Here is a 54,807-nt window from a genome sequence, read left to right as displayed (position 1 = left end):
AAGGACGCAACATGCCCAGCCTGAAATCACTGCGATTGCATGCCGGTTTGGTGGACGACATGGCAAACATGCTGGATGTCGATCTGGAGGAAGCCACCATCCGGGGCGATGTGTCCATGGACCAGCTTTCGGAGGCGGTACTGCGCTGCACCGATTGCCCCAATCCCGACAATTGCCAAACGCTGCTGGCTCAAGCATCGTCTCTAAGCCGGACCCCTGAATACTGCCGCAACAAAGACTTGCTGCATAAACTGATGCCCTAGCGCGGGTTGGTAGGATGCCGCATCTGGGAAACATCATGACCCACTTCCGTCTGGTCCTGCGCATGGGGCAGACAACCGGCGCAGACCTTGTTCATGCGCATCGGTCCGGCAAGCTTAGCCAAGAGGAATGGGCCGAGATGATCCAGTTCTGCCGGGGGTGCTCATCTGCGCAGGATTGCCCCGAATGGATGGATCGGCAGGCCGCGGGCACAGACGCACCGCAGACCTGTCCGAATCGGGCGAAATTTGCCGCGCTCAAGGCCGCGCAAACAGAACAGGCTTGAAGTCTCAGGACCTGAAATGCCTTTCAGAGCTTGGAATGCGACCCGTCGCACAGGGGTTGCTTGGACGTATGTTTACACCCACAGAAGAACACCTTTTTGCTGGCCTCAGCGGTGTATTTGACTGGCTCGAACGTGCTGCCTTTGTGGGAGCCATCGCAGAAAGGTTGCCGCTTAGACTGGCCGCAGGAGCACCAGAAATAGCTTTTCCCTTCTTCGACCTCGACGGGAATGGGCGAGTCTTGGGCGATGATCGGGGATTGAGACATTTGGCTACTCCGTCCTTTGGCTGATGTCTGAAAAAAGTCTAGGGTTATGTTTCGAAAAAGGTAGCCTGTCTTGGCGAGTAAGTCGCAAATTGCCGGTCATGCTGGCATGGAATCGCTGCGTTTCACGGTTTTGTGATTGATTCTGTTGCCAGATTGCTTGTCAGCCCGTATTCTGGTTGTGGCCCCGAAAATTGGGCAATATCAGCAAAGTAATAAAGGAATGATGGACATGAAACTGAAGTTTGCCGCCGTTGGTGCGTTTGCTCTGATCCTGACTGCTTGTGCGCAGCAGGAAGAACCGACCCCAGTATACGTTCAGCCGAGCTATGATAAAGCTGGCACTCCAAGCTGCCCGGGCGGGTATCAGCTGGCAACAACCGAAGCAGGTCAGACTGTCTGTGACCCGATACAATAGAGGTTTTGCAGGCGGCCCCTATGCGGGCCGTCTGCACATCAAACGAAGTGGATGCCGCCCTTGGGGCGGTTTTTTCTTGCCCATTGCACCGCAGGCGCCAACCGTTCAAAACGGCACGAAAGCAATCGCCCGAGGACCCATGCTCAATTTCTTTTCCCGCCTCAAGGACCGCACCAAATGGAGCTGGCAAGGATTGGTCGCCACCTGGCGGGATGAGTATTCTTTTCGCGTCTGGGGCTATGCCAACCTGATCTCGGCGGTGCTTGCTGTGTGGCTGCCGATCAGCGGGGCCGAGCGTGCGTTGATCCTTGTCATGGGCGTCCTCGTGCTCGTGGCCGAGCTGTTCAACACGGCCATCGAGCGGGCGGTCGACTATACCTCGACCGACCATCATCCGCTGGCGGGACAGGCCAAAGATGCTGCGAGCGCAGCTGTTGCATTGACAGCGATTGCCGCTGGGATTGCCTGGGCCGTAGCGCTGATCGGCCTGATCTAGACCGCCTTAAGCTACGCTTGAAACGCTGTGGAGCGCTCAGCGAAACTTGCGATGTATCCTGTGGCGCAGACCAAATGATCTGTGTTTCAGATGCCGCGGCCTGTGATGCTTGAGAACCAGTTTACGACGCGGATGCAGGACACGCTTGCCCAGTTTGACCTTGTGTTTGAGGACCGGAGCCGCGTGATGCCGGTGAACAAAGTGTTTGCTGCGCGTGTAAATCACCAGCTTGTTGCCACCGACTGACAAGATCGTGACCGCGCCGCTATGCGCGTGCTGCGCCGCCACCGGAGGCGCCAGCATCATGGCCGCCACCGCCAGCAATTTGAAATGCGATGAAATCTTCGGAAACCGAAACATGAAACCCTCCAACCCGTGTCGAGTTCAGCATCGCGGCTTTGGCGGGCAAGCGCCAATAAACTCGGCTCACGCTTGCCCCAACTTATTTGTAGTTGTCAGGTCATAGGGTTAGGGGTGTTCAAACCCGTTTGCCCCACAAGTCATACTCACCCGCTTCATCGACCTCGACCGTAACGAGGTCTCCGGGTTTGAGGGTTTCGAACCCCTCATCAATGAAAAGGTTGCCGTCAATCTCGGGCGCGTCGGCCTTGGTTCGGCAGGTGGCGGCCTCGTCATCGACCTCATCCACGATGACCTGGAGGGTCTGACCGACCTTGGCTTCCAGTTTGGCTTCAGAGATCGCCTGCGCTTTCTCCATGAAACGGTCCCATCGGTCCTGCTTGACCTCAGGTGCCACATGATCGGGCAGATCGTTCGAGCGCGCGCCATCAACGTTTTCGTACTGAAAACAACCAACACGATCCAATTGCGCCTCGTCCATCCAATCGAGCAGGGTCTGGAATTCGGCCTCGGTCTCGCCTGGATAGCCAACAATGAAGGTCGAGCGCAGAGTGATGTCCGGGCAGATCTCGCGCCAGGCTTTGATCTCATCGAGTGTTTTGGCGGCTGCGGCCGGACGGGCCATGCGCTTCAGCACATCCGGGTGCGCATGCTGAAAGGGGATATCCAGATAGGGCAGCACGTTGCAGCCCGCATCTGCCATCAGCGGGATCAACTCGCGCACATGCGGGTAGGGGTAGACATAGTGTAGCCGAATCCAGGCATCGAGCTGCCCCAATTCGCGCGCCAGATCGGTGATATGGCTGCGCACCTCGCGGTCCTTCCACGGGTTCACGTCGTATTTCCGGTCCAACCCATAGGCCGAGGTATCCTGACTGATCACCAGCAACTCACGCACACCATTGTCGACAAGCTTTTCGGCCTCGCGCAGCACGGCATGGGCCGGACGGCTGGCGAGCTTGCCGCGCATGTCGGGGATGATGCAGAATTTACACTTGTGGTTACAGCCCTCAGAGATCTTGAGATAGCTGTAGTGCCGCGGAGTCAGCTGCACAGAACTAGCAGGCAACAGGTCAACGAATGGGTCCGGATCAGGCGGCACCGCCACATGTACCGCGTCCAAAACCTGCTCGTATTGATGCGGGCCGGTGACCGCCATGATACGCGGGTGGTGTTCCCGGATATAGTCTGGCTCGGCCCCCAAACAGCCGGTCACGATGACCTTGCCGTTTTCGACCAGAGCCTCGCCGATGGCGTCCAGAGATTCGGCCTTGGCGCTGTCCAGAAATCCGCAGGTGTTCACAATCACGGCATCGGCCCCGGAATAATCGGGCGAAATGCCGTACCCTTCGGCGCGCAACCGGGTCAGGATGCGCTCGCTGTCTACCAGCGCTTTGGGGCAGCCCAATGAGACCATACCAATGGTCGGCTGGCCTGAACGCGGCGTATCGGTGATCCGGGCAGACGGGGCAAGATCGGGGCGGAGGTTTGGCGGATTGCTACTCATGCGGCCGCATATAGTTTGGATTGGTTCCCCTTGCAAATGCGACCGTGGCTTTGAATGATACCTCAAACACAAGCCCAAAAAAGGCGGAGAGCAGTTCGATGAAATGGCTGATACGTATCCTGTTCATCTTGGTGGCCGTTGTGGGCCTTGTTGTGGGCGCGCTTTTGTTGATGCCCGGCGACAAACTGGGCGCGCTTCTGGCCGAACAGGTCAAGGCGGAAACGGGGCGTGACCTGACCTTCTCGGGCGATGTCTCGATCTCATTCTGGCCGGTTCTGGGCCTTGAAACCGGGCCGGTCACCTTCGGCAATGCCGATTGGGCGGGGTCTGAGCCGATGCTGAGCGCCGAAAGCCTGTCTTTCGGTGTGGATGCGGCGGCGCTGTGGGCTGGAGAGATCCGGATCAAACGGGTCTTTGCCGACAGCCCGGTTCTGCGGCTGGAATACGCCAAAGGCCGGGGCAATTGGGAACTGACCACACCAACCTCCGCACCCAGTACCGGCGGAGGAACAGCGCCCGCGCCTCAGTCGACGCAACCGATCACACTCGACCGACTTGAACTGAGCAACGCGCGCCTGATCTTTATCGAAAACGGCGCGACCAAGTGGAATTTCCGGCACGTCAACCTCTCGGCGCAATGGCCGGATGTCTCGGCCCCGATGATCATGGAGGCCAATATGGCCGTGCCCGGTGGCACTGTTCAGGTGAATTTGAAACTGCCTGACCTGCCGGCATTTGCCTCGGGCGCTGCGGCACCGTTAGAGCTTTCGATGACAGCACCGGGCGGGCGTATAGCGTTCAACGGGCGCGCCACCATCGAAGGAGAGATGGACGGCAAGACCGAGGTCAAGACCAGCAATACAGACGACATGCTGGCCGCGTTCGGGCAGGCGGGGGTGGCGGTGCCCAATGGTCTGGGGCGTGTTGCAGATGTAGCGGGGCAGATGACCTACACGCGGGACGGTCGCATCTCTTTGCGAGACATGACCGCCGTGTTGGATCACAACCGGTTTGATGGCGAGGCCGATATCGTGATTGCAGACCCTCCGCAGATCACAGCCCGTTTGCGGGCCGGGGATCTGGATTTTTCGACCTTTGCAGACACCGTCGAAACAGGCTCCGGCGGTGGAGGTGCCTCTTCAAGCGACGGGTGGTCGACGACACCCATCGACGCGTCGGCGCTGGGTTTGGCGAATGGCTCGATTCGACTCACCGCGTCCTCCATCGCCGTGCCGGACATGACGCTAGGGCAAAGCGACCTGACGCTCAATCTAGACCGGTCGCGTGCGGTTTTGAAAATGCAACCCGCGACCCTGTTTTCCGGACAATTGAACGGACAGGTGGTGGCCAATAATCGCAACGGCCTGTCCGTCGGCGGAAATTTCAAAGCTGAAGGGATTGATGTGCAGCAGGCGCTGTCGACGCTCGGAGGAGTTGAAAGGCTGACAGGTACGGCCTCGGCCTCGCTGGAGTTTCTGGGCGTGGGACAGACCGAGGACGCGATCATGCGTTCGCTGTCCGGGAAGGGCGATATTGCGGTCGGGAAAGGCGTGATCTCCGGCTTCGACCTGAACCGGCTGATGGGGCGCGGCGAAGGGTCCGGAGGAACCACAGTGTTCAACAGCCTGACGGCCAGTTTCACCATGGATGGCGGCAATCTGACGAACAACGACCTGCTCATGTCGCTGGATAATTTCAGGGCTGATGGCGCGGGGCGCGTCGGGATCGGCGCGCGCGACATCGACTATCTGTTCACGCCGGTCGCATTGCGCGCCAATTCAGGCGAAGGGATCGCTGTGCCTGTGCGTATTGTCGGCCCGTGGAGCGACCCTTCGATCCGCCCGGACCTAACAAAGGTCATTGAGGCAGCGGCAGAAGGAAAGCTGAAAGATCTGGAGAACGACGCCAAAACCAAGGTTCTAGAAAAGGTCGGATCAGAGCTGGACTCGACCATCACAGACACTGATCAAATCGAGGACGTGCTGAAGGACAAGCTAGAGGAAGAAGCCAAGAAAGGCTTGCTCAAGTTGTTCGGAGGGGATTGATCGGGGCGCGCATCGGCGCCCCTTTTCTTTTAGATCGTTTGGTCGTAGTCGCCGACGCCGGGTTCTGTCCGGATGACGGCATCGATGTCGGCAAAGATCGCCCGCATCTCTGCTTCGCTTTCGCTGCTTTCGCAGACGACCACCAGATTTGGGGTGTTTGACGAGGCTCGCACTAGGCCCCAGCTGCCATTGTCCAAAATGACGCGCGCGCCGTTGACGGTGACGACCTCTTTGATGGCGCGGCCCGCGAAGCTATCGCCTGCGTCGGCTTTGGCGACCAGCTTGTCCACGAGGCGCTGCAGGATATCGTATTTCTCGGTATCCGCCGCGTAGGGCGACATTGTCGGGGTGGACCACGTCTTGGGCAGGGCCTTGCGCAGGTCGGACATGCTCTGACCCGGGTTGCGGTCCATCAATTTGCAGATTTCCACCGCAACGCGCATCCCGCAGTCATATCCGCGCCCAACAGGCTCGGCGAGGAAGTAGTGGCCGGATTTCTCGAACCCTGCGAGGGCTCCGATCTCTTTGACCCGACGTTTCATATGACTGTGGCCGGTTTTCCAATAGTCCGCCTTGACGCCAAGGGCCTGAAGTTCCGGGTCGCTGGCGAACAGGCCAGTCGATTTCACGTCGGCCACGAAGGTCGCGCCGGGATGCAGCTTGGCCAGATCGCGGGCCATGATGACACCGACTTTGTCGGCGAAGATCTCTTCGCCCTCGTCATCGACCACACCGCAGCGGTCGCCGTCGCCGTCAAATCCCAAGGCCAGATCGGCACCGCTGGATTTCACCGCATCCGCCATGTCATGCAACATCTCCATGGCTTCGGGGTTCGGGTTGTAGTTCGGGAACGTGTAGTCGAGTTCGTTGTGGCTGGGCACAACCTCAACACCGATCCGCTCAAAAATCTCGGGTGCAAATGCCGAGGCAGTGCCATTACCCGTGGCGCAAACCACCTTAAGCGGGCGGGACATTTTGAAATCACCGACCAGATCGTCGATATAGGCCTCTTTAACGCCATCGACGAATTCATACGAGCCGCCCTCACGCGCCACTGTCTCGCCATTCAGCACAATGTCGCGCAGCTCGGACATCTCATCCGGGCCGTGGGTCAGCGGTCGGTCGAAACCCATTTTGACCCCGGTCCAGCCGTTTGGGTTATGGCTGGCGGTGACCATCGCCACCGCCGGAACATCCAGATGGAATTGCGCGAAATAGGCCATTGGGCTGAGGGCAGGGCCGATGTCCTTCACCTGAACACCCGCCTGCATCAGGCCGAGGATCAACGCGTTTTTGATGGCCAGAGAATAGTCGCGGTAGTCATTGCCAACCGCAATGACCGGCGCGATGCCGCGTTTGTGCATCTGAGTACCGATCCCAAGACCAAGGGCGGTCATGCCCGGCAGGTTGATCTCATCAGGGTACTTCCAGCGTGCATCATATTCGCGGAACCCGGTGGGTTTGATCATCGGGTCGCGCAGAAAGCTCCAGGTGTTTGGGGTCACCTCGGGAATGGGTTTGGTCATAACTGGTCTCAATCGTTAAATCTGAATCGGGTTCGCCTTGGCCAGCGCATCAAAACGCATCAATGTGTCAACAAGATGGGGCATCTGATCCAAAGGGATCATGTTGGGGCCATCAGACGGTGCTGTGTCGGGGTCCTGATGCGTTTCGATGAACACCGCTCCGATCCCCAGCGATACGGCGGCGCGCGCCATCACCGGCGCAAATTCGCGCTGCCCACCCGAGGAGCCACCTTTGCCACCGGGCTGTTGCACCGAATGGGTCGCGTCCATCACGACCGGATAGCCCGTCTTCGCCATTTGCGGCAGGCCCCGCATATCGGCCACCAGAGTATTGTACCCGAACGAGGTTCCACGTTCCGTCAGGAGGATATTCTGGTTCCCGGTGCTTTCGATCTTGTCGACGATGTTGCCCATTTCCCAGGGGGCGAGAAACTGACCTTTCTTGACGTTCACAGCCTTACCCGTTGCGCCCGCCGCCAAAAGCATATCGGTCTGGCGACACAGAAAAGCTGGGATCTGCAGAATATCGACGGCCTCAGCCGCGATGGCGCATTGGGCTTCGGTGTGGACATCGGTCAGCACCGGAATGCCCATGGTGCTGCGGATGTCATCCAGAACCTTCAGCCCCGCATCAATCCCCATGCCGCGCTTGCCGGACAAAGAGGTTCGGTTCGCCTTGTCATACGACGCCTTGAAAACATACTGCGCCCCGGCCGCGTCGCAGGCTTCTTTCATGGCGCCCGCAATCATTTGGGCATGGTCTGCCGTCTCAAGCTGGCAGGGGCCGGCAATGATGGTCAGAGGAAGGTCATTGCCGACCGTCAGGTCGGAGATTTTTACATGTTTCATGTGTCTTACGAGGATACCTGTTCACGAAGGACCGACGCGGTAAGCGAGATCATCAGGTAGATACCAGCAAACAACAGGAAAGCCAAAATCGTATTTTCGAACTTCCTTGGATAGGTCGGATCCTGCGCCTCCACCGGGTTCACCGAAACTGTTAGGTACCGCACTTTGCGGTTCGCCTCGGACCGCGTGGTTTCCATTTGTTGCATCGCCGTTTGCAGCATCATGTCACGCGCTGCCAGATCAGCCTGCGCCATCTGGATTCGGACGCTCAGCCGCGCCAGCGAGTTTTCGCCTGCGGACGCGTCCAGCATCTCGGCGTTCAACTCGGCTAGGACAACTTCCAGGCGGGCGATATCGGCACTGACCCCGTCGACCTTGGCCTGGTTTGGTCGGCGGTTGTCTTGCAGGGCGGCCAGTTCCAGCTCTTTATCCTGAATGGCGACCTCGATCTCATTGATCCGACCGCGAAGACCGGCGATGACGTTTTCTGGGTCCAGCAAAGCACCCTGCAACTGCAACTCGATCAGCGCTTCTTGCGCCCGTCGTCTTTCATCCTGAGCGGCCTCAAACCCTTCCCGCGCATCGCGCATCTGATCCTCGCGCTTGAGGCCAGACAGGCTGTTGATCCGCTCTTCCGCGTAAGAGATCAGGAGTTGGGACAGTTCGACGGCAGTTTCGGGCTCGGGTGCGGCAACTTCCATTCGCACAATCCCGTCGCTTGGGTCATAGCCGATGGTCACCATGCGTCTGTAAAGCTTGTAGGTGTCTTCCAAGCTAGCGTTTTCTGGTAGTCTCTGGATCGGGTCGATCCAATCCTGTTTGAAGTTTTCAGAAAAGCCGATATCCTTTTCCAGACGTTCCAGAGCGTCCTTGGATTCCAAAAATTCTTGAGTGGAAACAGAATCCTGCGCGGTTGCAAATTGAGTCCCGCTCAGCAGGCCGCCAATCGCTCCACCACCGCCGTCGGCCTGAAGGATCGAATAGGCCGAGTCGCTGGCATACATCGGTGTCGCAATCCGATAGAAATAATAGCCGACAACGAACGTGGGCAGAAAGACGAACACGGCAAGCCGTGCAAACAGCGCCGCCAGTTTCTTTTTTCGGCGGAGGGCGATGTCCTTCTGGATCTGACCGATTTCACGGTCGCGCCGCTCGGCCGGGCTCATCTCAGGTCCTGGCAGAGTCTGAGGGGCCTCGCTCACCGGTTGTGGCAACTGGACGGCTGCCGTTTCGTCACTCTCCGTTTTCGCCGAAGCATTTGCCGAGGCCAGTTCCAGCAAATTGCTGCGCCGGAATGGATCAATACCCTTCTTGCGTAGCAGGCGTACCGCGTCATAGTCGGAAGTCGCCGCCAGTCCGTGTTTGCTGGCCAGACGCCGGGCAATACGCAATTGCCGACCGGTAAGGCCTTCGCGCTTGATATCGTCCAGCTCGGTCCCGGGCTGCGTTTCGCCTGACGAGGCCTGCGTTGCGCTGCGGATGCGCGCCATGGCGTCCGAGCGGGCCTCGGGCGAGGTGCCTGATTGCGCCTTGTGGCGCCAGTTGTATTTTCTAACCTTGGGTTTCGTAGTCATATAACTGCTTTGCCTCTTCCAAGGTTTCAAACATGTGCAGCTGGCCGTCGACCAAAACGGCCGCCTGTTTCACGAATTTTTCCAGCGTTGCGGGGCTGTGCGATACGATGACCAGCGTTGTCGTGCGCAGCCTTTCCTGCAAGATTGCGCCGGCCTTATGGTTGAATTCCACATCCGTGGACGCGGGCATGCCCTCATCAATCAGGTACATGTCGAAGTCCAGTGCCAGCATCAGCGCAAAGGTGAATCTGGCTTTCATGCCCGACGAATAGGTGGCCAAAGGCTGGTTGAAATACTCGCCGAGACCGCACAGCCAGCTGCAGTAGGCTTCGACATAGTCGGGGTCCATACCGTAGATTTTGGCGATATAGCGTGCGTTCTCCAATGCAGACATCTTCGAGGAGACACCACCGGTAAACCCCATCGGGAAAGACACTTTGCACTCACGCCGGATGACCCCTTCATCGGGCTTTTCCAAACCCGCCATCATATTGATCAGAGTGGTTTTTCCCGTCCCGTTCGGCGCAAGCACACCCAGCGAGGTTCCGAGTTCGACACGGAACGAAGCCCGGTCGAGGATCACCTTGCGGCTTGTCCCCGTCCAGAAGGATTTACTGACATTCTCGAATTCAAGCATGCTTGGCCTGCTGCTCAATCCTTTGGTTTGATCGCTCTTTTTGGTGAGCGTTTGGATGCGAGGTTTATCGTTTCATGTTGGCTACATTATGTCGAATTATGAAACAAATGTTCAATGCATCTTCACAAAGTGCAGATCACATCGTGGCAAACATCAACACGAAAAGATGTTTTGGCGGCAACTTCGAGGGTGGCTATCATCCTTTGATTCTCACGATTTCGGGGCAAGACAGCGGCTATGAGTGATCTGCAAAAGGAAATCTCGGCCTGTCGGCTGTGTGCGGATGCGTTCGCGCAAACCGCGACGCAGCACGCGCCGCGTCCTGTCGTCTGGTTCCGCGCTGGCACTCCGATCCTGGTTGCGGGGCAGGCTCCGGGCGCACGGGTACATGAGTCGGGGCGGCCTTTTACAGACCCGTCGGGGGATCGCTTGCGGGATTGGTTGGGGATCGACGAGGGGGTGTTTTACAACCGAGATCGTTTGTCCATCGTGCCTATGGCCTTCTGCTTTCCCGGATATGACGAGCGAAAAGCGGATCTGCCGCCCCCTGCCTTGTGCCGCAAAACCTGGCATGAACGGGTCGTTGAGGCGCTTGGGCCGGTCCCTCTGACAGTGTTGGTCGGGGGGCACGCACATAAGTACCATCTTGGGGTGCACAGTTCGGTCACCGAGACGGTCCGCAATTGGCGAGACCACGCGCCGCACATCTTTGCCTTGCCTCATCCGTCCTGGCGCAATACGGCATGGATCAAGAAAAACCCGTGGTTCGAGACCGACCTGCTGCCGGCCTTGCAGGCACGGGTGCAAGAGGTTCTGAATGACTGAAGCAACGGCGCTGGACACAGCGCATACCGCGATGGACGCCGCTCCGCAGGACGATGCCGCCCGGCTGCGGTTTTTTGAGCGGCTGGCTGATAGTGAGCTGTTCTTGATGCTGACCGAAGAGGCGCAGGGCGAGAATATCTCGCCTGAGCTGTTCGACGTGGCCGATGGCCGTTTCGTACTGGCCTTTGATCGCGAGGATCGGTTGGCGCAATTCGCCGGAAGTCCGGTTCCATACGCGGCGCTTTCGGGGCGTATCCTGTCTTCGATGCTGGCGGGGCAGGGGATCGGTCTGGGTCTGAACCTCGAGGTCGCTCCATCCTCGATGCTGATCCCGTCCGAGGCGCTGGGTTGGCTGGCGACAACGCTGGAACATGCGCCTGATGAGGTCGAAGAGAAACTGGCCGAGTTTTTGCCTCCGACCGGCCTACCGGAAACCCTGTTACGCGCGTTGGATACAAAGCTGTCGACTGCAGTCGGTCTGGCGCAGTCGGCCTATCTGGTCGGCACCAAATCCGAATCCGGTGCTTCGGGCCACTTGCTGGGCTTTGTCGGGGCCGTGGACGGGGCGCAATCAGCGCTGGCCAAGGCTGCGTCCGAGGCTCTGACCTTTTCGGGGATCGAAGCCGGAGCGATGGATGTCGGTTTTTTTGCACCCGAAGCCCCCGCTGCCGCGTCTCTGGCGAAGGTTGGTTTGCGGTTCGACCTGCCGCAACCCGAAGTCCGTGACCTGACCCGGCCTGTGCCCGGCAGCGATCCCGAGAACCCGCCGATCCTGAAATAATAAGCGCGGTGCACACTTTTGCACCGCGCTAAATGTCTTGGAGAGTCTCTAACGAAACTCGAAGAGAACTAGTCTGCCGCTGCTTCCAATTTGTCCTGCGTACGGGTTTCGAAGTCGCTGGCCTCATGACGTTCATGAAGCTGTGTGTGCGGCTCGCCAAACGCGCGGTTGACCATGCGGCCCCGCTTTACGGCCGGGCGCGCGTCAATCGCTTTGGCCCAACGCATGACGTTTTCATAGGATTCCACATCCAGGAACTCGGCAGCATCATAGAGACGCCCAAGAACCAGCTGCCCATACCAGGGCCAAATCGCCATATCCGCAATCGAGTAATCCTCGCCTGCGATATAGGTGTTTCCGGCCAGTTGACGGTCCAACACGTCCAGCTGGCGCTTGGCTTCCATGGCAAAGCGGTTGATCGGATATTCCCATTTCTCAGGCGCGTAAGCGTAGAAATGGCCGAATCCGCCGCCCAGATACGGCGCGCTACCCATCTGCCAGAACACCCAGTTCATCACCTCGGTCCGCTTCGGGCCTGACTCGGGCAAGAACGCTCCGAACTTTTCGGCCAGATGGAACAGGATTGAGGCGCTTTCGAACACGCGCACCGGAGCATCACCTGACCGATCCCAGAGCGCCGGGATTTTCGAGTTCGGGTTCGCCTCGACAAAGCCCGAGCTGAACTGATCCCCTTCACCGATGTTGATCAGCCACGCGTTGTATTCGGCTTCTTCGTGACCCTGAGCCAAAAGCTCTTCAAGCATGACTGTCACTTTGACGCCATTGGGCGTTGCCAGCGAATAGAGCTGTATGGGGTGGCGGCCAATGGGCAAGTCCTTGTCATGGGTTGCTCCGGCGATGGGGCGGTTGATATTGGCGAAGCGTCCGCCGCTTTCGCTATCCCAGGTCCAGACTTTGGGGGGAGTGTAAGTGGATTGATCGCTCATCTGATGCCTTTCTTGCCAATCGCAGGGCTGCAAAGCCGATGCGCTAACAGCTAATGTTGCAATTCCCCGAGTCCAACCCCGCTTGACGCAGGAAACTGTAATAATTCTCTCACGAAATCTCGTTGATGGTCACACCGGCGCGAGCGGCCCTACGAAGCGCCTCAGAATCGCTTATTGTTTGTCGTGTCAGCCAAACGGCACCCCCGATACACGAAAAAGGAATGACCACATGAAACGTTTTGCCCTGTCTTTTGCTGCGGCCATGGCTCTGGCAATTCCGGCTTTTGCAGGCCCCCAATATGTCGACGGAACCGGATTTGCGGTCTCTGGCTATGATGTTGTAGCCTATCGCGGCCTTGATCAGGCACCGGTGGGGACGTCGCAGCCAGAAGGTGTACGCGGCAATGCCGACATCACGGCGGAATACAACGGCGCAACTTGGGCTTTTGCATCGGAGGAGAACCGCGATAAGTTTCTTGAGAACCCGGCCTACTACGCGCCTCAGTATGACGGGCATTGCGCCTATGGCGTCTCAAAAGGCGGCAAGGTTCCGGCAAACCCGAACCTGTGGCGCATCGTTGATGACAAGCTGTACCTGAACATAACCGACGTTGTTGTAGGCTTCTTCGAAGAGGACATCCCGGGCAACATCAACCTGGCCGAAGGCAACTGGCCCGGTATCGAAAGCGCAGACGCATCGACCAGCGTGATCCCGAAATTCACCTCGGAAGGTCCTGTCACCAACTGATCGCGCAGACAATGTTGTGAAGAAAAACAAGCCCGGCTCCCCCCACTGAGCCGGGCTTTTTTCTGGCTGACTATCCAGCCAGCCAGAATTCGTCGATCATGTCCTGATTGGCTTCGAACCGGATACGAACACTTTTTGCCCCCGGAAACTTGCGTTCGCAAATGGTGTCAGGAATCACCACCTCGCCCGGTCCGGTGTTGTTGGACTTGAAGCTCAGGATCTCAGTCTCGACATGCCGTCTGTTGCTTAGCACCGAGGTCGGAAGTGCGATGCGGTTCGCCCCTTCGGTTACCGGAGTTGCTACGAAAAAGGTCAAGTGGCGGCCATAGCATCCGACGGCATCGGGCACATGGTCTGATGCAGCCGGTTCGACATCGGCGTTCCGAGTTGATGGCGAATTTGCCATATGCGGCAGTGCTTGTGTCGGGTTCAGTATGGATTTGCAGGCGGAGATGTCCTCTGGCGGCAACTCGATCACACGCTTTTTGAGGCGCGGCCGCTTAGGCATTTGCGGGCCCGATGCGCCTTTTGCGCCCAACCCCTGTTTGCGTAGAAAATCATAGGCAGTCTTGGCGCGCGAGAAGTCTTCGCAATCCCCCGGCATATGGTCGGGATGCGCCCGGAAGGCAATATTGCGCCAAGCTTCGCGGATTTCGTCGGAACTGGCAGAGGGCGACAACCCTAGGTCCGCCAGCGCGCTGTTTCGCGCTGCGATCTTATCGACAGGTTTCATACTCAAAAACACTCATTAACGTACACGAGACCAGTTTGAGTACGGTCACGATTTTGTCAAATTCTTCTCAAGATTGAACGAGTTGCGGGGGACAATGATCTGGCCGTGCTGACATTGTTCCAGCGGCAAGCAAAATGCCCGCGCTTTCGGATGGCGCGGGCATTTCGTCTTTGTCGAAAGGGGTTAGGCGACGTTCTGCAGTTCAGCCTTCGGCGTGATCCCAAGGGCGAAGCACACGTCGCGGGTCAGCTCGGGCCGGTTCAGGGTGTAGAAGTGCAGCTTGTCCACACCACCCTCCAGCAGGTCCGAACACAGCTCGGTGCAAAGGGCCGTAGCCAGCAGATCCTCGCGATCATCACGCTGGGCTTTTTCAAAGGCATGATCGACCCAATCGGGTATCCGTGTGCCGCAGCGCTGGGCAAATGCGCGCGCGCCTTTCCAGTTTTCGATCGGCAGTATGCCCGGCACGATCGGCTTGTCGATCCCGGCTTTTTCGCAGGCATCGCGGAACCGGAAGAAGGTCTCGGCCTCGAAGAAAAACTGCGTCAATGCCTCATCGGCGCCCGCGTCCAGCTTGGCCTTGAGCCAGTCGATATCGGCCCGCGTATCCCGTGCTTCAGGGTGAATGTCGGGATAGGCGCCAACTCGAATGCTGAACATCTCTGTTTCTGCGAGGGCCTCAATCAATTCAACAGAGTTGGCAAAACCTTCGGGGTGAGGAACAAACCTGTCCTGACCCTTCGGCGGATCGCCCCGCAATGCGACGATGTTCTCTACACCGGCGCGGGCGAAGGTGTCTGCAATCTCTAACGTTTCCTGACGCGAGGCATCGACGCAGGTCAAATGCGCTGCAACCGGCAGTCCCGATGACTTGTGCAAAGTCGCCACGGCATCGCGCGTCAACTCTCGCGTCGTGCCTCCCGCGCCGTAGGTAACCGAAACGAACCGGGGCTCCAGAGGGGCCAGCGTCTGCACCGTATCCCATAGCCGGAATGAGGCCTCCAGCGTTTTGGGTGGAAAAAACTCGAATGAGATTTCAGGTTTGGTCATCGCAGCCTCTCAGGATCAACTGAGGGTCTTGTCGCATGACACGCATTGTGAGACAAACTCATATTCCTCAAGAACAACATGAGCTTTCCTTCAAATGCACATCGAATTCCGGCACCTGCGCACCATCAAGGCGATCCATGACTGTGGCGGCCTTGCGCGTGCGGCCGATCAGCTGAACATCACCCAATCGGCGCTGAGCCACCAGATCAAAGGGTTGGAGGATCAGGCCGGGGTCGAATTGTTCCTGCGTCGGTCCAAGCCGATGAAGCTGTCTGCGGCGGGGCTGCGTCTGTTGCGGCTGGCCGAGCAGATTCTGCCTCAGGTCGAGGCCGCGCAGCATGAGTTCTCTTCCCTGCGCGATGGTCGCACGGGTCGGATGCATATTGCGATTGAATGCCACGCCTGTTTCGAATGGCTATTTCCAGTGCTGGAGTCCTTCCGCAAATCCTGGGGTGATGTCGACGTAGATATCCGCCCTGGCCTCGCGTTCGACGCGCTGCCCGCCTTGCAGAAGGAGGAGGTCGACCTGGTGGTATCCTCTGACCCCGAAGACCTGCCGGGTGTCGAGTTCGTGGAGTTGTTCGACTATAACCCGGTGTTCGTCGCTGCATCTTCCCATCCTCTGGCCGAGAAAGACTTCATCGAGGCCGAGGATTTTCGCGGTCAGACCCTGATCACCTATCCGGTCGAGCGCACGCGATTGGACGTGTTCAGCCAGTTGTTGATCCCGGCGCGGGTTGAACCAGCCAGCATCCGACAGGTTGAACTGACAGCCGTGATCCTGCTGCTTGTCGCCTCAAATCGGGGGATTTCTGTCCTGCCGGATTGGGTTGTGCGGGAGGTCAAATACAACTCGGATTACGTCACCCGCCCGCTGACTAAAGAAGGGATCACCCGTCGGCTATATGCCGCTGTCCGCTCTGAAGATCTGGAAAAGCCCTTCGTGCAGGAGTTGGTCAAACTGGCGCGGGACGAGGCGCGGAAGTTGCAGGCGCAGTAGAGGCGTTTCGCTAAGGTCTGCTATGCGCATCATTCCTCTTGGCAAGGGCGCATTGCATCAGTATACGCGCGGTTTGACCGAACAGGAGCCTTTTCACAATGGTTGGCAGTGCAAATCTCAACATCATGATCAAAGCCGCGCGCAAGGCGGGGCGGTCTCTGGTCAAGGATTTTCGTGAAGTCGAGAACCTGCAGGTGTCGATGAAGGGCGCGGGTGATTTCGTGTCCAAGGCCGATATCGCTGCCGAAGCCATCCTGAAAGAGGAACTGCTGGGCGCGCGTCCGACCTATGGCTGGCTGGCCGAAGAGGGCGGTGCGATTGACGGCGAGGATCCAACCCGCCGTTGGATCGTCGATCCGCTGGATGGCACCACCAATTTCCTGCACGGGTTGCCGCACTGGGCGATCTCGATCGCGCTGGAACACAAAGGCAAGATCGTCGCCGGAGTGATCTACGACGCCGCCAAGGACGAGATGTTCTTTGCCGAAAAAGGCGAGGGCGCCTGGATGAACGATATGCGCATCCGCGTCTCGGGCCGTCACCGCATGATCGAGTCTGTTTTCTCGACAGGTTTGCCTTTCGGTGGTCGCTCGGATTTGCCTGCCACGCTGCAAGATCTGGCGCGCCTGATGCCCACATGTGCTGGCGTGCGCCGCTGGGGCGCTGCGGCGCTCGACATGGCTTATGTGGCCGCAGGCCGTTACGAGGGGTTCTGGGAACGTCGCCTGAACGCGTGGGACTTGGCCGCCGGGATCATCATCGTGAAAGAGGCCGGTGGTCTGGTTCAACCCTTGAACCCCGAAGGCAGCATTCTGGAAGATGGCGAGGTCATCTGCGCCAACGAGCCGATCTTTGACAGCTTTGCCAAGGTCATCCGGGGCTAGATCGCTTTGCGTTTGATTTGAATCGAAAAACGCTGCCTCTCCCTTCGATCGAACGCGCATTTCGACCACTTTGCCTCAGATAAAACGCAAAACGCTTTAAACGCCTTTACCTACGCGGCACGCGCGGGATGCGGGATTGCGACAGCTTGTATTTCGTCTCGGGGTGAGGCGGGTGGCCGTGCGTGCGGTGCCAGTAGGCTGGTCCTCCGCGTTTCAGCCAGAGCGGGATACACAGGATCAGCCCCACGACGAACCCACCGGTATGAGCCCAATAGGCAACGCCGCCTTCGTCGGGGTTGCTGGAAAGACTGCCGAAAAACTGCAGGGCCAACCAAACCCCGAGCATCACGAAGGCCGGGATGGTAAAGACTCGGAAATAGACGATCAGTATCAGCAGAATATCCACTCGGGCTTTGGGAAAAAGCAGTAGATACCCGCCCATCACGCCAGCAATCGCCCCGGAGGCTCCGATTGTGGGCACTACCGAGTCGGGTGCGGTGATCACATGGATCAGTCCGGCTCCGATCCCGGCGACAAGGTAGAACAACAAAAAGGGCAGGTGACCCATTTCGTCTTCCAGATTATCCCCGAAAATCCACAGAAACAGCATGTTGCCCGCCAGATGCATCCAGCCGCCATGCAGGAACATCGAGGTCACGAAGGTCTCGAGTGCGACCCCTTCGGCGCTACGGGCGGGAATGATCGCGTAGTCGAAATAGAACTGCTGCAGCACCCGTGCGTTATCCATGATCCCTACATAGCTGACGAAGATCAGGATATTCGCCGCCATCAGGGCGTAGACAACATAGGGCGTGCGCCCCGAGGGGTTGTGATCTCGGATCGGGAACATGGCGCGACGCTGGGCTTTTCCGCGCCCAGCGTCAAGGTCAGGTTATGCCGCACCACCCAACAGCGCCGCATTGCCACCCGCTGCCGTCGTGTCAACGCAGACGTGGCGTTCCGCCAGCACCCGCGTGCGATCCGGCAAGCCGGGGATCATGGGCAGGATCGGCCCGTCGCGCCGCGCCAGATGATGTTCGATCTGACGGGCAGTTTCCTCGTCGCCCCACCAGACAACGCCCGCGAAGCCGGTTAGGTTTTCCAGACGATGCAGGTCGAGCATGCCCGTTGCCTCAATCGCCGTCCCACCCAAAGCCAGAACCGCATCTGCCTGAGCGCACGCAGCGGTCTCGCCGGGGCCGAGACACAACAGCGGAGGCCGTGCAAATTCAGACAGCCGGTTTGATTCCCCTGTTGGTCCGGGCAGGGTTTGGGTTCGAACAGGGGCCGGTTGCCCTTTCGGCGCGGGCAATTCCGCAGTTGCCTGCCATGTCTCTGAGGTGCTCTGACGATCGGGAGCGCAGAACCGGGCCATGTAGTTCGGCCCACCCGCTTTGGGACCAGTGCCCGAAAGCCCCTCGCCTCCGAAAGGCTGAGATCCCACGATGGCGCCGATCTGGTTGCGGTTCACATAGACATTGCCCGCGTGGATCGCCTCGGTCGCATGCTGAACCCGGTCGTCGATGCGGGTATGCAGGCCGAAGGTCAGCCCATAGCCAGTGGCGTTGATGTCGGCGATCACCGCGTCAATCTCTTGCGCTTTGAACCGGGCGACATGCAGAACCGGGCCGAATATCTCACGCTCAAGGTCCGAGATGCTGCCGATTTCGATCAGGGTGGGGGCAATGAATATACCCTCGGGCGGCGTGTTAAGTTCTTTCAGAACGCGCCCTTCTGAGCGGGCTTTCGCGACATGGTCCGCGATTCCCTGACGCGCGGCCCCGTCAATGACCGGCCCGCAATCAGTTGAGATCAGCCACGGATCACCGACCTGCAGCGCGTCCATCGCGCCTTTGAGCATGGTCAGAACATCCTCGGCGATATCCTCTTGCAGATAGAGGCAGCGCAGGGCCGAACAGCGCTGACCAGCTGATTGAAACGCGCTTTCGATGATGGATTGCACCGCCTGTTCCGGCAGCGCCGTGCTGTCCACGATCATCGCGTTCAATCCGCCTGTCTCAGCGATGAGCGGTGTACCGGGCCGCATGTTCTGCGCCATGGCCGAGCGGATTTTCAACGCCGTCGCCGTTGATCCGGTGAACGCCACACCCGAGACGCGCGCGTCCGAGGTCAGCGCGGCCCCGACCTCCGGTCCGCCGGGCAGCAATTGTAGTACATCGCGGGGAACTCCGGCCTCGTGCAACAGCTGCACCGCGCGATGCGCGATCAGAGGCGTCTGCGGTGCGGGTTTGGCGAGGACAGCGTTGCCGGTTGCCAGAGCCGCCGAAATCTGCCCGGTGAAAATCGCCAGAGGGAAGTTCCATGGGCTGATACAGGTGAAAATCCCGGCCGGTTTGGCATCGGGTATGTTCGCTGCGTAGTAGCGCAGGAAATCCACGGCTTCGCGCAGCTCGGCAACGGCATCGGGCAGGGATTTCCCCGCCTCGCGTGCTAACAGGGCGAAAAGTTCTCCGAAATGAGCCTCATACAGATCGGCGGCTGCGTTCAGAGCTTTGGCGCGTTGCTCTGCCGGAGATTGCCACGGGCTGGCCGAAGCCAGTGCAAGCTCCACATCCGCAGTACTGGTCGGTGCAACTGTGCCGGGCTTATCTAGTGGTTTGGCCGGGTTAATCACCGGCTCTTCAGCCATGGGTTTCGCGTCCTCGGACAAGAGTGGCCCGGCACGCCACTCGGTTGTCTTGAACCGATCCCGCGCTGCGTCGATCTGGTCCAGCGTCGGTGTGTGATGCAGATCAAAGCCCTTGGAATTGGGGCGCTCGGGCAAAAACAGCTCTGGCCCGGTCGGCAGGGGTGACGGTGGCGTCTCGACCGCAGTGAATGGATCAGTGGCGACGTCTTCCGGTGGCACGGCCTCATCCACAATCTGGTTCACGAAGGATGAGTTCGCGCCGTTCTCCAGCAGACGCCGGACCAGATAGGCCAGCAAATCGCGATGCGCTCCGACCGGCGCGTAGATACGGCAGCGGGTTTTGTGTTTGTCCAGAACCAGCCCGTGCAGCGTCTCGCCCATCCCGTGCAGGCGCTGGAACTCGAACGGCTGCCCCTCGGCCATATGCAGGATCGCACTGACGGTATGAGCGTTGTGCGTGGCAAATTGCGGATAGATCCGGTCGGTCATACCCAGCAGCTTGCGGGCATTGGCGATATACGAGACATCGGTCGCGGCCTTGTGGGTGAAAACGGGGAAGCCATCGACCCCTTCGACCTGCGCGCGTTTTATCTCGGTATCCCAATAGGCGCCTTTGACCAGCCGCACCATCAGCTTGCGATCATGGCGCTGGGCCATGTCGTAGAGCGTATCCAGAACCAGCCCGGCGCGCGGGCCGTAAGCCTGCACGACGATGCCGAACCCATCCCAACCGGCCAAGGCGGGCTCGGCCATGACCTCCTCGATCACCTGCAGGGACAGGGACAGCCGGTCGGCCTCCTCGGCATCCACATTCAGGCCCATACCGGCAGCCTTGGCCAGCAGGGCCAGCGCGCGCAGCCGGGGGACAAGCTCATCCATGACCCGCGCTTCTTGCGCCAGTTCATAGCGCGGATGCAGGGCAGACAGCTTGACCGAGATGCCGGGATTGGCGCGGATGTCGTCATGAGTACATGCCTCGGCAATCGCGGCGATGGCGCGCGAATAAGAAAGGTGATAGCGGGCGGCGTCGGCCTCGGTCCGGGCCGCTTCGCCCAGCATATCGTAGGAGTAGGTGTAGCCCTTTGCCTCCATCCCGCTGGCGCGCTCCATGGCCGATTGAATGGTCTCGCCCAGAACGAACTGACGCCCCATTTCCTTCATCGCGCGTCCAACAGCGGTACGGATGACCGGCTCACCCAACCGCTTGATTGCCCCGCGCAGGGCACTGACGGGTGAGGACTTGCCTTCGTCCAGCACCTTGCCGGTCAGCATCAATGCCCAGGTCGAGGCGTTGACCAGCGAGGATGAGGACTGCCCCAAATGTTTGCCCCAATCCGAGGGCGCGATCTTGTCTTCGATCAGCGCATCGATCGTGTCAGCATCCGGCACCCGCAGCAGCGCCTCGGCCAGGCACATAAGCGCCACACCTTCGTCGGTGGACAGGCCGTATTCAGCCAGAAAAACCTCCATCATGCCGGGAGAGGTGCTGGACCGGATATCGCGCACCAACTGGGCCGCTGCCGCACAGATCGCCGCGCGGTCGGCGTCGCTCAGCGCAGCGTGATCGATCAACGCCTGCAAAACGGTCGGTTGATCGGCATAGGTCTGAGAGTCGATGGCGGTACGCAGGCTATGTGACATGTATCCTCCGGGCGTTTTTGCCAGTATAGATGCTTTTTTGCGGGACAATGGATCAAATTCGGTAATACTAAAGGCAGAACGACTGAATTTGGACGGCAAAACGATGCGAAATGACTTCCCGGAGCTAGACCGCTTTGACCGCGCGATTTTGCAGGTGTTGGCGGAAGACGGGCGCATCTCGGTCGCGGATCTGGCGCGGCGGATCGGCTTGTCAAAGTCACCGACACAGGCGCGGCTAAAGCGGCTTGAGGCGGATGGGGTGATCACCGGCTATCGGGCGATGCTTGATCCGATCCGGCTGGGGCTGGATCATGTGGCCTTTGTCGAGGTGCGCATGACCGACACGCGTGAGAAAGCGCTGGCCGAGTTCAATGCGGCTGTCCGCAAGATCGCCGAGATCGAGCAGGCCCATATGATCGCGTCGAATTTCGACTATCTGCTGAAGGTGCGCACCGGTTCGATGTCAGAGTACCGGGCGGTGCTGGCCGAGAAGATCTCGTCTCTGCCGCATGTCGCCAATACCTCGACCTTTGTTGCGATGGAAGCGGTGAAAGAAACCGGTTTGCTGGGTGGCATCGACCGCGAAACTTGACCAAAGCGGATTGTGCGTCACACTTGGTCTATGATCCGCACGTTCATAGCACCTGTCTTTGCCCTTTGGCTTACAACTCCCGCTTTGGCGCAATCCTGCCCGTCTGCACCGGACCATTCGGAAGGAATGGGCGCGCTGATTGCACAAATTCAACAGGCCGAGTCGCAGTCCGAGGCGCGCGGGATTTCCAACCAGATGTGGGAGCTGTGGACCGATGCGCCCGACCTGCGCGCTCAGACGCTATTGGATCGTGGCATGGCGCGGCGCGAGGCATCGGATCTTCTGGGCGCTTTGCAAGAGCTAGATGAACTGGTGGTCTACTGCCCGGAATATGCCGAAGGGTACAACCAACGTGCCTTCGTCAATTTCCTGCGGCAAGACTTCCCTTCAGCTTTGGTTGATCTGGATCGGGCGCTGGAGCTATCCCCAAATCACATCGCGGCCATGAGTGGCCGGGCCCTAACGTTGCTGGGTCTGCGGAGATTGGATGAGGCCCGTTCTGCCCTGACTGCGGCCCTTGACCTGAACCCATGGCTGTCCGAGCGGGCCTTGCTGGAACCGGGCGGCGCGCTAGAGCCGCCGGGCGAGGATATCTGACAGACCCACTGCCCCAAGGAAATGCACGCCCGGCGTGATTTCGGTTCTTGACGCCCCCAGATGCTTGGATCACTCAACCCAAACGCTGAAAGGGTATAGCTTAGTGGTAATGGTGGCAGTGTGGAATTTTCGATCAATGGACCGCAGGGGTTGTTAATACCGTCGGGTTTACCGGTCAGCCCTTTAAGAACTTCGGGCGTGTGAGAAACTGGCCTAGGAGGTCGAAAGTGCGTCGCTCAGGAAAGCAAACGCTTTCGAACATACCCCAGGTGCCTCAGATTCACGTGGTCCGGCAACGTTGAGAACCGAAGGCTTGATCGATGCGACCCATTGCCGAACCCGCTCAGTTTCTAGACGGTTTTTATCTGCAAGCGCGATACGCAAAACCGGTTTTCCTAACTCACTTGCGACTTGATGAGTATAGTTCGTGCCGGGACTTTCTGATCCATCAGTCAGAATAAGCGTCGCGTCGCTTGAACCGACGTTGAGCCGGGTTCTGACGTCTGGTTCTGGCGAAGGTGCTTCCGTTAGACCTGAGTATCGCTCTGGAATGCGGCCAGCTTCGTTGATGCGACCTTTGGGAACCCAGCCGCCGTAGCTCAAACCGCGTTGGATAGCGAACTCAAGTGCAGCCAAGTCTACGCCAGTTTGCCCACCCGATACGATTTTCACGGCAATCTTCCTGCTGAGTCCGACTTCTCACCTTCGCCAGACCGAACAATTTGCATTTCGTTCGAATTTAGGGGCTCCAGCAGTTCGAATGCGTCATCCGCGTTGCCATCCATCCATTGCTCATAGTCCTCCGGCTTGAGGATGGCGGGCATTCTCTGCGGGTGTATGGGCTTTACCAGTTCATTGGCCGTCGTGGTGATGACGGTGTAGGTTTCAACCTCCTCGGGCCCTTCAAGGCCCTGGTATCGCGAGGTTTGCCACATACCCGCAAATGCGAGTGGCGGGCGGTCTTCATCGCCCTTCAGGGCGAACCAGTGGTAGGTGGCAGGGTTTTTTCCTTGGGCCTCACAGAACGAACTAACCGGAACGAGGCAACGCCGCTCCTCAAAGCTCTGTTTCCACAAGCCGTTTGAGCGCACCTTGTCATCACGTGCGTTATTCAAGGCACCCGGTTGGATAATAGCACCGGTTTTCTTTGACTTCTTTGTCGTACGAAATCCCCAACTCAGCGAGACCAGCTCACGCTTACCTTCGTCGCCTTTCCTGACCACAGGAGCTAAGGGCTTTGGATAAATGGCTGGGAATGGTTCCGCATTCCCCAGCGTGTCGCGTTCAACGGTCACGTCAAACAGATGGCGCATCGCTGTGGCCGGGATGGTGTTGGAGTAGAGGTTGCACATGGCTCCAAAAGCTACGCACAAGACCTAAGTTGGACAAGGTTGCGCGACTTACCGTGTCGCAAAGCGACGTGATCTATCCCCAGACCCATGGTAGTGGCCCAATGAAAGGGCACACCATGACACCGGTACAAAAATTACAAAACCCGACAGTTGGTATTGCGTTCGTACTGATCGGAATATTGGCGATTTCTATCAATGATATGCTGATTAAATTCCTGTCTGGCGGTTACCCCTTGCACCAGATGGTGTTTGCAAGATCGTTGATCGGAGTCGGGTTTAGCTTTGCCCTAGTCCAGATGGAGGGCGGTTGGCGCATCCTGAAAACCGATCAGCCAGGTCTTCACCTTCTGCGCGGTCTGTTGATTGTGGTAGCCAATCTGACGTTCTTTACAGCCCTCGCGGTAATGCCCCTGGCGGAAGCCACGGCTGTTTTCTTCGTAGCTCCCTTGATGATCACCTTGCTGAGTATCCCATTGCTTGGCGAAAGAGTTGGGCCGATGCGGATTGGTGCCGTGATTGTGGGATTTTTGGGCGTGGTGATCATGATCCGCCCCTGGGAGGCCGGCGGCGAGCGTGAGGTTAGTCTACTGATGTATGCCCTTCCGGTTCTTGCTGCGTTCACCTATGCCCTCAACAACGTGATGACTCGTTTCTTGGGCGCAAAGTCCAAGGCCTCAGCAATGGCTGTTTATATTCAGGCGTGCTTTATCGTTGTCAGCCTGTTGTTCTGGTCAGTGGCAGGGGATGGGCGCTTTGCGAGCGCGTTTGAAAACGAAAGCTTGATCTTCTTGCTGCGTGCCTGGGTTTGGCCCGAAGGGACTGACCGCTGGTTGTTTATTGGGCTCGGATTCAATTCTGCAATCATCGGGTATTGCCTCGGCCAGGCTTACCGCATGGCAGACGCGGCGACAGTGGCGCCATTTGAATACGTCGGTCTTCCTATGGCCGTTTTCTGGGGATGGGTGATCTGGGGAGAGCTCCCAAACCTGCCTGTCGCCATCGGTATCGCACTGATCTTGGGGTCGGGACTGTTTGTCTTTTTGCGTGAGCGTCAGAAAAAGAGGCACATTGTTACTGAAAAGAGAGTGCATCGTCGATATTAGATGCCAAATCAATTCGGGCCAAAAGTCGCTCAACAATTTTCTGGGATATTGAAATTCAATCGCAGTTGAGCGCTGATGAATCGTACAGTTGATGGGAAGAGAATTCTGATGCGAAACACGTTCATTGTTGCTGCGTTATTTCTTGCCGCTTGTAGCAATCAACCCGCAGAGCCATTAACCCGGCTTTATCCAGGTGAGACCCCTGAGCTGCGCGTGATGATCAACGAAACTGCGGACGCAAACGGTGTGCCGCGGAGCCTTGTACACCGCGTGATCCAGCGAGAAAGTGATTACCGCCCCAGAGCCCGAAATGGCCCCTACTACGGGCTGATGCAGATTCTACCTGCCACAGCGCGCCAGATGGGATTTCGTGGACAGCCTTCCGACCTCTTGGACGCTCAGACCAATCTGACGTACGCGGTGAAATACCTGCGCGGTGCCTGGATGGTTTCGGATGGAAATGAGCCCGAAGCGGTCATGTGGTATGCCCGCGGCTATTACTACGAAGCCCGTAACAGATGCATGCTTGTAGCCACGGGGCTTCGGGATACCGAGGTCCGAAAATACTGCGGCTGAGGTCCTTCCCATAGGAATTGCAGAAAGCTCCCGATACACCGCAAACAGCCTTCTTTGCACAAAGTAGCTTGCACGTTGGAGCCCTGTTTTGCGCGTCCCGCAGAGTTCAGGAGATTGATATGTGCGCCGAACACTCAAGAAAATTCAAAGGGGTGCGTGACAATCGGCCGATCATTTTGTTCGTTGCCGGCTTCGGCGACAACGGAAGCATGTTTGACGGATTGGCTGAGACACATCTTGCTATCAGCTATCGTTTGTTGCCCATCAATCTTCCAGGATTTGGTGCTGCGCCTCTTTCTGAGGGAACAACACTCGAAGCCCTCGCGCAATATGTGTCAAATGAAGCAACTAAGTATGAGGCCGAAACTATCGTCGCCCATTCAGTTGCTTCGATCATAGCTTCCTTGGCCGTCCGCCGGGCAGACTGCCCTTTGACTAAAATCGTTTCTCTGGAAGGAAATATTACAGCCGCGGATGCCTATTTTTCCGGGACAGCGGCCGACTACGCTAGTCCGGCAGAGTTTCGCAAAGCGTTTCTAGGGCGGCTGGATGAAATGGCGAAGTCTGAACCGATCATAAGAAGATATAGCGACGAAGTCTCAAAAGCTGATCCTTTAGCGCTTTGGCAGCTCGGCATTGACGCCCGGAAGTTTTCATCAGATCACGTACCAGGTGAAGTTTTGCAACACGCAGCTAACGTTACATATTTGTACAATCCCGATAATTGTCCCGAAGACACTGTCCGTTGGCTAGAAGAAAACAAGATGAACCATGTCATCTTAGAAAACGCCACACATTGGCCGAGCGTTGACCAGCCTGAAGTACTCGCAGACAAAATCGCTGAGGCGCTTACAGAAATCTAGTGGAGTTGCAAATTAGAGTTTGATGAAAGTAGGGCCGCGAACCTCTGGGTTTGCAAAGTCTCGTTTCGAAGGTCTGCTACGGTCCTTCGGAGTGAAAATGCGGATGGCCGCACAGTCCGCATCCTGTGAATTCGCAGATGTCGAGAATTTGCATTTGCAGTGAATGTAAGCAAAGCGGGCCGCACCCGCGGAAACACTATGCCGTGCTGAATGTCGGCTACGGGCCGTCCGCGGAGAACTTCAGTGTCCTCTTTTACCCTTGGCGGAACTTGCAGAAGCCCTCATTTTGCTCGAGTGTTCTGACCCGCCGCGGGTCGTGTGCCAACCCAAGTTTGAAATCAAAGCTTGTTCGGGCCGAAGTTTACCGCACTGACCTTATCTGTTTGTGTGTGCCGGTTCCCATCGGTGCAATGCTCCTTCGGGCGCTTTCAATCGCGCCCTTCGGTGAAAAGTTCCACAGCGGCCCGGACACCGTCTGCAGTTGCAGTGGGTCGCGGTTCATAGCGCGCCTCGTCGCCAGTTTGGTATTTTCCGGTTCGTACCAGTATGGCCGCGCGCAAGCCCGCCTTCAAAGCACCCGCGATATCGCTTTCGGCATCATCGCCAATCATTGTTACGTCAGCAGGCTCCAGCCCCATGCTTTGCGCGGCAGAGTGGAAAAACGCTGGCGATGGCTTTCCAAACAGAAGAGCATTCGTTCCACTCGAATACTCAAGCGCCCGGACGAAAGCGCCAGCATCCAGACTCAATTCGCCGTCTGTATCGCGAAACACTCTGTTGGACGCCAATGCAAGAAAGGGAGCACTGTCTTGGATCAGACGAAAGGCTGCGTTCAATCGTTCATACGTAAAATAGCGGCCGGCATCTCCAACCACTACCGCTTTGGGGCCAGATTTCGAGCACTTTGCAAAATCCTCTTCCAGATCCGGATGGATCAGCAGATGTGGCGCAAAACCGTTTTCCTCTAGCCAGGCACAAGCGGCCGCAGCGGGTGTCAGGATTTCTTCGGGATCTGCGTCTATTCCGAAGCCTTGCAGATTATCCAGAATAACACGCTTCGGTCTTCGGGTGGAATTCGTTAGAAAGCGAACCGGAAGTGCTGTCTCGCGAATGGTTGAAACCGCCTCCGCAGCACCCGCCAGTGGCTTGTCGCCCTGATACAGAACACCTGCGATATCAAAGAGAACGCCTTTGCTCACACCTTCCTCACAAACTACGAAAAACTCTTTCTTTCGGGTCAATTTGCCCAAGTGATGGTTCGCTCTTGACGCCCACTTAGCCATCACATAGGAAGGCGAAACATTGAGCGGGTATAGCTTAATGGTAAAGCCCCTGCCTTCCAAGCAGGCTATGTCGGTTCGATTCCGTCTACCCGCTCCAACTCAGCCCTACATCTCTGCGTCAAATGGCCCGGTCCTCAGGGCATTTTGCGCGCGGCCTTGACCCTGCGGGCCAGTACCGCCAAGAAACAGCAACTCAGCATCGAAGCACAGTGAAGACACAAGGGCCGCACATGGCGAGACAGATAGCCAGCACGACCACCGCATCCGCGCCGGGCGCCAGCGAAGAAAGAGCAGGCTCGAAAAAGCTGGGCGTCTTGGCATCGCTTTGGCCGTTCATGAAGCCGTATCGCCTGTTGATGCTGGGGGCGACATTGGCGCTGGTCCTGACGGCTGGCATGACGCTGACCTTGCCCTTGGCCGTGCGCCGCGTGGTGGACAACTTCCGCATTCAGGACGGAGAGCTGCTGGATTGGTATTTCCTGGCCGCGCTGGGCATTGCCGGTATTCTCGCCGTGGGCACAGGTATCCGCTACGCGCTGGTCACCCGTCTGGGGGAACGCGTGGTCGCCGATATCCGCAAGGCCGTCTTTGACCGCGTCATCGGTATGAGCCCCGAGTTCTACGAACGCATCATGACCGGAGAGGTCCTGAGCCGGATCACCACCGACACGACGTTGATCCAGTCGGTGATCGGGTCATCTGTCTCGATTGCCCTGCGCAACCTGCTGATGTTTGTCGGAGGGTTGGTGCTGATGCTGTTGACCTCGGCCAAGCTGACAGCGCTGGTTCTGTTGCTGATCCCGGTGGTTGTGGTGCCAATCCTGGTGCTGGGGCGCAGGCTCCGCGCCATCAGTCGCGAGAATCAAGACTGGATTGCGGCCTCATCGGGCAACGCGGGCGAGGCGCTGGGCGCGGTACAGACCGTGCAGGCCTTTACCCATGAACGCGCAAGCCGCCAGCAGTTCGGCGATATGACTGAGACCTCGTATGTAGTGTCGCTGCGGCGTATCCAGACGCGGGCCATTCTGACGGTCATCGTGATCTTTCTGGTCTTCTCAGGCATCGTTGGAGTGCTGTGGATGGGGGCCAATGACGTGCGCAACGGGGTCATGACCGAAGGGGTCCTGATCCAATTCGTCATCTATTCCGTCATCATGGCAGGCTCTGTCGCTGCCCTGTCCGAGATCTGGAGCGAGCTTCAGCGCGCAGCAGGGGCCACTGAACGGTTGGTCGAGCTGCTGAATGCCGAAGATACAGTGATCGATCCGTCCCAAGCAAAACCGTTGCCGCAACCGGTGCGCGGAGAGATCAAGTTCGAAGAGGTCACCTTCCGCTATCCTGCGCGGCCCGATGTGGTGGCGCTGGACAAGCTCAGCCTGCAGGTCAATCCCGGCGAGACGGTTGCCTTCGTTGGCCCCTCGGGCGCGGGAAAAACAACTGTGGTTCAGTTGCTCCAGCGGTTCTACGATCCGAACTCGGGGCGCGTGATGCTGGACGGGATGGACCTGCAAAACCTGAACAGGGCAGATTTCCGTCAGCATATGGCTCTGGTCCCGCAGGATCCGGTTATTTTTGCCGCCTCGGCCTGTGACAATATCCGCTTTGGTCGTCTGGATGCCTCGGACGCCGAGGTCGAGGCCGCCGCGCGCGCCGCTGCCGCGCATGACTTCATCGCGGCACTGCCCGAAGGCTATGGCAGTTTCGTTGGTGAGCGGGGTGTGATGCTGTCAGGCGGTCAGAAACAGCGGATCGCCATTGCCCGCGCCATTTTGCGGGATGCGCCGGTTCTGTTGCTGGACGAGGCGACCTCGGCGCTGGATGCGGAAAGCGAACGGGCTGTGCAGGGCGCGGTGGATCAGATGCGCGCCGGACGCACGACCCTGATCGTGGCGCACCGGCTAGCAACTGTGAAAAAGGCGGACCGCATTGTGGTGCTGGAGGCCGGTCGCATTGTCGCCCAGGGCACGCATGACGATCTGGTGGCGCAAGGGGGTCTTTACGCTCGGTTGGCCCGTCTTCAGTTCACTGATGGCGTCGCTGCGGAATAAAGTGACGCTCCGGCAATCGCCGTTTCGCCGTAGCGTCATTCTACATTTTCAACTTTTCCCTCGCTAAGCCCTTGCTTGCGCCGCCAAGGTTGTGATCCCATCTGAGGTAAGATCACTCCGCGTGTGGCGCGCGGGAGAATAAAACACGGGGAGGAGCCACATGGCCTTTGTTGGCAAGGAAGACAAAGCGCGTATTGAACAGGAAATGACGTGGGAGGACCGCGACCTGCCGGTGACGTTCCACCAGCTGCTATCGCGCACGGCAGAGAAATTTCCAAACCACAACGCGGTCAGTTTTCAGCTGTTTTCAGGTCCGAATGACAAGGCCGAGACGCTGACATGGTCCAACCTTCTAGGGCAGGTCAATCAGGCGGCCAACCTGTTTCGCTCGCTCGGGATCGGCGAAAACGACGTGGTGGCTTATGTCTTGCCCAATTGTAACGAGACGCTAGTGACCCTGATGGGCGGAGCCGTCGCTGGCATCGTGAACCCGATCAACCCGCTGCTCGAGCCGGAGCAGATCGCCGCCATTCTGCGCGAGACAGGTGCCAAGGTTGTCGTCACGCTCAAGTCCTTCCCGAAAACGGATGTGGCGCAGAAGGTAGAAGAGGCCGTGCGCCATGCGCCCAAGGTCAACACCATTCTCGAGATTGACCTGAACCGCTATCTGACGCCGCCGAAGTCCTGGATCGTCCCCTTCCTGCGGCCGAAAATGGGCGACAAGGCAAAGCTCGCGCATGCGGACTATAAGAACTTCAATCAGGAATTGGCCAAGCAGCCCACGACCCTGACCTTCGCAGACAGCACCGAGGACCGGGTGGCCTGCTACTTCCACACAGGCGGCACGACCGGCATGCCGAAGGTGGCGCAGCACAAATATTCGGGCCTGATCTACAATGGCTGGCTGGGCAATACGCTGTTGTTTGACGAAAACGACGTCATCATGTGCCCGCTGCCGATGTTCCACGTCTTTGCCGTGCATGTGATCTGGATGGCGGCCGTGTCTTCGGGCGCGCATGTGATCTTCCCGACACCTCAGGGATATCGCGGCGATGGCGTGTTCGACAATTTCTGGAAGCTGATCGAACGTTGGAAGGTCAGTTTCATCATAACCGTGCCCACCGCGATCTCGGCCAAGATGCAACGACCCGTGGATGCTGATATTTCCTCGGTGAAAACGGCGTTCTCCGGCTCAGCCCCGCTGCCGGTCGAACTGTTCCGGCGGTTCGAAGAGGCAACGGGCGTGACTATCGTCGAAGGCTACGGCTTGACCGAGGCCACCTGCCTTGTCTCGTGCAACCCGGTGGATGGTGAGAAAAAGATCGGCTCGATCGGGATTCCCTTCCCATACACAGATGTCAAAATCCTGCAGGACGGCCCAGACGGCCCCAAGGAATGCGCGGTGGATGAAATTGGCGAAATCTGCGTTTCGAACCCCGGTGTCTTTGCAGGCAATACCTATACAGAAACCGACAAGAACGAGAACCTGTACCACTACGACAAGTATCTGCGCACAGGCGATCTGGGTCGCTTTGATGAGGATGGGTACCTCTGGATCACTGGCCGTGCCAAGGACCTGATCATTCGTGGCGGACATAATATTGATCCTGCCGAGATCGAAGAGGCCCTGCTAGGGCATGAGGCCGTGGCCTTCGCAGGTGCCATTGGTCAGCCCGACGCCCATTCCGGTGAGGTGCCTTGCGCATTCGTAGAACTGGTGGAGGGAGCTTCGGTGACCGAAGAGGCGTTGATGGAGTTCTGTAAGGTCCATGTTCATGAACGCGCGGCTCAGCCCAAGCACATGACAATTCTGACCGAATTGCCCAAGACCGCGGTTGGTAAGGTGTTCAAACCTGATCTGCGCAAGCACGCGATCACCCGGATCTACAATGGCGCGCTTGAGCAAGCTGGCGTTGATGCCCGTGTCGTCTCGGTCATCGACGACAAGAAGCGTGGCCTGGTCGCGCAGCTTGACGCGAACGGCACATCCGAGGACGATGTCAGCAAAGTGCTGGGCGCTTATACCCGGCCGTGGGAGTGGGCAGCCTAACCGGGAGGGAACATGGATTATGAACGTCTAATTGATGAGGAAACTTGGGCGTTCATAAGACGCACGGCTGAAAGCTATCCTGACGATGCGGTGGATCTGTCAATCGAAGACCAGCGCAAGGTTTATGACAAGATGTGTCAGGATTTTCGCCAGCCGCGACCCGAAGGGGTGGCGGTGCAGGACCTGTCCGCCAATGGCGTGCCGGTCCGCCTTTATACCGCAGGTCAACCGACACGAACCGTCGTCTATTTCCATGGCGGCGGTTTCGTCGTCGGCGGGCTGGATAGCCACGATGATGTCTGCGCCGAGATTTGCGCACAGACCGGATATCGGATTGTCGCAGTCGACTATCGCCTGTGCCCCGAAAACGTGCATCCGGCCCAGTTTCAGGACTGTTGGACTGCTACAAACTGGGCGGCGGACGAATTTGGCGACCCGATGATTCTGGCGGGTGACAGTGCAGGGGGCAATCTGGCGGCATGTGTCGCTCATCACGCGCGGGGTCGGCTAGAGACTATCTTGGGGCAGGTCTTGATCTACCCCGGGCTGGGAGGTGATACGTCCAAAGGTTCGTATATCGAACACGCGCATGCGCCGTTGTTGACGCTTCAGGATATCAAGTTCTACGAAGCAGTTAGATGCGGGGGGCCAGCCCCAAGCGGCGATCCAACTTTTGCCCCGCTTCAGGATAGCGACTTCTCGAGCTTGCCGCCGACCGTTGTCATCACCGCCGATTGCGACCCTCTCAGGGATGATGGATCAGACTATTGTGCCGCGATCCAGTCTGCTGGAGGACGCGCTGAGTGGATCAACGAACCGGGCCTTGTCCACGGTTATCTGCGCGCCCGAACCTCGGTCAAGCGCGCGGCAGATAGTTTTGAACGGATTTCCATCGCCATTGAGGCGCTAGGGCAGGGGATCTGGTCCTACGACTAACCCATCTCGGGTCCAGTATAGAAAAGGAATGCCCTGTCCTGTTCAAGACATTCCTGTCGCGGATGAACTCGCGTAGCGTCCTGATCAGCTCAGGAACGGCTTAGCCTTCATCGTTTCTGCCAGCGGCGCGCCCATACGTGTTAGGATGGTAGGGGCGAGCTGCAGCTGATCGATCACCGTATCGGCCTCGGGGCCTTCTGCGTCGCCAAAGTAGTAGAGCGCGGTTTCCTGTTGCAACGGGCTCCGCCCGCCGTGGTGGCCGCGTTCATCCTGACCGTGATCGGCGGTGACGATGACCTCATAGCCCAGTTTACGCCAATTCGGAATGAAAGGGGCCAGCATTTCGTCCGTTACGAAACAGGCGTGGTCCATTTCCTCGCAATCGTGGAAGAAGCGATGACCCATGCTGTCCAAGGTGCAGGTGTGCAGGATACCATAGTCCAACCCATGGCGCAGGCAAAGGTTCGTCAGCGTGGCAAACAGATCGACGTCACAGGGCGTCATCTGGTTGGCCTTGCCATAGCCGGTCATGCTGTGGAACCGCCCGTGATTGATGGTCTTACTGTCCGGCTCGTCATACTCCACGTCGCGCACATAGTCGAATGGATGACGGTTGAAGAATTGTGACCAATAGCTGTGTGTGACGGCTCCAGTCACGCCCCCGGCCTCGCGAACCTGACTGAACACGTCCTTATGGCTCAGGCGGAAAACATTGCCGTTGCCGGTGCAGCCATGCTCCTGCGGTGTCACGCCCGTATGGATCGAGGCATAGCAACTGGCCGAAGTCGATGGCAGGACCGAGCGGAGTTTCCACACGCGGGCCTCACCACTATCGACCCAACCTTCGAGGTTGCCGAACAACCGGCGGAAGTTGCGCCACGGGACGCCGTCCAGAATGATGAGGAGGAGTTTGCGGTCCATGATCCGACCCTTTTCGAGAGTGTTTCCGGCGACCCTAGAAGATTCGTTGCGCTTGGGCTGCCCATTCCCGCCCCGAATAGCAAAATCCCGACACCTGTTTGTGACACGTGCCGGGATTTCATAGCGTTGGTTGGGGCAGGGGTCAGTTCCCGGCCGCCTCCATCTTGCGGTTGGCTACGACTTTTTCCAGCCAGCCAAGCTCCATCTCGGGGACCGAGCTGAGCAGCAGGTCGGTGTAGTCGTCGAACGGCGGGCTAAGCACCTGAGACTTCGAGCCATAGCGCGCGACGCGACCCTGATACATCACCGCGATGCTGTCGCTGATCGCGCGGACCGTCGCAAGATCATGGGTGATGAACAGGTAGGCCACATCCTCGATCTTCTGCAGGTCCAACAGCAGCTTTAGGATGCCGTCTGCCACAAGTGGGTCAAGGGCCGAGGTAACCTCGTCGCAGATGATCATCTTGGGCTTGGCCGCCAGTGACCGCGCGATACAGACACGCTGTTTTTGCCCACCGGAGAGTTCCGCCGGGTAGCGATCAATGAACTTCTCGCCCAGTTCGATCTCATCCAGCAGCTCGACGACGCGTTTGCGTTTCTCGGCTCCGCGCATGTTGAAGTAGAACTCCAACGGGCGGCCGATGATCGTGCCGACGGTCTGACGCGGGTTCATCGCCGTGTCCGCCATCTGATAGATCATCTGCAGCTCACGCAGGTCTTCGCGCGTGCGGCCCTTAAGATCCGAGCTCAGCTTACGCCCGTTGAAGGTGATCTCACCCTCACGTGCGGGCAGCAGGCCGGTGATAACGCGCGCCAGCGTGGACTTGCCCGAGCCGGATTCGCCCACGACCGCCAAAGTCTGCCCCGGATAGAGCTCAACATTGACGTTGTGCAGAACATCGAAGTTCAGACCCTTGTAGCGCGCGGTAATACCGTCGACCTGAAGAACCGGCTCCGCAGTCGGCTTTTTCTCTTCGTGTTCGATAGACCGGACCGAGACCAGGGCCTTGGTATAGTCTTCCTGCGGGTTGTTGATGATCTGATCGGTATTGCCGTACTCGACGGTGTCGCCCATCCGCAGAACCATGATATCGTCGCTGACCTGCGCCACAACCGCAAGGTCGTGGGTGATGTAGAGCGCAGCGACGCCGGTATCTGCAATGGCTTCCTTGATCGCCATCAGAACGTCGATCTGGGTGGTCACGTCCAAGGCCGTAGTGGGTTCGTCAAACACCACCAGATCAGGTTCCGGGCACAGGGCCAGCGCGGTCATGCAACGTTGCAGCTGACCACCGGAAACCTGGTGCGGGTAGCGACTGCCGATATTGTCCGGATCGGGCAGGCCCAGCTTGGCGAAGAGTTCACGCGCACGGGCCTCGGCCTGTTTGCGGGTGAATTTCTTCTGCTCGACCGCCGCTTCGACGACCTGATCCATGATCCTTTTGGCAGGGTTGAACGATGCGGCGGCGGATTGGGACACATAGGTGACCTCACCCCCACGCAGCTTGCGGATATCCCCATGAGATGTCTTGAGGATATCGCGGCCGTTTACCCAGACCTCGCCGCCGGTGATCTTCACGCCACCCCGGCCATAGGCCATCGAAGCCAGACCGATGGTGGATTTACCGGCACCGGATTCACCGATCAACCCCAACACCTTGCCGCGTTCGAGGTCAAAGCTGACCCCGTGCACGATTTCGATGTCATGGGGCTTCTCGCCCGGCGGATAAACGGTCGCGCCGATTTTGAGGTCGCGGACCTTGAGAAGGATATCGTCGCTCATCCCCGGCCTCCTTTCAGCGATGTGGTGCGGTTCAGAACCCAGTCAGCCACAAGGTTGACCGAGATGGCCAGCGTCGCGATAGCCACGGCGGGCCACAGGGCAGCACCGATGCCATAGACGATACCGTCTTTGTTTTCCTTCACAATGCCGCCCCAGTCCGCCAGCGGCGGCTGCACGCCCAGGCCCAAGAAGGACAGGGTCGAGATGAACAGAACCATGAAGATGAACCGCAGACCAAACTCGGCCACCAACGGTGACAGAGCATTGGGCAGGATTTCCCGGAAGATAACCCACGCGCGCCCTTCACCGCGCAGTTTCGCGGCTTCGACGTAGTCCATCACGTTGATGTCCACCGCGACCGAGCGCGACAGTCGATAGGGGCGGGTTGCGTCCAGCAGACCCATCACAAGGATCAGGATCGGAACGGTCACCGGAACGATGGCCAGAATAACCAGCGCCAGGATCAGGGTCGGGATCGACATGATCAGGTCAACAGTCCGGCTGAGTGCCTGATCCGCCCATCCGCCCAGAACGGCGGCCAGCAAACCCAGAGACGTACCGGTCAGAAAACTGAGCAAGGTTGCGGCGGCAGCGATGAAGATCGTCGTGCGCCCGCCATAGATCATGCGGGTCAGTAGGTCCCGCCCGATATTGTCCGTACCCAGCAGATGTTCGGCGCTGGCAGGCTCCCACACATCACCGACGACTTCTGCCATGCCATAGGGCGCAATCAGGGGGGCCGCGATGGCCACAAAGAAATAGGCGCCAGTGAACAAGAGGCCAATCAGTGCCGAAAGAGGAATGTTCTTTATCATTTCGGATGCCTCAGTCTTGGGTTGGCAAGGATCGACACGATATCGGCAACCATGTTCAGGCCGATATAGACGGCCGCGAATACGACGCCACAGGCCAACACGACGGGCACGTCACGTTTGGTCACCGCATCCACCAGATACTGCCCCATGCCAGGATAGACGAACACAACCTCGACCACGACGACACCGACAACCAGATAGGCCAGGTTCAGCATCACAACGTTCACGATAGGGGAAATCGCATTGGGGAAGGCGTGGCGTGCAATGACCTGAAAGGTGCTCAGGCCCTTAAGCTCGGCGGTTTCGATATAGGCCGATTGCATGAGGTTCAGAATGGCCGCGCGGGTCATGCGCATCATTTGCGCCAGAACCACCAGCGTCAGAACGAAAGCCGGCAGTGCAATTGCATTCAGCTTCTGCCCGAAGGTCATGGAATCGTTGATCATCGCCAGGGATGAGAACCAGCCCAGTTTAACAGAGATAAAGTAGATCACCACGTAACCGATCAGAAACTCGGGGATTGAAACGGTTGTCAGAGTAATCGCCGAGATCAACTTGTCGGGCCAGCGATTGCGGAACCGGACGGCCAGAAGGCCCAAGAAGATCGCAAGCGGAACAGAAACGATCGCAGCGACGCAAGCAAGGAATAGTGTATTACCGAGGCGTTTGCCGATACTCTCGGAGATATCGAGTTTATTGGTGAGGGATTGCCCCAGATCGCCTTGCGCGATGCCACCCAACCATTCGAAATAGCGGGTTAGGGCAGGGCGGTTCAGGCCCATCTCTTCTCGTAGGTTTGCAAGGGCCTCAGGGGTTGCGGACTGCCCCAGGACGGCTTGCGCGGCGTCTCCGGGAAGGGCTTCGGTCAGGCCAAAAATCAGAGCCGAAGCGCCGAGCAGCAATAGGAGTCCCAGCGCAAGGCGCTGGGAAACCAGTTTGATGATAGGATGCATTATCCGTTGCCCGAGTTATACAAACCACATCTTGCGCGAGATGTTGCCGTTCATCATTTCTTGCGTCGGATCAGATTCCCAACCGTCCAGCTGGTTGCTGATGCCTTCGACAAAGTCGTTGAACATCGGGCAAATCAGGCCGCCTTCGTTGCGGACCATCTGGCCCATCTGGCTGTAGATACCCTTGCGTTTCTCCGCGTCCAGTTCGGCGCGCGCTGCGAACAGCAAGTCGTCGAAGGCCTGAACCTTGAAGCGCGTGTCGTTCCAATCTGCGCTCGACAGGTACGCGGTCGAATACATCTGGTCCTGGACCGGACGACCACCCCAGTAAGAGGCACAGAACGGCTGAACGTTCCAAACTTCCGACCAGTAGCCATCATTGGGTTCACGCTTGATTTCCAGCGGGATACCTGCCTGAGCAGCGGTTTGCTGGAACAGCGCCGCCGCATCCACAGCACCGGGGAAGGCGCCATCTGCAACGCGCAGAATGATCGGCGATCCATCGTGACCGGATTTCTTGTAGTGCTCTGCCGCTTTTTCAACGCTGAACTCACGCTGTTCGATGGTCTCATCGAACAGTGGGTAAGCCGCGTTGATCGGCATGTCATTCCCGATCGAGCCATACCCACGCAGAACTTTGTCCACCAGATCCGCGCGGTTGATGGCATACTTCAGAGCCGTGCGCAGTTCGTTGTTGTCGAACGGAGCCGTGTCACAATGCATGATGAACACATAGTGGCCACGACCGGCGGTCGAATGAACAGTCAGGTTTGGCGCGCGGCCCAGCAGGTCGGCAACTTTGGGCTCGACGCGGTTCACTGCGTGAACCTGACCCGATTGCAGCGCGGCTGTCCGGGCAGTTGCGTCGTTGATGACAACCACTTCGACGCTGTCGAAGTTGCCGAAATCGCTGTTCCAGTGGTTTTCGTTCTTGGTGAACAGGTGACGGACGCCGGGCTCATCAACTTCCAGCTTGTAGGGACCTGTGCCGATACCGGCTGCCGGGTTCTCCATGCCGCCATCCGGCTGAATGATCAGGTGATAGTCGGCCATCAGATAGGGCAGGTCGGCGTTGGGCTCGGACAGGGTGACCTGGAAATTGTCGCCATCGGCCTTCATCGACTCGATGCCCTTCATGATGCCCAATGCACCGGACTTGGAGTCTTCGTTCGAGTGGCGCTGCATGGTTTTCAGCACGTCTTCGCTGGTCATGGTCTTGCCGTTGTGGAACTCGACCCCCTGACGCAGCTTGAAGGTCCAGACCTTCGCGTCTGCACTGCCTTCGACGCTTTCGGCAAGGCGTGGTTCGATCGTGCCGTCGGGTGCAACTTCGACCAGTTGGTCGCCAAACTGTTTGCCGTTCTGGAACGGGACCGAGCTTGCATAGGTTGCCGGATCCAGCGAGTTGGTCGATTCGCCGCCCTGCAGGCCGAATTTCAGATCGCCACCCTTTTTCGGGCCGGCTGCACGGGCCGCGTCGGCGAACATCGTGCTTGCCATGGCTGCCGAAACGCCAAGAGCGGCGGCTTTGCCCATGAACTCGCGACGGGTCAGTTTGCCTGCCGTCACCTGTTTGGACATGTGAGTGAGTTGTTCGTTCATTCAGAAGCTCCCAGTTGATTGTGTTCGCCCGTTTTCGGGCTTTTTATTGACGCGTGAGTCAACGTTGACGCATTTCAGCGGGTCGGGCAAGTGGAATTCCGTGTCGCAAATGTGCCTTGCCTGACAATACCGTGTTTATCAAAGCCGTCATAGCGCCGTGTCTTCGCGTCCTCCGCTATGACGAAAATGATCTATTGGTTGCCTTGGTCGGTATCGGGAGAATACGTCATTCTAATCCCGAATTGCGACAATCAGGTCCATGACATTGGTTCCCGTCGGCCCGGTCACCAGCAAAGCGCCTGCGTTTTCCAGGAAGGCCCCACTATCGGCGGCGGCCAGCGCCTCGTCCGCGCCTTTGGCCCAAGTGGCGCCAGTAACGACCCCGCCCGCTGCGTTGGTTGGGCCATCTGTTCCGTCGGTTCCTCCGACCACGACCGTGATATTTTCAAGGCCGGAAATCTCATGCGCCAGAGCCAGTGCCAAAGCCTGATTGCGCCCACCCTGTCCGGGGTTTGGGGGCAGCACAACAGTCGGCTCGCCGCCGAAAACCATGACGCCTGATCCCATCTGCCGCAGTTTCTCACCGAGCGCTGTGGCAACAGCCTGATAATCGTCATGCAGGGCCTCTTCATTGGCCAGCACCGACAGACCCGCATCCTCGGCCGCTTCGGCAGCCGCCGCACGTGCATGGGCGTTCGAGGCAATGATCTGCGCTTCGGCCTCGTAAGAGACTTGTTCAGGCAGCGCACCGATGCCCGAGCCGATAACGTTCAGATCATCCCCCGGCACGTCCGAGATCGCCAGAACCGTGACCTTTCGGCCTTTGAGCCGGGACAGCAATCCTCCGCCTTTGACTTGCGAAATCTTGCGTCGTTCCGCATTCATCGACCCGATATCAAGTCCCTCGGAGAGCAGCTTTTTGTTCAACGCCTTCAGATCCTCAAGCGTTTTGCCACCTATCAAATCTTCGGCCAGCGAGGACGCGCCGCCCGACACCAACAGCAGCAGGTGCGCCTCAGACGGCATAGCCTCAACCGCAAGGCGTAGTGCCCTGCCGCCTGCAAGGCTGCGGCTGTCCGGGACTGGATGTGAGGCCTCGATCACCTCGACGCCCTCCGGCAGGTCGCGCCCATGATCGTCCTTGGTGACCACCAGCGTTGGGATGTCTCCGAAATGATCCAATGCCGCTCGGGCCATCGCCGCCGCGGGTTTGCCAACTGCCAGAATCCGATCCGGTTTTGCAACATCGGAGAGTGCTTTGCGGGTTGCCGTGTATCCGTCTACCGCCGCGACTCCGGCTTGCCAGAGTGCGATTGCCTGTTCAGCGCGGGTCATCAATTCTCCATCCAGATTGTCACTGGCCCATCATTGACCAGTTCGACGGCCATGTCGGCCCCAAATTGCCCTGTCTCGACCGCGATTCCGCAAGCGGCGAGGTTCTTGGTAAAGGTTTCATAAAGGTGTTTCCCGACATCCGGCGCAGCGGCCTGCGAGAATCCGGGCCGGTTACCGCTGGCCGTATCCGCAGCAAGGGTAAACTGACTGACAACCAAGGCCGAGCCGCCAATGTCCACAACAGACCGGTTCATTTTACCGGCGTCATCCTTGAAGATTCGCAGCTTGGAGATTTTCGCAGCAAGTTTCGAGGCATTCTCTTCGCTGTCGCCCTGCATCGCGCATACGAGAATCATCAGGCCCGGTCCCGATTGACCGACAACAGCGCCATCCACCGAGACTGACGCTCTAGAGATCCGTTGTAAGACTGCGCGCATCGCTCTCCCCAAATCGCATGCGTTCAGCAGTCGGTTTAGCCGCCGGAGGCCCACTTGTCATCCAGCGTCTTGCGCGTAGTCGGGAAAACGTCTGCCTGTGTGATTTTGCTGGGCTCACCCCTGCGACGTCGCCATCACGTACCCCACGCCTGCTGCCACCAGCAGGCCGAGGACCACCGCAATGGTTATCTTGATCGCAGACCACGGTCGTTCCCCCTGCACCCGGCCAGTGCGCCCGTTGACCACAAACCGATAGGTTTGCCCGCGATACTTATAGGCAGCCATCCAGATGGGCAGCAGGATATGCTTGAACGTCACATCGCGTACATCCGTGTCCACCGCGTGAATACGCTGCCGGTCGCCACCGATGTCAAAGCGCACGTCACGCTCGATCACGCGCGCCATATGTGCCCGCGCCTCGGAATACCCATCGGGCAACTCGACCGAATACGCCTCGGCCCGGAACCCCGCCAGGTATTGCGGCTGGTAGGGTTCAAGTGCGGGCAGATCCCAGGGCTCCAACGCGTCTGTATATTTCTTGGGCAGAGAGCGTGACGCCAACACCAGAACGTCATCAAAGAACCGCGCGACACGACCGGATTTCGGGCTCCAGCGCACTTTGGCCACCTGTTGTTGCACCCGCTTCCCGTCGCGCATGACGGTGCGCGTTTCGTAGTAGACGGTGCCGCGTTCGCCGCGATAACTGGATTTGGTGTCCGCGTCGAAGGTCCAGTAGGGCACATATATGCCCTGCATTTTTCGCCCCTTGCGAGCATAGTCCTTCAGCCCGTTCGGCGCGAACCAAAGCCGACCCAGCCAATCCCCCATCGCCTTATGGGCGGACCGTTCATCCAGCGCAAAAGGCAGGACGCCTTTGGGTTTGATATGCCTGTTGACGCCTGTATCCGTCACCACAGGAGTGGCACAGAACGGACATTCCGCTGCGTGGGTATTCGGGTCGAACTCGACCTGAGCGGCACAGTTCGGACAGGACAGAACCCGCGTTTCCTCAATCTCGCTGTCGGGCAGACGGTCGGCGATGGCGGCGTCAAAATCCAGCTCGCGCAGGCTTGCGCCGCCCCATGGGCCTGAGCCAATGGGTTCGGAGTGGCCGCAATGGTCACAGGTCAACGTGCCATCGCCGGGATTGAACCGGTAGTCCGCGCCACATTGGTCGCAGGGAAAGCGGTGTTCTTCAGTCATCCGTCCGCCTGCTACTGCTTACGCACCCGGCGGAGGCGGGGGCAGGATCGTGAACAGTTGCGCCAACTCCTGCACCTCACCGGCTTTTTTCCAGCCATCCTGACCAGCGGTCCAGACATGTGTCTCGCGTGTCAGTTCTCCGTCCGTGGCCATACGCCCCATCTTGGCCTTCGAGAACGGTCCGCTGGTCTGACCGTCCACCGCGATATGCCATACATGCTCAACGGGCGGAGGGGGCGGCGGGGCCGCATGCACGGATGGTTGCGGGGCAGCGGGGGCAGGCGATCCCCAAGGGCCGCTCGGTTGGCCCGCTGCCATGTTCGCAATCTGATTGGCCATCGCCATGCCCATTCCCATGCCAAGACCGGCACCCATGCCGCCGCCCTGACCGGGGTTGTTGGCTGCTGCCGTCATCGCCTCGGCGGCGGAATACTGGGTGAACTTGCCCAGATCACCCGCCAGTCCCATAGAGGTGCGCTTGTCCAACGCGGCCTCTACCGCAGGCGGAAGCGAGATGTTTTCGATGTAGAACTCAGGCATCTCCAGCCCATAGCCCTCCAACACGGGCGAGACTTCGGCTGCGATCAGTTTGCCCAGATCGGCCGTATTCGCCGCCATGTCGAGAACCGGAATACCGGATCCGGCGATCACGCGGCTGAACTCTTGCACGATGATGTTGCGGACCTGAAAGCTGATCTCATCCATGGTGAATTCACCATCGGTTCCGACGATCTCGACCAGAAATTTTGCCGGGTCTTTCACCCGTACCGTATAGGTGCCATAGGCCCGAATGCGGGTTGGTCCGAATTCCGGGTCTCGCAGCATGATCGGGTTCTTTGTACCCCATTTCAGATCATTGAACCGCGTCGTGTTGACGAAATAAATCTCTGACTTGAACGGAGACTGAAAGCCGTGATCCCAGTGCTGCAAAGTCGTCAGGATCGGCATGTTGTTGGTCTCAAGCATATAGAGACCTGGTGTGAATACATCCGCCAGCTGTCCTTCATGCACAAACACCGCAGCCTGACCCTCGCGGACGGTCAGCTTGGCACCATACTTGATCTCGTGCCCTTCGCGTTCGAACCGCCAGACCATGGTGTCTCGGGTGTCATCGACCCAGTGAATAACGTCGATAAACTCTCCGGTCAGAAAATCGAAAATTCCCATTTGGGTTCTCCTGTCCTTGGGGTCAGAGCGGCTGCCCCATCAATTCACGCGCAATGATCCGCACCACAGGGCGGGCCTGATCGACCGTCACTCCGGGCGAAAGACGCGGATCGTAGAGCATTGTCAGTAGTTTCTCATCATGACTTGTCAGCAGAGCAAACTCGTCATCATCGTTGAAGATCGAGGGCCGCGCGGCGGGGCTGTCATTGGACAGGCCCAGCCCTTGCGCGATCTCTTCGTGAATGCAGCTGCGCCGCACCAGATCGGGCAGTTCCGACCGGATCAGCGTCACCGCACGCACGTATTTGTTCGGATCGTTGCGGGTGGCCGAAGCAATCACAAAACAGTCAAAACTCGCGCGCGGGTTGGCAACTAAATCAAGAGAGGCTTGACTGATGTTGGGCACCAGTTCCTTGAGGCGCGTGACAACATAAGCGCTGTCATCCTTGCCGGCGAAAAACACGTGGAAATTGGCTTTGCGACTAACGGTCGAAATCGGATGGCCAGTCAGTTTGGCCAGCCTTGCGGCATAGGACTGCACCTGATCCGCGTCACTGGTGCGGGTCGCGGGCAGGACCGAGGGTCCGAACTCGGTCTGGATACGAACAGGTCCTGACCAGCGGCTGAGTTGCCCATCCGTTTGCCGCGACCCGAGCGAGACGGTGTGATCAGGATATTCGCTGTAAAAAGCGATGGCCTCAAAGTTCCGGCTCAGGTCGTCGGCGTCATAAGGGGTGTCTGGTCCTCCGCCATCGGTACGCAACAGGCCGCGGGTAAGCAGGTCCCGTTCGATCCGTTGATAGAACCGCGCGAGGTCCTGACTGGCGGCCGAAGGTGGCACATAGGCGTTTGCCGCAGTCGGCGGGGCCGATGGCCGCACCTGCGGAACGACCGAAGAGGTCAGCGCCTCATCGCACCCCGCAAGCGCTAGAAGCCCCAGAACACCAAGGCCCGTTTTGAGACAGGTCAAAGGCCGCACGCCCAGCCCACCTTATCCCGGAACAGCCGTTCCGGCATTGTCGCCGGTCCCGTCACGCCGTGCCTTGGCGGCGGCCAGCGTGTCGCGCAATTCGGCCTCCATCTTCTGAAGCTCTTGCTCGGCGGCTGCACGTTTGGCTTTGCCTTCGTCCGCGATCGCCAGGCTTTCATTGATCGTGCCGATCAGGTCCGCGTTGGCCTGTTTGACGGCTTCGATGTCGAACACGCCACGCTCCATCTCTTCGCGGATCATCTTGTTCGACTCGCGTAGGTTGGCCGCGTTTGAGGTCAGTAGCTCGTTGGTCAGATCATTGGCGTCGCGCACGGCAGCGGCGGCTTCGGCGCTGCGCTGGATGGTGACGGCCTGCGCCAGCTGGGTTTCCCACAGCGGAACCGTGTTGACCAAGGTTGAGTTGATCTTCGTCACCAGAGATTTGTCGTTTTCCTGCACCAACCGGATCGAGGGCAGCGACTGCATCGTCACCTGCCGGGTCAGTTTCAGGTCATGCACCCGGCGTTCCAGATCGTCGCGTGCGGCGCGCATATCGCGAAGCTCCTGCGCTTTCATGACCTGCTGGTCTTCGGGCGCTGCCTGAACCTCGGCCTCTTTCTCGGGGATGTCGTGGCTGTCCAGCTCGGTAAGCTTTTCCTCGCCCGCAGCAATATAGAGCGCCAGCTCGTCATAGAACCCCAGCGTTTTTTCATAGAGCAGGTCCAGCGATTTGATGTCTTTCAGCAGCGTATGTTCATGAGACAGCAAATCGTCGGTGATGCGGTCGATCTGACCCTGAACCTCTTCGTACTGGGCCGTGAACTTGGCAAAAGGCGCGGCGCGGCCCAGCAGTTTCTCCCACCAGCTGCGTTCGCGGCGCACGTCCAGCTCACTGACCGAGAACCCCCGGATCGTGGTGACGATGTTTCGCAGGCTGTCCCCTGCAGGGCCAACATCCTTGTTGCGCACATCCGCCAGCATGGCTTGGCTGATCTCTTGCAATTCTGCCTGCGCGGACGAGCCGAAGGCGACGATCGAATTGGTGTTGCCCATGTCGATCTCATCCATGCGCTTGCGGATCTCGGCGCTGACGGGTTCGTCGGCCTCTTCAAGCGAGACGACCTCGGCCTGCGGTTCGGGCAGGGCCACCGCGGTGACCTCTTGCACAAGTGTTTCGGCCTCAACCGCTTTGTTCTTGATCTCGTCGGACATAGGGGAGTTCCTCGCTCAAATATAAAGGGCCGGTCAGTCCAGCCGGACACCTTCGCGCTGCAGTCTTTCACGCAGCACGTCGATTTCGACCGTTAAATCACTACGGTCATCCAATAGCATTTTGCGCGTACGCGCGGCGAAATTCTGTTCCAGATCATCCAATAGGGCGGAGTAGTCTGCCAAGGCCTGTCCGTCGCGGGTGCGGGCGTAGACATCCGCGAACTTGACGGTCGCATCACGTGCGCCCTGCAGATAGACGGTCAGATACTTCCGTGCGCCCGCCAGATCGCGCGGATCTTCTTCGACCGTGCGAAACAGATCGCGGGCGGTGTCCTGAAACCGTTCGACACGCGCCTCAATCCGGCGATCTCCGGCGCGTTTGATTGCATCCGTCATCTCAGCCAGATGCTTTTCTGCATCATCGACGACGCGGGCGACACGGTCTTGCTGGAACGTGTCGACACCCTCCATCCCCTTGTTTTTCATGGGGTCCAAGCCGAAGGACACGGAATGCAGGGTCGCGGCGGCGGCGCCAAACAGAATCGGGGCTACAAGGCTTGCTTGTGCTGCGGTCTCAGCGTCCAGAAACTCGGTCCGGTAGGACGCGAGCGCTGCCCCAAGCCCGGTCAGAACGCTTGCGAAGATCTTACGAGGGAAGGCTGGGCGACGCGCGGTTTTGCGGGCGTTATAGGCAGCCTCGGCCCGCAACCCTTCGCGCAGCAAAAACGCGGCGGCTGTCAGAATGCCGGCGGCAACAAGGCCCATGGTCATGCCAATCGCGCCATCATTAAGCGACAAAAAGACCAGAGGGATCGCGGGGATGAACAGGATGTTTGCCCGCGCGCCTGCAGGTTCAACCCGAGCATTGTCAAACTGGCCGCGCGGCAGCGGGCTATCCGACGATTCCTGACCCTGAGGGCTGTATTTGCCGCCAAAGCGTTTGGCCATGGCTACAGACCCCCAAGCAGGCCGGTGCAGACGCCAAACAGCAGCACCAGAAGGGCCGCATAGGCCAGTTTTTGCACTCCGCTCCCGGACATTCAGCCCCCCAAATAGCAGCACTCACAGAAAATTTAGGGGATACGAGGGCTTGGCGCTAGGGGGAAGGTTGTCAAACCCGCATCACTTGCGGGGTTTCTTGCCGATCGGAGGGCGTTTTCGCTGCGGTCGGGTCGCGCGTTTCGCCGTTCCTTCGGGTTTTTCACCCCCATCCAGACCCAGCTGATCGCGCAGTACGCGGCGGCGGACCTCTTCAACCTCACCCGGTTTCAGGTCGCCCAGTTGGAACGGCCCGTAAGACACGCGCAGCAAGCGGTTCACGGTAAAGCCGATATCCTCCATCGCGCGGCGGATCTCGCGGTTTTTGCCTTCGCGCAGGCCGATGGTTAGCCAGGCATTCGCGCCCTGCTGACGATCAAGCGAGACGGTCATGGGCTGAAACCTTTCGCCCTCGATCACCAGACCTTTGCGCAGGGGGGCGAAATCCTCGTCCTTGGGGCGTCCATTCACCCTAACGCGGTATTTCCGCAGCCAACCGGTTGAGGGAAGCTCCAGCTTGCGTTTGATGCCGCCATCATTGGTCAGCAGCAACAGCCCTTCGGAGTTTAGATCCAACCGGCCAACAGACATCACCCGAGGCATGCCTTCGGGCAGTTCGTCAAAGATCGTCGCGCGGCCTTTTTCATCCTTGGTCGTGGTCACCAGACCGGTCGGCTTGTAATACAGCCACAGGCGTGAGGGTTCGCGTTCCGATACCGGTTTGCCGTCGACGGTGATCCTGTCTTTGCCGGTCACGTTCAGGGCAGGGCTTTTGATAGCCTTGCCGTTCACACTGACGCGGCCTGCTTCGATCATGCGTTCCGCCTCGCGCCGCGAGGCTACGCCAGCACGGGCCAGGACTTTGGCGATCCGGTCGCCTGGAGGAGGGGTGTTGCTCATGGCAGGGCCATACCCCATCCCGCCCGCTTGCGAAAGGCAGGTTTCTGAGGCAGTCAGGGGCATGGTGTTCAAATCGCATATGGACAAGGCGCTGGCCGAGGCCCGCGCGGCCGCCGAACGGGGGGAGGTTCCCGTCGGCGCGGTGATCGTCGCGTCCGACGGCCGGGTTGTTGCCTCTGCCGGGAATCGCACGCGAGAGCTGAACGACCCGACCGCCCATGCCGAGATACTGGCTCTACGCGCCGCCTGCGCCGAGGCAGGCTCAGAAAGGCTGCCCGGTCATGACCTCTATGTGACGTTGGAGCCTTGCGCGATGTGCGCCGCGGCTTTGGCCGCAGCACGCATCCGCCGCATCTACTACGGGGCGTCCGACCCGAAATCAGGTGGAGTCGCCCATGGCGCACGGGTTTTTGCGCACCCGCAGGCCCATCACAAGCCAGAGGTCTATGATGGCATCGCAGCCGACGAGGCGGCCGACCTGCTCAGGCGCTTTTTCGCGAGCCAACGTGACTACTAGGGTTTAACCACCATCTCACGCGGGATATCGGCCAGCGGTTGGCCGCCCTCCGGCGTCACGACAAAGCTTTCGGTTATCGCCAGCCCCCAGTCCGGAGTCCACAGTCCCGGCATCAGGTGAAACGTCATGTTTTCCTGCAATACCGTGGTGTCGCCGGGACGCAGGCTCATCGTGCGCTCTCCCCAGTCGGGCGGGTAGCTGAGGCCGATGGGATAACCGGTGCGGTTGGCCTTTTCATATCCGGCGCGGGCGAAACTGTCATAGACGCAGGTGGCGACTTCCTCGCATGTGGTGCCGGGGCGTGCGGCTGCCAGAGTGGCCTCAATTGCCGTCAGAACCGCCGCTTCGGCCCGGCGGATGTCATCCGGTGGATCGCCCAGAAACAGACTGCGGCTGGCCGGGCAGTGATACCGTCGATAGCAGCCGGAGATCTCGAAATAGGTGGCCTCTCCGCGCGCCAAAGGCCGGTCATTCCAGGTGATATGCGAAGCCGAGGCTTCACGCCCCGAGGGTGCAATCGGCACAATCGCCGGGTAGTCGCCCGCCAAACCGGGCAGGCCCGTGATGCCTGCTGCCTGCACTTGGGCGACCAGTTGGTTTTTAGGCAGGCCTTCGCGAAACGCCTCGCGCAGCACCCCATGCATATGCGCTGTCAACTGGCCCGCCTTGCGCATCATGTCGATCTCGGCGTCGCTTTTGACCGCACGCTGCAAGTTCACCAGACCCGTGGCATCGATCGTTTCACCGAAGGCGCGCTCAAGAATGCGGTGGCTGGCGGCGGAGTAGTAGTAATTGTCCATCTCGACGCCCAGCCCTCGGGTCCAGTCCCGGTCGCGCAGCACGAGAACCAAAGCGTCGACCGGATGGTGGTCGGGATGCTGAACGTGCTCTTCCGGCCAGTCCAACAAGTCGGGCCGGTCAAGCCAGGTGGTCTGCGCGGCACCGGCCTTGTCCTGCGTGCGCCCCCACCACAGAGGCGCGCCTTGTGCGGGTAGGATCACCATCTGCGGGACGTAGAAGCTCCAGCCGTCATACCCGGTAAGCCAGGCCATGTTGGATGGGTCGGTGACCAGCAGAGTCTCAATCCCGCGCGCGTTCATCGCCGCGCGGGTCTTGCTCAGACGGTCCGCGTATTCCTGCGCGCTGAAATCTGACGCAGGCATCAGAGAGAGATCGCTTTCATGACTTCAGGTTCGATCACGTCCACACCTGGCAGACCGTCGATCAGTGTCTGCGCGGATTGCTCAAGTATGGGGAAGGTTTTGTAGTGGCAGGGAATCACCGTTTTGAAATTGAAATACCGTTTGGCGGCATAGGCGGTGGCTTTCATATCCATGGTGAAATGTCCGCCCGCCGACAAAATGCCGATATCGGGTTTGTAGTAATCCGCCATCCAATCCATATCCGCCATCACATCGGTATCACCGGAGACATAGAGCATACGCCCCTCGGCTGCGATCATGAACCCAACCTCACTGCCGCCGGTGCGCAGCCCGTCTGGGGTCGAGAAGGTCGAGCTGTGCGAGGCAGGCACCATCGTGACCTTGATGCCGTTCAGATTGACAGTTCCGCCTTTGTTGAAGCCGATGGTCTCGATCCCTTCGGCCTCGGCCCAATAACCCATGAGGTCGTACTGACCGACCACCGGCACCTTCAGGTGTTTGGCCAAAGGCAGGATGTCGACGACATGGTCGAAATGCGTGTGGGTCAGAAGGATATGCGTGGCACCTTCGACGGCTGCATCATGCTGATCCTCGGGCAGTGACGGGTTGCCGGTCAGCCAAGGGTCGACCAGCAGCACCTGACCTTCGGTTTCAATGCGAAAGCTGCCATGGCCCAACCAAATGATGTTCATGAGAAATCCTCCTGCGATGCCTATTGGCATCACACTAGCATCCGTTATGTAAAAGTTCATGGATTGGTTTCAGGAAATTGATGGGTATTGCGAACGCCTTACCCCCGCCTATTGGGCCGAGCCGATCAACGCGGTAACCAACGCTGCGTTTCTGATCGCGGCTTTCATCATGTGGCGCAGGGTGCGCGGGCAGGGGATGCCTCTGGCGATGCTGCTGGTTGTGATTCTCGCCGCGATCGGGATCGGCAGCTATCTGTTTCACACCCACGCGCAGGTCTGGGCAGCGTTGGCCGATGTCGCGCCGATCCTTCTGTATATTCTGATCTATATCTTTGCGATCAATCGGGACGTCTGGCGGATGCGTCCGCTGCCCGCCGCGATGGTGACCGCGCTTTTCATTCCCTATGCCGCCGCGACCCTGCCGCTGTTTCAACTGGTTCCGGGGTTAGGGGGCTCCGCCGCATACGCTCCGGTGCCGCTGCTGATTCTGATCTATGCGTTTCTGCTGCGCAATCGCACGCTGGAAACGGCCCGAGGGTTAGCGATTGGTGCGTTTATCCTGATCGCCTCGATCACCTTCCGCGCGTTGGATGAACCACTATGTATGCAGCTCCCCCTTGGCACGCATTTCATGTGGCACATCCTGAACGCAACCATGCTGGGCTGGATGATCGAGGTCTATCGCAGGCACATGATCCGCGCATCTCAGTCCTGAAACGCAGCAGCCAGGTTGTCGGGCAGATCGAACTCCTTCAATACCCGCGCGCGGCCTTCGGCTGACATCTTCCGGGCTGTCTTTTCGACAATACTCTGAATCTTTTCGGCCGAGTGTTTTGCGGCGAAAGGCGCGAAATACCATTTCAGGAACACAAAGCAGATGACATCCTCAAGCGCCTGAACCTCATCATCGCGCTTGATGCCTTGCTTGCGTAGCATGCGACCGGTCGCGTCGATGTCATCCGCGTCGTATCCGGCCTGCTGCATCAGGCCCATGACAACCTCAGCGTGATGGACACCCTGCGCCTTGCGCCAGGCCAGATATCCGGCACGACCTTCGGGATATTCACTGCGCGCCAGCTTCCAGCGTTCAACATGCTGCCCACGGGCGGCAATCTGCAACATGTCCGAGGCGTCAGGGAACAGCCTGTCCATCTCGGCGCTCATGCGCTGGCCATAGATCAGCTCGACCGGTTGGCCGTCTTCGATGTTGGGGTCTTGCCTGTTGGCCGCATCAATCGCGTCCAGAACGGCTTGCTTGCGCGCGCTCATCTTCTGCTCCGTTGGTTCTTGCCGAACCAATCTTACGGTTCGGCGCATCACTCGGTCTACCGTAGCGGGTCGCGTCGAAAAGAGCAGCAGTCAATTGTTGCCGTCCGGGCCGGGCAGTTATCACCCGACCCGGGGCAGGGGGTCTATCACTTGTTCGTCTCGACCTGATCCTGGCTGACAACCTCGGGGGCAGGAGTGGGGAAGGTCAGATCAGGTGTCAGGGTATTCATTGTTGGGCCAAAAGCCTGTGCTTGCGACGCTACAACAGTGGTGGCCACTACAAATGCAATCAGGAAGGGTTTCATGTCTCTACTCCGGGTTTTGGCTGTGCCGTGGAATAGAAATGAACAGTTCAGTTCAGTTTTTCAAGAGTAGAAATGAACCAAACGGTTTACTTTTTTGCATGGGAGGTATGCAAAATGGAAAAGAGGCCATGTCAGATGATGCCAGGGCAGACCTTATCGCGCTCTTGCGACCCGGACCCCGGACGGGTAAATGCCCCCTAACGCATATGAGGTTTTCCGATGTCGATTGACCAAAGCACCGCCGCCAAGGTGGCCAAACTGGCCCGGATCAAGGTCGAGGATGACGCGCTGCCCGCGCTGGCGTCCGAGTTCAACACCATCCTTGGGTTCATCGAGCAACTGAACGAAGTGGATGTCGAAGGCGTCGAGCCGATGGTCTCGGTCGAGCCGATGCGCCTGAAACGTCGTGAGGATGTGGTCACCGACGGAAACCAGCAGGACAAGGTTCTGGCCAACGCCCCCGATGCGCGCGAAGGCTTTTTCGCAGTCCCCAAAGTGGTGGAGTAAGACATGAGCGATCTGAACAAACTGGGCCTGGCCGAGGCCCGCGATGCGCTGCGCAAGGGTGATGTGACCTCGGTTGAACTGACCGAGTCCTGCCTGAAGGCCATTGATGAAGCCGACGCGCTGAATGCTTTTGTCCACAAGACGCCCGAGATCGCACTGGAACGCGCCAAGGCTGCGGATGAACGGATCAAGGGCGGCGACGCGCCGTCAATGTGTGGTCTGCCGATCGGTATCAAGGACCTATTCTGTACCAAGGGCGTGCCCTCGCAGGCGGCATCCAAAATTCTGGAAGGCTTCAAGCCCGAATACGAATCCACCGTGTCTCAGCAACTGGCCGATGCCGGTGCTGTCATGCTGGGCAAACTGAACATGGACGAATTCGCCATGGGCTCGTCCAACGAAACCTCCGTCTATGGCAACGCAGTCAGCCCGTGGCGTCGCGGCAATGACGACGCGCAGCTGACACCGGGCGGTTCGTCGGGTGGCTCGGCGTCTGCTGTGGCCGCAGATCTGTGCCTGGCCGCGACCGGCACCGATACCGGCGGTTCGATCCGTCAGCCTGCAGCTTTTGTTGGTATCACCGGTATCAAGCCGACTTATGGCCGTTGCTCGCGCTGGGGCATCGTCGCGTTTGCCTCCTCGCTGGATCAGGCCGGTCCGATGACCAAAAACGTACGCGACGCGGCGATCATGCTGGAAACCATGTGTGGCCATGACGCCAAGGATTCCACCAGCGCCGAACTGGCCGTCCCGAATTTTGAGGCGATGCTGACCGGCGACATCAAAGGCAAAAAGATCGGTATCCCGAAAGAATACCGCATGGACGGTATGCCTGCCGAGATCGAAAAGCTCTGGTCCGATGGCGCCGCGATGCTGAAAGACGCGGGCGCCGAGATCGTCGATATCTCGCTGCCGCACACCAAATACGCGCTGCCTGCGTATTATGTGATTGCGCCTGCCGAGGCGTCCTCGAACCTCGCCCGCTATGATGGCGTACGTTATGGTCGCCGCGCGCAGCTGTCTCAGGGTGACGGTATCACCGAGATGTATGAAAAAACCCGCGCCGAAGGCTTCGGTCACGAGGTGCAGCGCCGTGTAATGGTCGGCACTTACGTGCTGTCGGCGGGCTTCTACGACGCCTACTACAACCGCGCCCGCAAGGTCCGGACCCTGATCAAGAAGGATTTCGAGGATGTCTTCGCGGCAGGCGTCGACGCGATTCTGACCCCGGCCACCCCGTCCGCATCCTTCGGACTGGGCGAGATGACTGAGGCCGACCCCGTTCAAATGTACTTGAACGACGTCTTCACCGTGACTGTGAACCTTGCCGGTCTGCCGGGGATCTCGGTGCCTGCAGGGCTCGATAAACAAGGGCTGCCGCTGGGTCTGCAACTGATCGGTCGGCCCTGGGAAGAAGGCGATCTGCTCAATACCGCCTATGCGTTGGAAAACGCCGCTGGTTTTGTGGCAAAACCGTCGAAATGGTGGTAAGCCTCGGGCCTGAAAGACATCAGACACGGAGGCGCAGCATGCGCTCTTTGCCTCTCATCGCGGCGATCTCGCTGATCGCCGCCTGTGATACGGTCACACCGATTGGCGGAACCGGTTTCAACACGCCCGAGTATCAGGCCCAGCGTGAGGCTCAACTGTCCGGGCAGGGGAACGTCGTAAACCCACTGCTTGCCCCGGTGGATGTTTCGGAGCAGGCCCTAGGTGCACCGGGTTCGGCGTCGAACCTGGCAGTTGCGACCGGTGCCAATGCCGATATTGCCAATCAGACGGCGGCGGCTTTGGCCAGCACTTCGGCGCAGCCAACGGTCACTCCCGTGCCCAACAATATCGGCATCTCCGACGAACAGGATTTCGGAGCCGTGTCCGAGCGCCGCAGCATCGAATCCGACGCTGCTCGCATCGAACAGAACCGCCAGACCTATGAAGTGGTTGCCCCCACGGCCGTGCCTGAACGTGGCAGCGACGGCCAGCCCAACATCGTGCAATACGCACTCAGCACATCCAACCCTGTGGGCACCCAGCTTTTCAGTCGCGCGGGGTTCAACCTGCAGGCCAAAGCACAGCGCAACTGCGCACAATTCCCCTCGCCCGACCAGGCCCAGATCGCTTTTCTGTCGAACGGAGGGCCACAGCGCGACCGCAAAGGACTGGACCCGGATGGCGACGGCTACGCCTGCAGCTGGGACCCGAGCCCGTTCCGCAGTGCCATCAACAACTAAGCCTGCGCCGGTCTGGCACGCTTCGCCGAATTTCGGCCCCCGCCGCGATGGCCTGACGCCGACTCTGATTGTCCTGCACTACACCGCGATGGATACCGCTCAGGCCGCGCTGGAGCGCCTCTGTGACCCACAAGCCGAGGTCTCGGCGCACTACCTGATCGGTTCTGATGGCACGCTCTGGCAGATGGTGCGCGAAGAGGACCGTGCATGGCACGCCGGTGCGGGCGAATGGCATGGTCAGACCGACATCAACTCGCGCTCCATCGGGATCGAGCTGGACAATACCGGGGCACACCCTTTCTCGGATCTGCAGATGGCAGTGTTGGAAACCCTCTTGCCACAGATCATGTCGCGCTGGGCGATTCCGCCCGAGGGCGTGATCGGCCATTCCGATATGGCCCCCGGCCGAAAAAGTGACCCCGGAGCAAAGTTCGACTGGCAGCGACTCGAACGTCAGGGTTTGGCCGCCGCGCGCGGAGCCCAAACCGCCCCGGCAGACATCACGTGCGACAACTTCCGCACACTGGCCCGCGCCGCAGGTTTCACTGCCGATGTCCCGAACGAGACACTTCTGGCTGCCATCCGCCTACGATACCGCCCCTGGGGTACAGGTCCGATCTCACTTGCCGATTTCAAGGCGCTCAGGTCGACCCCACGCACAACCTGATCCGCTCTTCATCTGGCCAAAAATATCTCGGGGATGAATTGGCCAAAGGCCAAGAAGGGGCTGGCCCCTTCCTCCACCCCATCCACCCTTGACGCGACCGGGAACACAGCATACCCACCCCTCTGCGCGGAGGGCCGGATGGCCGCTGGGGTCGCAAGACCCGAGAGGAAAGTCCGGACTCCACAAGGCAACGGTGCCGGGTAACGCCCGGGCGGGGCAACCCGACGGAAAGCGCCACA

The 54,807-nt window shown here is 59.0% G+C and carries 56 protein-coding genes, 1 tRNA gene and 1 other RNA gene (1 of these 58 running past the window's edge); 26 read left to right on the top strand and 32 right to left on the bottom strand.

The features are described 5' to 3' along the window. The first annotated feature begins 11 nt into the window (after positions 1 to 11). Together ACR0I8_RS16395 and ACR0I8_RS16390 are read left to right on the top strand one after the other, a co-directional pair. Entirely contained in the window at positions 12 to 263 is a 252-nt protein-coding gene (locus ACR0I8_RS16395; RefSeq protein ID WP_170492215.1) for a DUF6455 family protein, read from the top strand. A gap of 14 nt (positions 264 to 277) precedes the next feature. Next, entirely contained in the window at positions 278 to 547 is a 270-nt protein-coding gene (locus tag ACR0I8_RS16390; RefSeq protein ID WP_170468240.1) for a DUF6455 family protein, read from the top strand. 23 nt (positions 548 to 570) lie between these two features. Here the strand turns inward: ACR0I8_RS16390 and ACR0I8_RS16385 are convergent, their stop codons facing one another. Further along, positions 571 to 813 carry a CDGSH iron-sulfur domain-containing protein gene (locus ACR0I8_RS16385; RefSeq protein WP_170689272.1) on the bottom strand — a complete coding sequence of 81 codons (243 nt, stop codon included), beginning with the start codon at positions 811 to 813 and terminating at the stop codon, positions 571 to 573. Positions 814 to 1,042: 229 nt separating this feature from the next. Here ACR0I8_RS16385 and ACR0I8_RS16380 point away from each other — a divergent pair, with 229 nt between their 5' ends. Together ACR0I8_RS16380 and ACR0I8_RS16375 are read left to right on the top strand one after the other, a co-directional pair. After that, entirely contained in the window at positions 1,043 to 1,228 is a 186-nt protein-coding gene (locus ACR0I8_RS16380; protein WP_425085163.1) for a hypothetical protein, read from the top strand. Positions 1,229 to 1,367: 139 nt separating this feature from the next. Next, positions 1,368 to 1,724 (top strand): diacylglycerol kinase, encoded by a 357-nt coding sequence (locus ACR0I8_RS16375; RefSeq protein WP_170689273.1) that lies wholly within the window; start codon positions 1,368 to 1,370, stop codon positions 1,722 to 1,724. Positions 1,725 to 1,760: 36 nt separating this feature from the next. Here ACR0I8_RS16375 and ACR0I8_RS16370 read toward each other — a convergent pair whose 3' ends face one another. Both ACR0I8_RS16370 and rimO read right to left on the bottom strand, forming a co-directional pair. After that, positions 1,761 to 2,084 (bottom strand): hypothetical protein, encoded by a 324-nt coding sequence (locus tag ACR0I8_RS16370; RefSeq protein ID WP_170680414.1) that lies wholly within the window; start codon positions 2,082 to 2,084, stop codon positions 1,761 to 1,763. A gap of 118 nt (positions 2,085 to 2,202) precedes the next feature. Next, positions 2,203 to 3,591, bottom strand: a complete 1,389-nt coding sequence (gene rimO, locus ACR0I8_RS16365; RefSeq protein WP_170689274.1) for a 30S ribosomal protein S12 methylthiotransferase RimO — start codon at positions 3,589 to 3,591, stop codon at positions 2,203 to 2,205. Between the two features lie 98 nt (positions 3,592 to 3,689). Here rimO and ACR0I8_RS16360 point away from each other — a divergent pair, with 98 nt between their 5' ends. After that, positions 3,690 to 5,636, top strand: a complete 1,947-nt coding sequence (locus tag ACR0I8_RS16360; protein WP_170689275.1) for an AsmA family protein — start codon at positions 3,690 to 3,692, stop codon at positions 5,634 to 5,636. A gap of 29 nt (positions 5,637 to 5,665) precedes the next feature. Here the strand turns inward: ACR0I8_RS16360 and ACR0I8_RS16355 are convergent, their stop codons facing one another. Genes ACR0I8_RS16355 through ACR0I8_RS16340 form a run of 4 tightly spaced genes read right to left on the bottom strand, consistent with a single transcriptional unit; the run spans position 5,666 to position 10,222 of the window. Further along, positions 5,666 to 7,162 carry a phosphomannomutase/phosphoglucomutase gene (locus tag ACR0I8_RS16355; RefSeq protein ID WP_170689276.1) on the bottom strand — a complete coding sequence of 499 codons (1,497 nt, stop codon included), beginning with the start codon at positions 7,160 to 7,162 and terminating at the stop codon, positions 5,666 to 5,668. A 15-nt stretch (positions 7,163 to 7,177) separates the two neighbouring features. Further along, positions 7,178 to 8,011 carry a 3-deoxy-8-phosphooctulonate synthase gene (gene kdsA, locus ACR0I8_RS16350; RefSeq protein ID WP_170689277.1) on the bottom strand — a complete coding sequence of 278 codons (834 nt, stop codon included), beginning with the start codon at positions 8,009 to 8,011 and terminating at the stop codon, positions 7,178 to 7,180. 5 nt (positions 8,012 to 8,016) lie between these two features. Next, positions 8,017 to 9,585, bottom strand: coding sequence for a capsule biosynthesis protein (locus ACR0I8_RS16345; RefSeq protein ID WP_170689278.1), 1,569 nt, complete (start codon positions 9,583 to 9,585; stop codon positions 8,017 to 8,019). Next, positions 9,563 to 10,222 carry an ATP-binding cassette domain-containing protein gene (locus ACR0I8_RS16340; RefSeq protein ID WP_170689279.1) on the bottom strand — a complete coding sequence of 220 codons (660 nt, stop codon included), beginning with the start codon at positions 10,220 to 10,222 and terminating at the stop codon, positions 9,563 to 9,565. Before ACR0I8_RS16340 ends, ACR0I8_RS16345 begins: the two co-directional genes overlap by 23 nt. Before the next feature lie 237 nt (positions 10,223 to 10,459). On the opposite strand from ACR0I8_RS16340, the gene ACR0I8_RS16335 reads away from it, so the two are divergent. Next, positions 10,460 to 11,047, top strand: a complete 588-nt coding sequence (locus ACR0I8_RS16335) for a uracil-DNA glycosylase family protein (protein ID WP_170689280.1) — start codon at positions 10,460 to 10,462, stop codon at positions 11,045 to 11,047. Next, positions 11,040 to 11,828, top strand: a complete 789-nt coding sequence (locus tag ACR0I8_RS16330; protein ID WP_170689281.1) for an SseB family protein — start codon at positions 11,040 to 11,042, stop codon at positions 11,826 to 11,828. Before ACR0I8_RS16335 ends, ACR0I8_RS16330 begins: the two co-directional genes overlap by 8 nt. Positions 11,829 to 11,896: 68 nt before the next feature. On the opposite strand, the gene yghU is transcribed toward ACR0I8_RS16330, so the two are convergent. Beyond that, entirely contained in the window at positions 11,897 to 12,775 is an 879-nt protein-coding gene (gene yghU / locus ACR0I8_RS16325) for a glutathione-dependent disulfide-bond oxidoreductase (RefSeq protein ID WP_170689282.1), read from the bottom strand. Between the two features lie 229 nt (positions 12,776 to 13,004). Between yghU and ACR0I8_RS16320 the strand changes: the two genes are divergently transcribed. Further along, positions 13,005 to 13,523, top strand: a complete 519-nt coding sequence (locus ACR0I8_RS16320) for a YHS domain-containing (seleno)protein (RefSeq protein WP_170374769.1) — start codon at positions 13,005 to 13,007, stop codon at positions 13,521 to 13,523. 70 nt (positions 13,524 to 13,593) lie between these two features. On the opposite strand, the gene ACR0I8_RS16315 is transcribed toward ACR0I8_RS16320, so the two are convergent. Together ACR0I8_RS16315 and metF are read right to left on the bottom strand one after the other, a co-directional pair. After that, positions 13,594 to 14,256 (bottom strand): J domain-containing protein, encoded by a 663-nt coding sequence (locus ACR0I8_RS16315; protein WP_170468215.1) that lies wholly within the window; start codon positions 14,254 to 14,256, stop codon positions 13,594 to 13,596. A 183-nt stretch (positions 14,257 to 14,439) separates the two neighbouring features. After that, positions 14,440 to 15,306, bottom strand: a complete 867-nt coding sequence (gene metF / locus ACR0I8_RS16310) for a methylenetetrahydrofolate reductase [NAD(P)H] (RefSeq protein WP_170689283.1) — start codon at positions 15,304 to 15,306, stop codon at positions 14,440 to 14,442. A gap of 94 nt (positions 15,307 to 15,400) precedes the next feature. On the opposite strand from metF, the gene ACR0I8_RS16305 reads away from it, so the two are divergent. Next, positions 15,401 to 16,306, top strand: a complete 906-nt coding sequence (locus ACR0I8_RS16305) for a LysR family transcriptional regulator (RefSeq protein ID WP_170468211.1) — start codon at positions 15,401 to 15,403, stop codon at positions 16,304 to 16,306. A gap of 98 nt (positions 16,307 to 16,404) precedes the next feature. Next, positions 16,405 to 17,190 carry an inositol monophosphatase family protein gene (locus ACR0I8_RS16300; RefSeq protein ID WP_170480356.1) on the top strand — a complete coding sequence of 262 codons (786 nt, stop codon included), beginning with the start codon at positions 16,405 to 16,407 and terminating at the stop codon, positions 17,188 to 17,190. Positions 17,191 to 17,296: 106 nt separating this feature from the next. On the opposite strand, the gene ACR0I8_RS16295 is transcribed toward ACR0I8_RS16300, so the two are convergent. Then, positions 17,297 to 18,040 carry a rhomboid family intramembrane serine protease gene (locus ACR0I8_RS16295; RefSeq protein WP_170689284.1) on the bottom strand — a complete coding sequence of 248 codons (744 nt, stop codon included), beginning with the start codon at positions 18,038 to 18,040 and terminating at the stop codon, positions 17,297 to 17,299. Positions 18,041 to 18,082: 42 nt separating this feature from the next. Further along, positions 18,083 to 21,481 carry a bifunctional proline dehydrogenase/L-glutamate gamma-semialdehyde dehydrogenase PutA gene (gene putA / locus ACR0I8_RS16290; RefSeq protein ID WP_170689285.1) on the bottom strand — a complete coding sequence of 1,133 codons (3,399 nt, stop codon included), beginning with the start codon at positions 21,479 to 21,481 and terminating at the stop codon, positions 18,083 to 18,085. 103 nt (positions 21,482 to 21,584) lie between these two features. Between putA and ACR0I8_RS16285 the strand changes: the two genes are divergently transcribed. Together ACR0I8_RS16285 and ACR0I8_RS16280 are read left to right on the top strand one after the other, a co-directional pair. After that, on the top strand, positions 21,585 to 22,073 hold the full coding sequence (locus tag ACR0I8_RS16285; protein WP_170689286.1) for a winged helix-turn-helix transcriptional regulator: 489 nt from the start codon (positions 21,585 to 21,587) through the stop codon (positions 22,071 to 22,073). Positions 22,074 to 22,103: 30 nt separating this feature from the next. Continuing rightward, a complete protein-coding gene (locus tag ACR0I8_RS16280; protein WP_170689287.1) occupies positions 22,104 to 22,670 on the top strand; it encodes a tetratricopeptide repeat protein in 567 nt (188 codons plus the stop codon). A 213-nt stretch (positions 22,671 to 22,883) separates the two neighbouring features. Here ACR0I8_RS16280 and ACR0I8_RS16275 read toward each other — a convergent pair whose 3' ends face one another. Together ACR0I8_RS16275 and ACR0I8_RS16270 are read right to left on the bottom strand one after the other, a co-directional pair. Then, positions 22,884 to 23,342: a putative molybdenum carrier protein gene (locus tag ACR0I8_RS16275; RefSeq protein ID WP_480527019.1), complete on the bottom strand. Its 459-nt coding sequence runs from the start codon at positions 23,340 to 23,342 to the stop codon at positions 22,884 to 22,886. Continuing rightward, a complete protein-coding gene (locus tag ACR0I8_RS16270) occupies positions 23,339 to 24,022 on the bottom strand; it encodes an SOS response-associated peptidase (protein ID WP_170643101.1) in 684 nt (227 codons plus the stop codon). Before ACR0I8_RS16270 ends, ACR0I8_RS16275 begins: the two co-directional genes overlap by 4 nt. A gap of 116 nt (positions 24,023 to 24,138) precedes the next feature. On the opposite strand from ACR0I8_RS16270, the gene ACR0I8_RS16265 reads away from it, so the two are divergent. From ACR0I8_RS16265 to ACR0I8_RS16255, 3 genes are all read left to right on the top strand, one after another. Beyond that, positions 24,139 to 25,125 carry a DMT family transporter gene (locus ACR0I8_RS16265; protein WP_170691715.1) on the top strand — a complete coding sequence of 329 codons (987 nt, stop codon included), beginning with the start codon at positions 24,139 to 24,141 and terminating at the stop codon, positions 25,123 to 25,125. Between the two features lie 108 nt (positions 25,126 to 25,233). Beyond that, entirely contained in the window at positions 25,234 to 25,701 is a 468-nt protein-coding gene (locus ACR0I8_RS16260; RefSeq protein WP_170374788.1) for a lytic transglycosylase domain-containing protein, read from the top strand. 119 nt (positions 25,702 to 25,820) lie between these two features. Then, complete coding sequence (locus ACR0I8_RS16255; RefSeq protein ID WP_170691717.1) at positions 25,821 to 26,564, top strand: alpha/beta fold hydrolase; 744 nt, start codon at positions 25,821 to 25,823, stop codon at positions 26,562 to 26,564. Between the two features lie 428 nt (positions 26,565 to 26,992). On the opposite strand, the gene ACR0I8_RS16250 is transcribed toward ACR0I8_RS16255, so the two are convergent. Continuing rightward, positions 26,993 to 27,763, bottom strand: coding sequence for a TIGR01458 family HAD-type hydrolase (locus ACR0I8_RS16250; protein ID WP_480703397.1), 771 nt, complete (start codon positions 27,761 to 27,763; stop codon positions 26,993 to 26,995). 107 nt (positions 27,764 to 27,870) lie between these two features. Between ACR0I8_RS16250 and ACR0I8_RS16245 the strand changes: the two genes are divergently transcribed. The 4 genes from ACR0I8_RS16245 (at position 27,871) to ACR0I8_RS16230 (ending at position 32,881) form a co-directional block, all read left to right on the top strand. After that, a tRNA-Gly gene (locus ACR0I8_RS16245) sits at positions 27,871 to 27,944 on the top strand. A 133-nt stretch (positions 27,945 to 28,077) separates the two neighbouring features. Further along, entirely contained in the window at positions 28,078 to 29,895 is a 1,818-nt protein-coding gene (locus tag ACR0I8_RS16240) for an ABC transporter transmembrane domain-containing protein (RefSeq protein ID WP_170691721.1), read from the top strand. A 160-nt stretch (positions 29,896 to 30,055) separates the two neighbouring features. Then, the gene (locus ACR0I8_RS16235; RefSeq protein ID WP_170691723.1) at positions 30,056 to 31,945 is read left to right on the top strand and encodes an acyl-CoA synthetase; all 1,890 of its coding nucleotides are present in this window, start codon (positions 30,056 to 30,058) and stop codon (positions 31,943 to 31,945) included. Between the two features lie 12 nt (positions 31,946 to 31,957). Then, the gene (locus ACR0I8_RS16230; protein ID WP_170691724.1) at positions 31,958 to 32,881 is read left to right on the top strand and encodes an alpha/beta hydrolase; all 924 of its coding nucleotides are present in this window, start codon (positions 31,958 to 31,960) and stop codon (positions 32,879 to 32,881) included. A gap of 84 nt (positions 32,882 to 32,965) precedes the next feature. Here the strand turns inward: ACR0I8_RS16230 and ACR0I8_RS16225 are convergent, their stop codons facing one another. The 13 genes from ACR0I8_RS16225 to ACR0I8_RS16165 form a co-directional block, all read right to left on the bottom strand. Next, positions 32,966 to 33,802 (bottom strand): alkaline phosphatase family protein, encoded by an 837-nt coding sequence (locus ACR0I8_RS16225; protein WP_170691726.1) that lies wholly within the window; start codon positions 33,800 to 33,802, stop codon positions 32,966 to 32,968. A 142-nt stretch (positions 33,803 to 33,944) separates the two neighbouring features. Continuing rightward, entirely contained in the window at positions 33,945 to 35,585 is a 1,641-nt protein-coding gene (locus ACR0I8_RS16220; protein ID WP_170374802.1) for an ABC transporter ATP-binding protein, read from the bottom strand. After that, a complete protein-coding gene (locus tag ACR0I8_RS16215; protein WP_170375341.1) occupies positions 35,582 to 36,397 on the bottom strand; it encodes an ABC transporter permease in 816 nt (271 codons plus the stop codon). The genes ACR0I8_RS16220 and ACR0I8_RS16215 overlap by 4 nt, the downstream gene beginning before the upstream one ends. Further along, positions 36,397 to 37,353 (bottom strand): ABC transporter permease, encoded by a 957-nt coding sequence (locus tag ACR0I8_RS16210; RefSeq protein WP_170374804.1) that lies wholly within the window; start codon positions 37,351 to 37,353, stop codon positions 36,397 to 36,399. Before ACR0I8_RS16210 ends, ACR0I8_RS16215 begins: the two co-directional genes overlap by 1 nt. Before the next feature lie 15 nt (positions 37,354 to 37,368). Next, positions 37,369 to 38,955: an ABC transporter substrate-binding protein gene (locus tag ACR0I8_RS16205; RefSeq protein ID WP_170691728.1), complete on the bottom strand. Its 1,587-nt coding sequence runs from the start codon at positions 38,953 to 38,955 to the stop codon at positions 37,369 to 37,371. Positions 38,956 to 39,186: 231 nt separating this feature from the next. Continuing rightward, positions 39,187 to 40,290 carry a DUF4147 domain-containing protein gene (locus ACR0I8_RS16200; protein WP_170691730.1) on the bottom strand — a complete coding sequence of 368 codons (1,104 nt, stop codon included), beginning with the start codon at positions 40,288 to 40,290 and terminating at the stop codon, positions 39,187 to 39,189. Next, positions 40,290 to 40,727 carry a D-aminoacyl-tRNA deacylase gene (gene dtd, locus ACR0I8_RS16195; RefSeq protein WP_170691732.1) on the bottom strand — a complete coding sequence of 146 codons (438 nt, stop codon included), beginning with the start codon at positions 40,725 to 40,727 and terminating at the stop codon, positions 40,290 to 40,292. The genes ACR0I8_RS16200 and dtd overlap by 1 nt, the downstream gene beginning before the upstream one ends. A gap of 114 nt (positions 40,728 to 40,841) precedes the next feature. Beyond that, complete coding sequence (locus ACR0I8_RS16190) at positions 40,842 to 41,930, bottom strand: TFIIB-type zinc finger domain-containing protein (protein ID WP_170662124.1); 1,089 nt, start codon at positions 41,928 to 41,930, stop codon at positions 40,842 to 40,844. An 18-nt stretch (positions 41,931 to 41,948) separates the two neighbouring features. Further along, positions 41,949 to 43,097: an SPFH domain-containing protein gene (locus tag ACR0I8_RS16185; RefSeq protein WP_170691734.1), complete on the bottom strand. Its 1,149-nt coding sequence runs from the start codon at positions 43,095 to 43,097 to the stop codon at positions 41,949 to 41,951. 22 nt (positions 43,098 to 43,119) lie between these two features. Beyond that, positions 43,120 to 44,076, bottom strand: a complete 957-nt coding sequence (locus ACR0I8_RS16180; protein ID WP_480703394.1) for a DUF2927 domain-containing protein — start codon at positions 44,074 to 44,076, stop codon at positions 43,120 to 43,122. A 12-nt stretch (positions 44,077 to 44,088) separates the two neighbouring features. Continuing rightward, complete coding sequence (locus ACR0I8_RS16175; protein WP_170374831.1) at positions 44,089 to 45,279, bottom strand: toxic anion resistance protein; 1,191 nt, start codon at positions 45,277 to 45,279, stop codon at positions 44,089 to 44,091. Between the two features lie 33 nt (positions 45,280 to 45,312). Further along, positions 45,313 to 46,227, bottom strand: coding sequence for a 5-bromo-4-chloroindolyl phosphate hydrolysis family protein (locus ACR0I8_RS16170; protein WP_170691737.1), 915 nt, complete (start codon positions 46,225 to 46,227; stop codon positions 45,313 to 45,315). Between the two features lie 174 nt (positions 46,228 to 46,401). Further along, positions 46,402 to 47,217, bottom strand: coding sequence for a pseudouridine synthase (locus tag ACR0I8_RS16165; RefSeq protein ID WP_480703392.1), 816 nt, complete (start codon positions 47,215 to 47,217; stop codon positions 46,402 to 46,404). Positions 47,218 to 47,278: 61 nt separating this feature from the next. Here ACR0I8_RS16165 and ACR0I8_RS16160 point away from each other — a divergent pair, with 61 nt between their 5' ends. Further along, complete coding sequence (locus ACR0I8_RS16160) at positions 47,279 to 47,734, top strand: nucleoside deaminase (protein ID WP_170662116.1); 456 nt, start codon at positions 47,279 to 47,281, stop codon at positions 47,732 to 47,734. Here ACR0I8_RS16160 and ACR0I8_RS16155 read toward each other — a convergent pair. After that, positions 47,731 to 48,897, bottom strand: a complete 1,167-nt coding sequence (locus tag ACR0I8_RS16155; RefSeq protein WP_170691741.1) for a M24 family metallopeptidase — start codon at positions 48,895 to 48,897, stop codon at positions 47,731 to 47,733. The genes ACR0I8_RS16160 and ACR0I8_RS16155 overlap by 4 nt on opposite strands. Next, entirely contained in the window at positions 48,897 to 49,589 is a 693-nt protein-coding gene (locus tag ACR0I8_RS16150) for a metal-dependent hydrolase (protein WP_170468148.1), read from the bottom strand. Before ACR0I8_RS16150 ends, ACR0I8_RS16155 begins: the two co-directional genes overlap by 1 nt. Before the next feature lie 58 nt (positions 49,590 to 49,647). Between ACR0I8_RS16150 and ACR0I8_RS16145 the strand changes: the two genes are divergently transcribed. Further along, positions 49,648 to 50,304, top strand: coding sequence for a ceramidase domain-containing protein (locus tag ACR0I8_RS16145; RefSeq protein ID WP_170691743.1), 657 nt, complete (start codon positions 49,648 to 49,650; stop codon positions 50,302 to 50,304). On the opposite strand, the gene ACR0I8_RS16140 is transcribed toward ACR0I8_RS16145, so the two are convergent. Both ACR0I8_RS16140 and ACR0I8_RS16135 read right to left on the bottom strand, forming a co-directional pair. Beyond that, entirely contained in the window at positions 50,295 to 50,858 is a 564-nt protein-coding gene (locus tag ACR0I8_RS16140; RefSeq protein WP_170691745.1) for a DUF4202 domain-containing protein, read from the bottom strand. The genes ACR0I8_RS16145 and ACR0I8_RS16140 overlap by 10 nt on opposite strands. 146 nt (positions 50,859 to 51,004) lie before the next feature. Then, entirely contained in the window at positions 51,005 to 51,163 is a 159-nt protein-coding gene (locus ACR0I8_RS16135; RefSeq protein ID WP_170691747.1) for a hypothetical protein, read from the bottom strand. Positions 51,164 to 51,382: 219 nt separating this feature from the next. Here ACR0I8_RS16135 and gatC point away from each other — a divergent pair, with 219 nt between their 5' ends. The 5 genes from gatC to rnpB form a co-directional block, all read left to right on the top strand. After that, a complete protein-coding gene (gene gatC / locus ACR0I8_RS16130) occupies positions 51,383 to 51,670 on the top strand; it encodes an Asp-tRNA(Asn)/Glu-tRNA(Gln) amidotransferase subunit GatC (protein WP_170325838.1) in 288 nt (95 codons plus the stop codon). Between the two features lie 3 nt (positions 51,671 to 51,673). Further along, positions 51,674 to 53,161 carry an Asp-tRNA(Asn)/Glu-tRNA(Gln) amidotransferase subunit GatA gene (gatA, locus tag ACR0I8_RS16125; RefSeq protein WP_170691748.1) on the top strand — a complete coding sequence of 496 codons (1,488 nt, stop codon included), beginning with the start codon at positions 51,674 to 51,676 and terminating at the stop codon, positions 53,159 to 53,161. A gap of 38 nt (positions 53,162 to 53,199) precedes the next feature. Then, entirely contained in the window at positions 53,200 to 53,901 is a 702-nt protein-coding gene (locus ACR0I8_RS16120) for a hypothetical protein (RefSeq protein ID WP_170691750.1), read from the top strand. Continuing rightward, complete coding sequence (locus ACR0I8_RS16115; protein WP_480703390.1) at positions 53,885 to 54,568, top strand: N-acetylmuramoyl-L-alanine amidase; 684 nt, start codon at positions 53,885 to 53,887, stop codon at positions 54,566 to 54,568. Before ACR0I8_RS16120 ends, ACR0I8_RS16115 begins: the two co-directional genes overlap by 17 nt. 126 nt (positions 54,569 to 54,694) lie before the next feature. After that, an RNA gene (gene rnpB, locus ACR0I8_RS16110) (RNase P RNA component class A) lies at positions 54,695 to 54,807 on the top strand (it continues 287 nt past the right edge of the window).

Source organism: Ruegeria sp. BG9, from assembly GCF_056538305.1.
This window is presented reverse-complemented; position numbering and strand designations above follow the sequence as displayed.

Excerpts from the sequence above, each read along its gene's own strand:
- ACR0I8_RS16395 (WP_170492215.1), top strand. The coding sequence starts at position 12 with ATGCCCAGCCTGAAATCACTGCGATTGCATGCCGGTTTGGTGGACGAC.
- ACR0I8_RS16390 (WP_170468240.1), top strand. The coding sequence starts at position 278 with ATGCCGCATCTGGGAAACATCATGACCCACTTCCGTCTGGTCCTGCGC.
- ACR0I8_RS16385 (WP_170689272.1), bottom strand. The coding sequence starts at position 813 with ATGTCTCAATCCCCGATCATCGCCCAAGACTCGCCCATTCCCGTCGAG.
- ACR0I8_RS16380 (WP_425085163.1), top strand. The coding sequence starts at position 1,043 with ATGAAACTGAAGTTTGCCGCCGTTGGTGCGTTTGCTCTGATCCTGACT.
- ACR0I8_RS16375 (WP_170689273.1), top strand. The coding sequence starts at position 1,368 with ATGCTCAATTTCTTTTCCCGCCTCAAGGACCGCACCAAATGGAGCTGG.
- ACR0I8_RS16370 (WP_170680414.1), bottom strand. The coding sequence starts at position 2,084 with ATGTTTCGGTTTCCGAAGATTTCATCGCATTTCAAATTGCTGGCGGTG.
- rimO (WP_170689274.1), bottom strand. The coding sequence starts at position 3,591 with ATGAGTAGCAATCCGCCAAACCTCCGCCCCGATCTTGCCCCGTCTGCC.
- ACR0I8_RS16360 (WP_170689275.1), top strand. The coding sequence starts at position 3,690 with ATGAAATGGCTGATACGTATCCTGTTCATCTTGGTGGCCGTTGTGGGC.
- ACR0I8_RS16355 (WP_170689276.1), bottom strand. The coding sequence starts at position 7,162 with ATGACCAAACCCATTCCCGAGGTGACCCCAAACACCTGGAGCTTTCTG.
- kdsA (WP_170689277.1), bottom strand. The coding sequence starts at position 8,011 with ATGAAACATGTAAAAATCTCCGACCTGACGGTCGGCAATGACCTTCCT.
- ACR0I8_RS16345 (WP_170689278.1), bottom strand. The coding sequence starts at position 9,585 with ATGACTACGAAACCCAAGGTTAGAAAATACAACTGGCGCCACAAGGCG.
- ACR0I8_RS16340 (WP_170689279.1), bottom strand. The coding sequence starts at position 10,222 with ATGCTTGAATTCGAGAATGTCAGTAAATCCTTCTGGACGGGGACAAGC.
- ACR0I8_RS16335 (WP_170689280.1), top strand. The coding sequence starts at position 10,460 with ATGAGTGATCTGCAAAAGGAAATCTCGGCCTGTCGGCTGTGTGCGGAT.
- ACR0I8_RS16330 (WP_170689281.1), top strand. The coding sequence starts at position 11,040 with ATGACTGAAGCAACGGCGCTGGACACAGCGCATACCGCGATGGACGCC.
- yghU (WP_170689282.1), bottom strand. The coding sequence starts at position 12,775 with ATGAGCGATCAATCCACTTACACTCCCCCCAAAGTCTGGACCTGGGAT.
- ACR0I8_RS16320 (WP_170374769.1), top strand. The coding sequence starts at position 13,005 with ATGAAACGTTTTGCCCTGTCTTTTGCTGCGGCCATGGCTCTGGCAATT.
- ACR0I8_RS16315 (WP_170468215.1), bottom strand. The coding sequence starts at position 14,256 with ATGAAACCTGTCGATAAGATCGCAGCGCGAAACAGCGCGCTGGCGGAC.
- metF (WP_170689283.1), bottom strand. The coding sequence starts at position 15,306 with ATGACCAAACCTGAAATCTCATTCGAGTTTTTTCCACCCAAAACGCTG.
- ACR0I8_RS16305 (WP_170468211.1), top strand. The coding sequence starts at position 15,401 with ATGCACATCGAATTCCGGCACCTGCGCACCATCAAGGCGATCCATGAC.
- ACR0I8_RS16300 (WP_170480356.1), top strand. The coding sequence starts at position 16,405 with ATGGTTGGCAGTGCAAATCTCAACATCATGATCAAAGCCGCGCGCAAG.
- ACR0I8_RS16295 (WP_170689284.1), bottom strand. The coding sequence starts at position 18,040 with ATGTTCCCGATCCGAGATCACAACCCCTCGGGGCGCACGCCCTATGTT.
- putA (WP_170689285.1), bottom strand. The coding sequence starts at position 21,481 with ATGTCACATAGCCTGCGTACCGCCATCGACTCTCAGACCTATGCCGAT.
- ACR0I8_RS16285 (WP_170689286.1), top strand. The coding sequence starts at position 21,585 with ATGCGAAATGACTTCCCGGAGCTAGACCGCTTTGACCGCGCGATTTTG.
- ACR0I8_RS16280 (WP_170689287.1), top strand. The coding sequence starts at position 22,104 with ATGATCCGCACGTTCATAGCACCTGTCTTTGCCCTTTGGCTTACAACT.
- ACR0I8_RS16270 (WP_170643101.1), bottom strand. The coding sequence starts at position 24,022 with ATGTGCAACCTCTACTCCAACACCATCCCGGCCACAGCGATGCGCCAT.
- ACR0I8_RS16265 (WP_170691715.1), top strand. The coding sequence starts at position 24,139 with ATGACACCGGTACAAAAATTACAAAACCCGACAGTTGGTATTGCGTTC.
- ACR0I8_RS16260 (WP_170374788.1), top strand. The coding sequence starts at position 25,234 with ATGCGAAACACGTTCATTGTTGCTGCGTTATTTCTTGCCGCTTGTAGC.
- ACR0I8_RS16255 (WP_170691717.1), top strand. The coding sequence starts at position 25,821 with ATGTGCGCCGAACACTCAAGAAAATTCAAAGGGGTGCGTGACAATCGG.
- ACR0I8_RS16240 (WP_170691721.1), top strand. The coding sequence starts at position 28,078 with ATGGCGAGACAGATAGCCAGCACGACCACCGCATCCGCGCCGGGCGCC.
- ACR0I8_RS16235 (WP_170691723.1), top strand. The coding sequence starts at position 30,056 with ATGGCCTTTGTTGGCAAGGAAGACAAAGCGCGTATTGAACAGGAAATG.
- ACR0I8_RS16230 (WP_170691724.1), top strand. The coding sequence starts at position 31,958 with ATGGATTATGAACGTCTAATTGATGAGGAAACTTGGGCGTTCATAAGA.
- ACR0I8_RS16225 (WP_170691726.1), bottom strand. The coding sequence starts at position 33,802 with ATGGACCGCAAACTCCTCCTCATCATTCTGGACGGCGTCCCGTGGCGC.
- ACR0I8_RS16220 (WP_170374802.1), bottom strand. The coding sequence starts at position 35,585 with ATGAGCGACGATATCCTTCTCAAGGTCCGCGACCTCAAAATCGGCGCG.
- ACR0I8_RS16210 (WP_170374804.1), bottom strand. The coding sequence starts at position 37,353 with ATGCATCCTATCATCAAACTGGTTTCCCAGCGCCTTGCGCTGGGACTC.
- ACR0I8_RS16205 (WP_170691728.1), bottom strand. The coding sequence starts at position 38,955 with ATGAACGAACAACTCACTCACATGTCCAAACAGGTGACGGCAGGCAAA.
- ACR0I8_RS16200 (WP_170691730.1), bottom strand. The coding sequence starts at position 40,290 with ATGACCCGCGCTGAACAGGCAATCGCACTCTGGCAAGCCGGAGTCGCG.
- dtd (WP_170691732.1), bottom strand. The coding sequence starts at position 40,727 with ATGCGCGCAGTCTTACAACGGATCTCTAGAGCGTCAGTCTCGGTGGAT.
- ACR0I8_RS16190 (WP_170662124.1), bottom strand. The coding sequence starts at position 41,930 with ATGACTGAAGAACACCGCTTTCCCTGCGACCAATGTGGCGCGGACTAC.
- ACR0I8_RS16185 (WP_170691734.1), bottom strand. The coding sequence starts at position 43,097 with ATGGGAATTTTCGATTTTCTGACCGGAGAGTTTATCGACGTTATTCAC.
- ACR0I8_RS16175 (WP_170374831.1), bottom strand. The coding sequence starts at position 45,279 with ATGTCCGACGAGATCAAGAACAAAGCGGTTGAGGCCGAAACACTTGTG.
- ACR0I8_RS16170 (WP_170691737.1), bottom strand. The coding sequence starts at position 46,227 with ATGGCCAAACGCTTTGGCGGCAAATACAGCCCTCAGGGTCAGGAATCG.
- ACR0I8_RS16165 (WP_480703392.1), bottom strand. The coding sequence starts at position 47,217 with ATGAGCAACACCCCTCCTCCAGGCGACCGGATCGCCAAAGTCCTGGCC.
- ACR0I8_RS16160 (WP_170662116.1), top strand. The coding sequence starts at position 47,279 with ATGGTGTTCAAATCGCATATGGACAAGGCGCTGGCCGAGGCCCGCGCG.
- ACR0I8_RS16155 (WP_170691741.1), bottom strand. The coding sequence starts at position 48,897 with ATGCCTGCGTCAGATTTCAGCGCGCAGGAATACGCGGACCGTCTGAGC.
- ACR0I8_RS16150 (WP_170468148.1), bottom strand. The coding sequence starts at position 49,589 with ATGAACATCATTTGGTTGGGCCATGGCAGCTTTCGCATTGAAACCGAA.
- ACR0I8_RS16145 (WP_170691743.1), top strand. The coding sequence starts at position 49,648 with ATGGATTGGTTTCAGGAAATTGATGGGTATTGCGAACGCCTTACCCCC.
- ACR0I8_RS16140 (WP_170691745.1), bottom strand. The coding sequence starts at position 50,858 with ATGAGCGCGCGCAAGCAAGCCGTTCTGGACGCGATTGATGCGGCCAAC.
- ACR0I8_RS16135 (WP_170691747.1), bottom strand. The coding sequence starts at position 51,163 with ATGAAACCCTTCCTGATTGCATTTGTAGTGGCCACCACTGTTGTAGCG.
- gatC (WP_170325838.1), top strand. The coding sequence starts at position 51,383 with ATGTCGATTGACCAAAGCACCGCCGCCAAGGTGGCCAAACTGGCCCGG.
- gatA (WP_170691748.1), top strand. The coding sequence starts at position 51,674 with ATGAGCGATCTGAACAAACTGGGCCTGGCCGAGGCCCGCGATGCGCTG.
- ACR0I8_RS16120 (WP_170691750.1), top strand. The coding sequence starts at position 53,200 with ATGCGCTCTTTGCCTCTCATCGCGGCGATCTCGCTGATCGCCGCCTGT.